Origin of the sequence: Flavobacterium sp. WV_118_3, assembly GCF_039778605.1 — a bacterium.
Lineage (GTDB): Bacteria > Bacteroidota > Bacteroidia > Flavobacteriales > Flavobacteriaceae > Flavobacterium.
Genome location: NZ_CP156060.1, coordinates 2,866,237 through 2,923,907, shown reverse-complemented (window position 1 = coordinate 2,923,907; position 57,671 = coordinate 2,866,237). Strand labels below are relative to the sequence as shown.

General features: G+C 39.0%; 58 protein-coding genes (1 of these 58 running past the window's edge). 25 read left to right on the top strand and 33 right to left on the bottom strand.

All coding sequences use genetic code 11. The features are described from left to right. Nucleotides 1-145: 145 nt before the first annotated feature. The 11 genes from ABFU83_RS13655 to ABFU83_RS13605 form a co-directional block, all read right to left on the bottom strand. On the bottom strand, nt 146-895 hold the full coding sequence (locus tag ABFU83_RS13655) for a hypothetical protein (protein WP_347066725.1): 750 nt from the start codon (nt 893-895) through the stop codon (nt 146-148). A 3-nt stretch (nt 896-898) separates the two neighbouring features. After that, nucleotides 899-1,573 carry a hypothetical protein gene (locus ABFU83_RS13650; protein WP_347066724.1) on the bottom strand — a complete coding sequence of 225 codons (675 nt, stop codon included), beginning with the start codon at nt 1,571-1,573 and terminating at the stop codon, nt 899-901. After that, nucleotides 1,570-3,231, bottom strand: coding sequence for a hypothetical protein (locus tag ABFU83_RS13645; RefSeq protein WP_347066722.1), 1,662 nt, complete (start codon nt 3,229-3,231; stop codon nt 1,570-1,572). Before ABFU83_RS13645 ends, ABFU83_RS13650 begins: the two co-directional genes overlap by 4 nt. A gap of 2 nt (nt 3,232-3,233) precedes the next feature. After that, nucleotides 3,234-3,848 (bottom strand): hypothetical protein, encoded by a 615-nt coding sequence (locus ABFU83_RS13640; RefSeq protein WP_347066720.1) that lies wholly within the window; start codon nt 3,846-3,848, stop codon nt 3,234-3,236. Further along, entirely contained in the window at nt 3,848-5,062 is a 1,215-nt protein-coding gene (locus ABFU83_RS13635; protein WP_347066718.1) for an ankyrin repeat domain-containing protein, read from the bottom strand. Before ABFU83_RS13635 ends, ABFU83_RS13640 begins: the two co-directional genes overlap by 1 nt. Nucleotides 5,063-5,442: 380 nt before the next feature. After that, entirely contained in the window at nt 5,443-6,219 is a 777-nt protein-coding gene (locus ABFU83_RS13630) for a hypothetical protein (RefSeq protein WP_347066716.1), read from the bottom strand. Nucleotides 6,220-6,276: 57 nt separating this feature from the next. Further along, complete coding sequence (locus tag ABFU83_RS13625) at nt 6,277-6,867, bottom strand: hypothetical protein (RefSeq protein ID WP_347066715.1); 591 nt, start codon at nt 6,865-6,867, stop codon at nt 6,277-6,279. 10 nt (nt 6,868-6,877) lie between these two features. Then, nucleotides 6,878-7,405, bottom strand: a complete 528-nt coding sequence (locus tag ABFU83_RS13620; protein ID WP_347066713.1) for a hypothetical protein — start codon at nt 7,403-7,405, stop codon at nt 6,878-6,880. Nucleotides 7,406-7,592: 187 nt separating this feature from the next. Further along, nucleotides 7,593-7,961 (bottom strand): hypothetical protein, encoded by a 369-nt coding sequence (locus ABFU83_RS13615; RefSeq protein ID WP_347066712.1) that lies wholly within the window; start codon nt 7,959-7,961, stop codon nt 7,593-7,595. Between the two features lie 13 nt (nt 7,962-7,974). Then, nucleotides 7,975-8,589 carry a class I SAM-dependent methyltransferase gene (locus ABFU83_RS13610; RefSeq protein ID WP_347066710.1) on the bottom strand — a complete coding sequence of 205 codons (615 nt, stop codon included), beginning with the start codon at nt 8,587-8,589 and terminating at the stop codon, nt 7,975-7,977. 11 nt (nt 8,590-8,600) lie between these two features. Next, nucleotides 8,601-9,200 (bottom strand): hypothetical protein, encoded by a 600-nt coding sequence (locus tag ABFU83_RS13605; protein WP_347066708.1) that lies wholly within the window; start codon nt 9,198-9,200, stop codon nt 8,601-8,603. Between the two features lie 426 nt (nt 9,201-9,626). Between ABFU83_RS13605 and ABFU83_RS13600 the strand changes: the two genes are divergently transcribed. The 14 genes from ABFU83_RS13600 to ABFU83_RS13535 all read left to right on the top strand — a co-directional run bounded on the left by ABFU83_RS13600 (nt 9,627) and on the right by ABFU83_RS13535 (nt 23,146). Further along, nucleotides 9,627-16,808: an RHS repeat-associated core domain-containing protein gene (locus tag ABFU83_RS13600; protein WP_347066707.1), complete on the top strand. Its 7,182-nt coding sequence runs from the start codon at nt 9,627-9,629 to the stop codon at nt 16,806-16,808. Beyond that, nucleotides 16,808-17,278: a hypothetical protein gene (locus ABFU83_RS13595; RefSeq protein WP_136403942.1), complete on the top strand. Its 471-nt coding sequence runs from the start codon at nt 16,808-16,810 to the stop codon at nt 17,276-17,278. Before ABFU83_RS13600 ends, ABFU83_RS13595 begins: the two co-directional genes overlap by 1 nt. Before the next feature lie 25 nt (nt 17,279-17,303). Further along, on the top strand, nt 17,304-17,495 hold the full coding sequence (locus ABFU83_RS13590) for a hypothetical protein (protein WP_136403943.1): 192 nt from the start codon (nt 17,304-17,306) through the stop codon (nt 17,493-17,495). A 43-nt stretch (nt 17,496-17,538) separates the two neighbouring features. Next, a complete protein-coding gene (locus ABFU83_RS13585) occupies nt 17,539-17,991 on the top strand; it encodes a hypothetical protein (protein WP_347066705.1) in 453 nt (150 codons plus the stop codon). Next, nucleotides 17,988-18,446 (top strand): hypothetical protein, encoded by a 459-nt coding sequence (locus ABFU83_RS13580; protein WP_347066703.1) that lies wholly within the window; start codon nt 17,988-17,990, stop codon nt 18,444-18,446. Before ABFU83_RS13585 ends, ABFU83_RS13580 begins: the two co-directional genes overlap by 4 nt. Before the next feature lie 90 nt (nt 18,447-18,536). Then, nucleotides 18,537-19,037, top strand: a complete 501-nt coding sequence (locus tag ABFU83_RS13575; protein WP_347066702.1) for a hypothetical protein — start codon at nt 18,537-18,539, stop codon at nt 19,035-19,037. Between the two features lie 7 nt (nt 19,038-19,044). Further along, on the top strand, nt 19,045-19,473 hold the full coding sequence (locus ABFU83_RS13570; protein WP_347066700.1) for a hypothetical protein: 429 nt from the start codon (nt 19,045-19,047) through the stop codon (nt 19,471-19,473). Nucleotides 19,474-19,715: 242 nt separating this feature from the next. Next, a complete protein-coding gene (locus ABFU83_RS13565; RefSeq protein WP_347066698.1) occupies nt 19,716-20,183 on the top strand; it encodes a hypothetical protein in 468 nt (155 codons plus the stop codon). A 1-nt stretch (nt 20,184) separates the two neighbouring features. Continuing rightward, complete coding sequence (locus tag ABFU83_RS13560; RefSeq protein WP_347066696.1) at nt 20,185-20,586, top strand: SMI1/KNR4 family protein; 402 nt, start codon at nt 20,185-20,187, stop codon at nt 20,584-20,586. A gap of 2 nt (nt 20,587-20,588) precedes the next feature. Beyond that, entirely contained in the window at nt 20,589-20,954 is a 366-nt protein-coding gene (locus tag ABFU83_RS13555) for an SMI1/KNR4 family protein (RefSeq protein WP_347066694.1), read from the top strand. Between the two features lie 92 nt (nt 20,955-21,046). Continuing rightward, entirely contained in the window at nt 21,047-21,532 is a 486-nt protein-coding gene (locus ABFU83_RS13550; protein ID WP_347066692.1) for a hypothetical protein, read from the top strand. Between the two features lie 5 nt (nt 21,533-21,537). Beyond that, entirely contained in the window at nt 21,538-22,023 is a 486-nt protein-coding gene (locus ABFU83_RS13545; protein ID WP_347066691.1) for a DUF4375 domain-containing protein, read from the top strand. 115 nt (nt 22,024-22,138) lie between these two features. Continuing rightward, nucleotides 22,139-22,609: a hypothetical protein gene (locus ABFU83_RS13540; protein ID WP_347066689.1), complete on the top strand. Its 471-nt coding sequence runs from the start codon at nt 22,139-22,141 to the stop codon at nt 22,607-22,609. Nucleotides 22,610-22,615: 6 nt separating this feature from the next. Then, complete coding sequence (locus tag ABFU83_RS13535; RefSeq protein WP_347066687.1) at nt 22,616-23,146, top strand: hypothetical protein; 531 nt, start codon at nt 22,616-22,618, stop codon at nt 23,144-23,146. A gap of 29 nt (nt 23,147-23,175) precedes the next feature. On the opposite strand, the gene ABFU83_RS13530 is transcribed toward ABFU83_RS13535, so the two are convergent. From ABFU83_RS13530 to ABFU83_RS13515, 4 genes are all read right to left on the bottom strand, one after another. After that, entirely contained in the window at nt 23,176-23,778 is a 603-nt protein-coding gene (locus tag ABFU83_RS13530; protein ID WP_347066685.1) for a tetratricopeptide repeat protein, read from the bottom strand. A gap of 266 nt (nt 23,779-24,044) precedes the next feature. Next, a complete protein-coding gene (locus ABFU83_RS13525) occupies nt 24,045-26,018 on the bottom strand; it encodes an ATP-binding protein (RefSeq protein WP_347066683.1) in 1,974 nt (657 codons plus the stop codon). Nucleotides 26,019-26,193: 175 nt separating this feature from the next. Further along, complete coding sequence (locus ABFU83_RS13520; protein ID WP_347066681.1) at nt 26,194-26,445, bottom strand: hypothetical protein; 252 nt, start codon at nt 26,443-26,445, stop codon at nt 26,194-26,196. A gap of 300 nt (nt 26,446-26,745) precedes the next feature. Next, the gene (locus ABFU83_RS13515) at nt 26,746-27,462 is read right to left on the bottom strand and encodes a LytTR family transcriptional regulator DNA-binding domain-containing protein (RefSeq protein WP_347066679.1); all 717 of its coding nucleotides are present in this window, start codon (nt 27,460-27,462) and stop codon (nt 26,746-26,748) included. Nucleotides 27,463-27,557: 95 nt separating this feature from the next. On the opposite strand from ABFU83_RS13515, the gene ABFU83_RS13510 reads away from it, so the two are divergent. Both ABFU83_RS13510 and ABFU83_RS13505 read left to right on the top strand, forming a co-directional pair. After that, nucleotides 27,558-28,232 carry a response regulator gene (locus ABFU83_RS13510; protein ID WP_347066678.1) on the top strand — a complete coding sequence of 225 codons (675 nt, stop codon included), beginning with the start codon at nt 27,558-27,560 and terminating at the stop codon, nt 28,230-28,232. Between the two features lie 74 nt (nt 28,233-28,306). Then, on the top strand, nt 28,307-29,008 hold the full coding sequence (locus ABFU83_RS13505) for a porin family protein (RefSeq protein ID WP_347066676.1): 702 nt from the start codon (nt 28,307-28,309) through the stop codon (nt 29,006-29,008). Here ABFU83_RS13505 and ABFU83_RS13500 read toward each other — a convergent pair. The 6 genes from ABFU83_RS13500 to ABFU83_RS13475 all read right to left on the bottom strand — a co-directional run bounded on the left by ABFU83_RS13500 (nt 29,003) and on the right by ABFU83_RS13475 (nt 35,081). Next, nucleotides 29,003-29,617: a hypothetical protein gene (locus ABFU83_RS13500; protein ID WP_347066674.1), complete on the bottom strand. Its 615-nt coding sequence runs from the start codon at nt 29,615-29,617 to the stop codon at nt 29,003-29,005. The genes ABFU83_RS13505 and ABFU83_RS13500 overlap by 6 nt on opposite strands. A 26-nt stretch (nt 29,618-29,643) precedes the next feature. Next, nucleotides 29,644-31,107: an RNA polymerase factor sigma-54 gene (rpoN, locus tag ABFU83_RS13495; RefSeq protein ID WP_347066672.1), complete on the bottom strand. Its 1,464-nt coding sequence runs from the start codon at nt 31,105-31,107 to the stop codon at nt 29,644-29,646. Nucleotides 31,108-31,302: 195 nt separating this feature from the next. After that, on the bottom strand, nt 31,303-32,736 hold the full coding sequence (gene asnS / locus ABFU83_RS13490) for an asparagine--tRNA ligase (protein WP_347066670.1): 1,434 nt from the start codon (nt 32,734-32,736) through the stop codon (nt 31,303-31,305). A gap of 161 nt (nt 32,737-32,897) precedes the next feature. Further along, nucleotides 32,898-33,461 (bottom strand): ribosome recycling factor, encoded by a 564-nt coding sequence (gene frr / locus ABFU83_RS13485; RefSeq protein WP_347066668.1) that lies wholly within the window; start codon nt 33,459-33,461, stop codon nt 32,898-32,900. A 24-nt stretch (nt 33,462-33,485) separates the two neighbouring features. Further along, nucleotides 33,486-34,193, bottom strand: coding sequence for a UMP kinase (pyrH, locus tag ABFU83_RS13480; RefSeq protein WP_347066667.1), 708 nt, complete (start codon nt 34,191-34,193; stop codon nt 33,486-33,488). 108 nt (nt 34,194-34,301) lie between these two features. Then, complete coding sequence (locus ABFU83_RS13475; RefSeq protein WP_347066666.1) at nt 34,302-35,081, bottom strand: patatin-like phospholipase family protein; 780 nt, start codon at nt 35,079-35,081, stop codon at nt 34,302-34,304. Nucleotides 35,082-35,192: 111 nt separating this feature from the next. Between ABFU83_RS13475 and ABFU83_RS13470 the strand changes: the two genes are divergently transcribed. Further along, the gene (locus ABFU83_RS13470; RefSeq protein ID WP_347066664.1) at nt 35,193-35,792 is read left to right on the top strand and encodes a thioredoxin family protein; all 600 of its coding nucleotides are present in this window, start codon (nt 35,193-35,195) and stop codon (nt 35,790-35,792) included. Between the two features lie 32 nt (nt 35,793-35,824). On the opposite strand, the gene truB is transcribed toward ABFU83_RS13470, so the two are convergent. The 4 genes from truB to ABFU83_RS13450 are packed head-to-tail and all read right to left on the bottom strand — an operon-like array spanning nt 35,825 to nt 38,499. Then, the gene (truB, locus tag ABFU83_RS13465) at nt 35,825-36,526 is read right to left on the bottom strand and encodes a tRNA pseudouridine(55) synthase TruB (protein ID WP_347066663.1); all 702 of its coding nucleotides are present in this window, start codon (nt 36,524-36,526) and stop codon (nt 35,825-35,827) included. After that, nucleotides 36,526-37,344: an undecaprenyl-diphosphate phosphatase gene (locus ABFU83_RS13460; protein WP_347066662.1), complete on the bottom strand. Its 819-nt coding sequence runs from the start codon at nt 37,342-37,344 to the stop codon at nt 36,526-36,528. The genes truB and ABFU83_RS13460 overlap by 1 nt, the downstream gene beginning before the upstream one ends. Next, nucleotides 37,344-37,601: a DUF3098 domain-containing protein gene (locus tag ABFU83_RS13455; RefSeq protein ID WP_347066661.1), complete on the bottom strand. Its 258-nt coding sequence runs from the start codon at nt 37,599-37,601 to the stop codon at nt 37,344-37,346. Before ABFU83_RS13455 ends, ABFU83_RS13460 begins: the two co-directional genes overlap by 1 nt. 22 nt (nt 37,602-37,623) lie before the next feature. Beyond that, entirely contained in the window at nt 37,624-38,499 is an 876-nt protein-coding gene (locus tag ABFU83_RS13450; protein WP_347066659.1) for a permease-like cell division protein FtsX, read from the bottom strand. Nucleotides 38,500-38,684: 185 nt separating this feature from the next. Between ABFU83_RS13450 and ABFU83_RS13445 the strand changes: the two genes are divergently transcribed. Both ABFU83_RS13445 and ABFU83_RS13440 read left to right on the top strand, forming a co-directional pair. Further along, a complete protein-coding gene (locus ABFU83_RS13445; RefSeq protein ID WP_347066657.1) occupies nt 38,685-41,651 on the top strand; it encodes a class I tRNA ligase family protein in 2,967 nt (988 codons plus the stop codon). A gap of 101 nt (nt 41,652-41,752) precedes the next feature. Further along, nucleotides 41,753-42,448, top strand: coding sequence for a zinc metallopeptidase (locus ABFU83_RS13440; protein WP_347066656.1), 696 nt, complete (start codon nt 41,753-41,755; stop codon nt 42,446-42,448). Between the two features lie 54 nt (nt 42,449-42,502). Here the strand turns inward: ABFU83_RS13440 and ABFU83_RS13435 are convergent, their stop codons facing one another. Together ABFU83_RS13435 and ABFU83_RS13430 are read right to left on the bottom strand one after the other, a co-directional pair. Further along, the gene (locus tag ABFU83_RS13435; RefSeq protein ID WP_136403967.1) at nt 42,503-42,973 is read right to left on the bottom strand and encodes an Lrp/AsnC family transcriptional regulator; all 471 of its coding nucleotides are present in this window, start codon (nt 42,971-42,973) and stop codon (nt 42,503-42,505) included. An 86-nt stretch (nt 42,974-43,059) separates the two neighbouring features. Then, nucleotides 43,060-44,412: a saccharopine dehydrogenase C-terminal domain-containing protein gene (locus ABFU83_RS13430; RefSeq protein ID WP_347066654.1), complete on the bottom strand. Its 1,353-nt coding sequence runs from the start codon at nt 44,410-44,412 to the stop codon at nt 43,060-43,062. Nucleotides 44,413-44,541: 129 nt separating this feature from the next. Here ABFU83_RS13430 and ABFU83_RS13425 point away from each other — a divergent pair, with 129 nt between their 5' ends. Further along, on the top strand, nt 44,542-44,928 hold the full coding sequence (locus tag ABFU83_RS13425) for a DUF423 domain-containing protein (protein ID WP_347066652.1): 387 nt from the start codon (nt 44,542-44,544) through the stop codon (nt 44,926-44,928). 80 nt (nt 44,929-45,008) lie between these two features. Continuing rightward, nucleotides 45,009-46,622, top strand: coding sequence for a phosphoenolpyruvate carboxykinase (ATP) (gene pckA / locus ABFU83_RS13420; protein WP_347066650.1), 1,614 nt, complete (start codon nt 45,009-45,011; stop codon nt 46,620-46,622). 669 nt (nt 46,623-47,291) lie between these two features. Here pckA and ABFU83_RS13415 read toward each other — a convergent pair. Further along, nucleotides 47,292-48,050, bottom strand: a complete 759-nt coding sequence (locus ABFU83_RS13415) for a uroporphyrinogen-III synthase (protein WP_347066648.1) — start codon at nt 48,048-48,050, stop codon at nt 47,292-47,294. 20 nt (nt 48,051-48,070) lie between these two features. After that, nucleotides 48,071-48,736: a DUF4271 domain-containing protein gene (locus tag ABFU83_RS13410; RefSeq protein WP_347066646.1), complete on the bottom strand. Its 666-nt coding sequence runs from the start codon at nt 48,734-48,736 to the stop codon at nt 48,071-48,073. A gap of 106 nt (nt 48,737-48,842) precedes the next feature. Between ABFU83_RS13410 and ABFU83_RS13405 the strand changes: the two genes are divergently transcribed. From ABFU83_RS13405 to ABFU83_RS13395, 3 genes are read left to right on the top strand one after another with little or no spacing between them, the layout of a single operon-like run. Then, a complete protein-coding gene (locus ABFU83_RS13405) occupies nt 48,843-49,565 on the top strand; it encodes a polyprenol monophosphomannose synthase (RefSeq protein WP_347066645.1) in 723 nt (240 codons plus the stop codon). Nucleotides 49,566-49,586: 21 nt separating this feature from the next. Continuing rightward, the gene (locus tag ABFU83_RS13400; protein ID WP_347066643.1) at nt 49,587-50,927 is read left to right on the top strand and encodes a dihydroorotase; all 1,341 of its coding nucleotides are present in this window, start codon (nt 49,587-49,589) and stop codon (nt 50,925-50,927) included. Between the two features lie 4 nt (nt 50,928-50,931). Further along, on the top strand, nt 50,932-51,309 hold the full coding sequence (locus tag ABFU83_RS13395; protein ID WP_347066641.1) for a DUF4296 domain-containing protein: 378 nt from the start codon (nt 50,932-50,934) through the stop codon (nt 51,307-51,309). On the opposite strand, the gene ABFU83_RS13390 is transcribed toward ABFU83_RS13395, so the two are convergent. Further along, on the bottom strand, nt 51,287-52,300 hold the full coding sequence (locus tag ABFU83_RS13390; protein WP_347066639.1) for an NAD-dependent epimerase/dehydratase family protein: 1,014 nt from the start codon (nt 52,298-52,300) through the stop codon (nt 51,287-51,289). The two genes, ABFU83_RS13395 and ABFU83_RS13390, sit on opposite strands and share 23 nt — an antisense overlap. Nucleotides 52,301-52,424: 124 nt before the next feature. Here ABFU83_RS13390 and tyrS point away from each other — a divergent pair, with 124 nt between their 5' ends. Next, the gene (tyrS, locus tag ABFU83_RS13385) at nt 52,425-53,717 is read left to right on the top strand and encodes a tyrosine--tRNA ligase (RefSeq protein WP_347066637.1); all 1,293 of its coding nucleotides are present in this window, start codon (nt 52,425-52,427) and stop codon (nt 53,715-53,717) included. 32 nt (nt 53,718-53,749) lie between these two features. Here tyrS and ABFU83_RS13380 read toward each other — a convergent pair whose 3' ends face one another. The 3 genes from ABFU83_RS13380 to ABFU83_RS13370 all read right to left on the bottom strand — a co-directional run. Then, nucleotides 53,750-54,730, bottom strand: coding sequence for an acyl transferase (locus ABFU83_RS13380; protein ID WP_347066636.1), 981 nt, complete (start codon nt 54,728-54,730; stop codon nt 53,750-53,752). An 83-nt stretch (nt 54,731-54,813) separates the two neighbouring features. Further along, nucleotides 54,814-55,764: a hypothetical protein gene (locus ABFU83_RS13375; protein ID WP_347066634.1), complete on the bottom strand. Its 951-nt coding sequence runs from the start codon at nt 55,762-55,764 to the stop codon at nt 54,814-54,816. Between the two features lie 36 nt (nt 55,765-55,800). Further along, nucleotides 55,801-57,671: the 3' portion of a PKD domain-containing protein gene (locus tag ABFU83_RS13370; protein WP_347066632.1), read on the bottom strand. It continues 1,465 nt past the right edge of the window; only the last 1,871 of its 3,336 coding nucleotides appear in the window; its start codon lies off the right edge, out of view; the stop codon is at nt 55,801-55,803.

Sequence of the window (57,671 nt, the reverse complement as noted above, 5' to 3'; positions counted from 1 at the left end):
TAGGATTTTATTGTTGTAGTATTTCAAAAGACAGGTTGTTACAAGTACAATTTTAAAAAAATAATTCCGTTCAACAGATTGAAGAACGGAATTAATAAGGCATCCTTTTCGGATTTCTTTAAACAACTTTTATTTTTCGGTGAAATTAGTCGCCCTTGCTAGCCGAAACGATGCTTTCGATCAATTCATCTAATGGCTCGATTTTTTCAGTTTCGCCATTTTCTTCGTATTTGGCGCGCAGCGGACGTAAAATAGTAAGGAATTTATCGAAAATATGTTCCTGGATGATCGGTGAATCGACCACTTTGTAGATACTGCGCAGCATCCAGATACGGTTGTATTCCGTGCGCGACATCACGACATAAAAACCTTGTGCCATTTCGACCGACCAATCGCGTAATTCCGTCAGAATTGCTGCCGCACCGAATTGACCGGAAGAAATAGTACCAAAAAAGGTCTCGATTTCTTCGAACAATTTGGTAGATTCTTCATCATTTTGTTGTTGGAAAAATTCTTTAAGCGATTGTGCCGCAGTTTGCGCATTGATATACACGTTTCCGGAGGCGTATAAAAAACCGGAAAGATCGATTTCGCCCTGGTAAATCCCATCGATAAATATCGCTAGTCCTCTCAAATGATGTCCGATGTCATCGTGAGACAGATAGTCGCCATAACCGGGCAACACGTCCATAAAACGTTCGAGCGTACTGTCCCAATCTTCGAATGCCGCCCAGTTTTCGATCAGGAAAACAGCACAGGTGCGTTCGATGATTTCGTGGTCCAGATCAGCACTGGTGATCGAATTATCGCGGTAGCTGTCGAGGAAAAGATCGATTCCGTTAATATAATCCTGATACGAATCGCTTTTAAGCAATTGTAGTATTTGATCTCTCATGGATTATTCTTTTGTTTTTTTGACGATTTCTTCCATTAAGGCGCGTTGTAGTTGCTCTTTCGGTAGTGCTTTCGGAATAGCAAACAATCCGTAGATAACATTACCGTACTTTTTGCTACTCGGGAAGTCTTCTTCAAGGTCGATTATGGTACGTATCGTATACGCTTCGTCGATTAGAAAGGGTAAATCGCCTTCATAGATTTTTGCAATACGAATCCCATTGCTTTTCGTGCCCATCGCATTGGCCATGTGTTCGGCGACTGCATTGCCTTCGTACAAGCTGTTCATGTTTACCAATACAAAATATTTGTCTACTGCCAAATCGAAACGCATCAGTTCGTAATTTGATTCATCCGGTTTTGGAAGTACAAGCTTGTAATCGGACGCTTTAACCAAACTGTCGTTCGTATCCCAAACCGATACCTTATAATTTCCAGCCGGAACTTGTTTGATAAGAAATTCGCCGGGTTTGATTTTGTCGTCGATGGTGTAGATTTTCTCCAGCTTTCCGTCGGCCATGATTTGTTCAAAAGTTACGGATCGCAATTCGGTTCCCGTATTCATAAACTTAACAGCCTGAGTGGGTCCGGTAGGTCCGTTTTGAATGTAATAAATAGCATAGGCGATGGCTATTAAGGCGATAAACGCTACGCAGCCGATTTTAAAGAATTTTTTCATAGTTTTATAAATAAGTCATATTCCCATTTCGCATCAATGGGTGTGTTAAAATGGTATTGTGTAATATAAGTGTTTCTGGTGTAACCTGTGACATCCGGGTCACCCGTAACGAGGTCCCATCGGTCGTAATCGGTATCCGTTGGCGTAAAACGTGCGATTATTTTTGGCTCGCCGTTGATTTGTGCTAATACGAAACAATCGTCCAGCGTCATTTCTTTCGGATTGGCGGCAGACAGGTAACACACCCAGATTTCCTCGTAATGCTGATGGTCGTATTGTACGATTTCATACAGATGACGCGGTTTTGGTTGTTCGTTTTCTGTTATCTGAGCTTTCTCCCATTCGAAATTGATTTTGCGATAATAACCCCTTGTTATATCTGTCATCGCGTGTAATTGGTCTATCGTAGCTGCATCATTCGTACGAAGTACTTCGACTTCGGTTTTGATAAAATCATCTAATAACTTCGTGATGCTATCCATTTTTACGCGCCTGTTATTTTTATGATACTCATAAAAATTCCATTGGTCGCGAAGTACTTCGTTCAACGCGTTCCAGCCCTGTCTTTGCGATAAGTCGATTGCATATTGCCATGATGCTTCCACCAGATCCAGACGGTTTGCAAGGCCCGCCCAATAGGCTGTAGACACCAAGGTATCCCAACAGGCTTCGGGATCGTTGTACTCTTCGTCGAAACGTTTTGCAGCAATCCAATGCTGATCACCGGTGTATTGTTTGCTTTCGATCAGCGTCGTAGCTTTATACAACGGATGGTTGGCTACTTCATCGGGTAAAAAACCGTCGTGGTCACGTGCCGAATTAATAGACAAACTCACACCCCACATCATGTCGTTAGAATGACCGTAGTAGTATTGGTATCTCTTAAAAGTCATTTCATCGCAATCCAACCCGTGCGGCATACAGGCATACTTCCATAAATGCCAATACCGCTTTTCCATTTGGATTTTGTTTTTAGGTTCCAGATCGTAAGCACGTTGCGCGAGTACACTACGCACATAAGCATTCCAGATCCCATAGTTTTCCTCCTGGAATTCGGGTAGGAATTTTTTGTCGTCGATTAACTGAGCAAAGAGATCGAATGCTTTTTTGTGCTCGGGTGTGTCGTAATAATGATTCCAGAAATCACAGTAAAAAGAATCATAATTTCTTTTTGCTTTTTTAAAGCGCTCCTGATTTTCTTCATTCAACAGATAGGACTTAAGAAAATCCAGATTGCCTCCGCCCAGATAATCAAAAAGCGGCTTCGACTGACTGATTGCGGCCTCCAGATCGGATTTCAAACCTTTGATTGCAGTGGCACTCTCCATTAATCTCAGGTAGGCCATCGGAATCATTGCTTTTAGGTTTGGCGCCTGAGTAATGGCGGCGGCCCCATCACTAAACCATATCCCTTTTTTAAGGTTCACTACGGGCGCCTCTTTTAAAGATGTCATTCGAGGCGAAAGCAATACGGCTAAGGTACTGTAACCTTTATGTTCGAACGCAAAAGGTGCCTGAAACCAGAATCCCTTTTCGAAGAAACGGATCTGCTCGATTACGCTTCCTTTTCTGTTGAATTCGATTTTTAAGGCTTTTTGGGTATTCTGACCTTTATAAAGTCGGTTTAGATCGGCCTGTAAGCTATTGAGAGGTTTCATTTTTAAGTCGATTGGTGAAATTGCCGTATTAAACGCGTCTTAGGGGAATAAAACAGATTGTACGAGCCATAAACTTCATCGTCATAAAGAGTAGCGATGTATTGCATCAGCTCGCCGTTTTCGTCTTTAAAGATGTCGAGCGTATAATCGGTTTTGCGCACATGGTCTTTTTCGTAGGTGGTTTGATCCCAAATGGGTTCTCCGCCTTTATAAATGCTTTCGCTTTTTACCGATTTGTCGACTTCAAAATAGGTTGGTTCGTCCTCGTATCCGTCAAAATTATCTTCCATGTCATTGGCGCACCATTTCAGAAACTTCTCGTCGAAATTTGAGATTGGCGTTTCACTATACGACACGATTTCGTATTTGTTGTCGGCAGTAAGCCTGAAATCGGCATAATCCAGAAAAACCGGTGTCACGATAAAATGAAACACAACATCGGCGAATTCCGGTTTTATAATCGATCCCGGAATGCTGTATTGCGGTAACAAAATTCGTTGCTCGAAATGTTTGGGTTCGGCAAGGACGTCAGCGGGTTTCGGAAAAGAAATGATTATTTTACTCCAATCTTCCGGTTTCGCAATCTTTCTAAGCCCAATAGGTTTTGACTTTGCCATTATTTTGCTTTTGCTTTTTTCGGTGTTAGAAGTTTTGCCATTTCGGTGTCTTTCCAATGTTCGGCCACTTCTTTTGCAGTGGTTCCGACAGGAAGTGCGCCTACTTGTTTGGTACTTCCGATTGTGGTATCGAGACCGGCTTTTACCAGGATTTTTGCCATTTCGGCAGGTCCGCCTATATCGCCCAGATAATGTCCGGCCGTCCATCCGTTTCCATCCAATTGGTTGATGTCCACATTTTCGTTAAGTTTAAGAAAAGTCTTTAAACCGTCGACACGTTTACTGCGCGCTACGTAATGTAAAGGCGCAATTCCCTGTTCGTTTTTGACGTCGAAAGACGCTCCTTTTTTGGCCAATAGCTTGATTGCTTCCGGTTCACCGGCGGAGCAAGCCATGATCATTGGAGTATTGCCATTGTTACCGCGAATGTTTACATCCACTTTTTTCTGAATCAGATGTTTGGCCAGATAGATACAGCCTACGTAATTGCGATGCTCGGTTGGTCCCCAGGAATATCCGGAGATATCGTATTGATCCATAAGCGAAAGCACACGTCCTTTTTCGTTTTCACCGCCATTGTACGGTTTTATATAGCGGAAACAGCCGTTTTCGATCAGGTATTTTACATAAACACCGGAATTAGTTCCTTCCGATTCCCAATGTTCGACTTTGGCTTGTCCCAAACGCATCAAAACATTAAGTAAAGGCGAAAATCCATATTCGTCCAGGGTGTTTACATCGGCACCAGAGTCAATAAGGCGCCATCCAAACGCATAATTACCGAGCGATGCGGCTACGTTTAACGGCGTTTTCTGTTCGTGATCTCTGGTTTCCATTAACGGTCTTTTGACTTCCGATATGTGGAGTAACTCGTAGAAGTCGTTTGCCGCCGCCACGTGCAGTATCGTCCCCTGACTTGAAGTCACCACGTCGGTTTTAGCCCCGTTTGCAATCAGATCCCGAACGATGTCTATGTGTTTGTAGGCAGTTGCCAGATGGATCGGATAAAACGATTGATTATCCGCCACATTTGGGTTGGCACCGTGTTGCAGTAAAAGTTGTACGATTTCGCGATGACCATAGGCCGCTGCGCAGTGTAAAGCGCCCGAATTGGGTCCCATGGCACTCGCATCGGCACCTTTGGCAAGCATCTGCTTTACCGTTTCGATATCGCCGGCTTCCGCGGCGATTACAAGTTCTTTGTTGATGTCCATATTTGGTTGTTTTGGTTGGTTAGGAACCTTGGTAGCATTGCCGTCCGAGGCTCAAAAAAAGTATGCTGTATTTGTAATTATTTTACTACGGTTGCTTTTGCCGCTTCGTTAATTGATTACGATCAATCGAACTCATAATCACTCGCATTTTTTCAATAAATCGAAGATTTCTTGTCCCTCTTTTTCAATTTTTTGCAGTTCTGTATTGAAATAGATCGGAAATTTCTTTCGAAAGTACAATTTAAAATCAATTAAACAAATAGTTGTATATAAAATGATTGTTAAATTTCACAAATACGTGTATTTTTTTAGTACTGTAACTGTTTTGTGAATGCCTGATTCTGAATGTAAAACGCTTAAAAAGAAATAGAACGACTTTACTACTTTTTCATTTTTTCGAAGGCAAACCCTATATCGCCAATCTGTGTTTCAAAACGGGATCCGTCAAATCCAAAAACCGGACTTTTATATAAAAAGCGAAAGCCATCTTCATCTAAATAATGGTGGTGAATGTAGCCATCCTGTATGTTGATAAAGGTTTCCCGAACAGTGAGTTCTCCTTCTTTTTTTGTGTCATAATCCATAACCTTTGCCAGACAGCTAAAGCGGAGGAAATCGTTGTTATAGCGACTCACAATAAGATGTATCGTATCGCCAAGTGGCATAAAATTGGTCATATTGTAATTAATCCGTAATTGTCCGGTTTCCTTAGTGGATAGCCATTCCCCAATAAGTTGGTCCGGATGGATATCGGATACTTTATAAAAAAAGCCTTGTTGTAAAGCCGTATATACTGCTTCGAAAAGTATTTTTAATTCATTTCCTTTTTGAGGGTCGTTAAAAATCAGGTTGTTTATTATGAACGTTTGGATTGTGGTCCCGTCATATTGGGCGAATCCTGCCAGTGCTGCTATATTTTTTGTGGTTTGATTGTTGGTTAGCTCTTTTTCAGTAAGAATCTTATGTAGAATAACAGCAAAAGCCTCTGTATTTTGATCATTCAAAAAACGGTCCAGGTCAAAGCCATCATTTTTGATGCCTCCGCCTCCGATTTTATAGGTTCCGAAAAATTCCTTTTCCAATTGCGCGCACTCTTCTTTGAATAGCCGTCTGAAATCATTTTCGGAAAGCAAATAGAGTTTCAGGAGTCTAATCAATCGGGGACTTGTGAAATATAACTGCGATTTAAAAGTAATGTATTCCAAGATTTGTGATTAAATGTTAACGTTGTCAAGTTTGTTTTTTAATGCCATCATCGTTGGGTTTGTCGGATCGAAAACGGCTACTGATTTGAAGATTTCTTTTATGATCCTTATATTTTGAATATCCTGTTTTAAAAGTATTTCAAAATGATCGTTGATAAAATTACAATTCTCAAGAACAATCCCGGAGAACTCGCGATATTGAAGTCCTCTTTCCTGTTCGATGGCAAGAATTGGGAGTAATAAATGCAATCGGTTTGGAATGGTTTGTGTTAGTGTTTCAATATCATAGAAATCATAATAAACGCCATTAGCGGTATAGCTGTAATAACCGGAAAGTATCGCTGCTGTAAAAAGTTCCAGTTGGGAAGTGGTCCAGTTTTTCAGATCCTTTTCCAGCTCCTTCCAATCATAAGCGGTAAAAAATGTTTCGAAAATACGGATGATATCTGAGGCACCATGTTCTTCGTTCCAGTAATCACTATCCTTATGCTCGCCTTCCAGTACGATGCGATAGACCGCTAATACCGCAGGATTATCACGCTGTGTGGTGCAGTTTGTCGCATATTTTTGTCTGACAAAATCAAAGTCGGGTTGTGACATCAGTTCAATTTTACTGTATTTGATCAATGAATTCGGTATCGGAAAGTTGCAAATCGGCATCCGATAAATTTAAAGAGATCAAAACGCTATCGATCGGGACTTCGCAATAGGACGCCTTTCCCCATTTTTTAAAAGCCGGCGGATCGTTCTTTACCAGTTGAAAAGCCCGTCCGAGAATACTGTTTAAAGCCGTTGCATCCGAATACGGTTCCTTAAATGCCAGTAATTGTCGCATATAGTTGAGCAGATATGCCGTACTGATATCGGCAAAATCCGTTGTATGAATGGTATCAGTACATTTAGACTGTTCCGGAAAAGAAAGTACCGAAAACAAATCGACACCCCATTCGACGTAATCATCGGGATCATTTTTGGGGATTAAAGTTTCTAATTCGGAAATGATATCGGTGATAACATCCAGGTCCAGTTCACTCAGGTGCCCGATTTCGGAATAGGATTTCGGCGTAAATCCAAAAGTAATATTCCGTTTTAAATGGGGATATTTTTTGCCGACTACAATACTTTTGATCGTATTCATTCGCTATGACTTTTTGCGATTACTAATATAGTAATATTGTATTGATATTCAGAGGTAATAAAAAAATGTAACATTAAAAAAGAGGGGCGTGAAATTATCGAATTGTCTGATTAACGTCATTAATCAAGCCAATCGTTATCAATTCTATGTCGACGGAAAACGGATCATGGTGATCAATTATCCATTTTTAAAAATAAAAGAGATATACGGGCCTGAGATTACATTTTTGCCGGATAAACAAATTATCACCTTCCTGTGGCGTATAGTCAAAATCAAAACAGTTTTCGCAATTCAGATTTAAAGCGATCCATTTGGCATCCAATCCGTTTCCGATGGAATTGCCGGGCAAAATATATTGTCCGGGCATGGCACAATTTTTATAGTCTTCAACAAAACGGAATAACTGCCAAATATAGATCAGCGGAATAGTATCGTTCTTTTTGTTGCAAACCGGAATAAGTTGATCACCAGATTTTTTATAGAATTCTTTTTCCCGGAATTTGATGGTTTCCGGTTCACAGCTACAAAATTTGATACCTTTTGTAAAGTCGCACATATAGACCTATAATTTACTTTTCGTTTTTCCGGCATTTTACCAAAAAGAACGGGAAATTTTCCGGAACCGTCGTGATATCGAATAAACCAAATGGATCAAACTCCCGGTGAACCGATTCCAGATCATAGAAAAACAGAGTCACACCGTCGATTATTTCATAACGATCCGGCCCGAGGTATTTTCCGGTACCATAGGTAGCGGCTTCTTTGGTGATCATCGTAAAAATCATATAGCCACCTTCTTCCAATTGATCGTAGCAATCACGGATTAGTTTTTTTCGTTCTTCCTCATCTAAAAGGTGAATCAGCGCATAGCAAAATATACCATCATACTTTTGATGATCAAACGGCATGTCGGTTACCGAACCATGAAAAATTTTTAGCGTATCATCATAATGTTTCCGGGCTATTTCGATAGCCGTTTTTGAAATTTCAATTCCGGTTACGGTCATTCCGTTTTCCCTGAAAAGCTGTGCATTCCGACCATAACCGATTCCCGGAACAAGAATGTTTTTTAGGGCCTGGGACACAAAGAAATCGTTTGTCATCACGGTAGACTGCGCGGGCGTAAAACCCCACATTTCTTTTTTATCAACAAAACTGGCTTCCCAGAATTCGGGTTTTTCCATAAATAATAATTTTAAGAATGGTCCTTTATAATAGACCAGATATGTCCATCTTTATTGATCCGGATCGTATTAACATAAGGTGTTTTGAAAAAAGATTCCATTATAATCTGATCTTCTTCATCTGCAAAACAGTACAAAACAGCATGAGTTAGCAGGCATTTTTTATAATCATTATAGAAATAGAGCGTATTATCGCTTGCATTGCTATCCATAACACCGTTTAAAAACTGAACGCGTTGTTGATAGGCGTAAGCATTGTTGTCCCATCGTTCGAATTTTTCGAAAAGGTCTTCGTTTAGTAAAAAATAATCCCGATCGATAAAAAAAGACTTGCTTTTTACAGCATGATCCAGTAATAGAACAATATTCCGGGAATACAGAATACTTCCTTTTTGATTCTCAAAATAGTCAATCCGAATGTCATTTTCCCTATCGGTTTCCAGTAGGAGCTGTTCGCAAATGGTAACGACTTTTTTAAAAACAGCAATTTTGTGTTCACTGATTTCAAAGTCTTCCGTAAACGAAAACCGTTGGAATATTCCGTCTTTAGCAGAAAAACCACCGGCGTAATTATTAATAAAGCCAAGAAGGTAAAAAATTTTAAGATTCATAAAGTGGGTGGATAGTCAGATTTAGTTCCCATTATTTTTTTGCATGATTTGAGCTTAATAGTGCGATTAGTCATCGCCATTAGGCTAAGAATGCAAGATACTACTTTTGTTGTTTTTCTATCCCGTTTACAGTGTTTAATGATCAAATTATTCCCATAAAAAACCAAAACAAAACGTTCATTAAGTTGGAAAGAAAGATCATTTTTTAGTCAATTCAAAAAAGAGATTCTAATTTTCTATTCCAAACGTCCTTCTAGCCGTTTTAAAAATAAAAACGGATAATAATTCTTCCTCGCATTAATAGTTTTTCAATTTTCGAAGAAATAGTCGAAACCATAAACATTGCCGTGTTTTTCAGACACATCCACGGCTCTCCTGTTATGTGAATGGTTTCAATTGATTTTTCGACTCAATACGATTTCACTTATGGGAAAAAAAATTACGTTGTTCATTATTCTATCCGCCTTATTGTCTGCTATTCCGGTCTTATCGCAAGAGCCTTTTATTGGGAGTGCCACCGAAGTAGGTTTTACCGAAGGAGCATTATCGGTTTCGCTATCCGGAGCTGCAAACTATACGATACCACTTCAGCTGCCTCCGGGAATTAATGGGGTTGTACCTAAAATCGGGATCAGTTATAATAGCCAGTCCGGTGTGGGAATGCTGGGGTACGGATGGAATCTTACCGGTTTGTCCGCGATTGCAAGGGTGCCATCAACTAAATTTCACGATGATAAAATTGAAATTATCAATTATAATCGTTTGGATAATTATGCGTTAGACGGTCAGCGGCTGCTACTGAAAAGTGGTATTCATGGTAGGGATGGAGCGGTATATGAAACGGAAAATTATTCGAATACCAAGGTCACACTTGTTGGCGGTATTGAAGGGGCGCCGGATAGAGGTCCGGATTATTTTATTGTGGAATACGCCGATGGATCCAAAGCCTATTATGGGTATATACACGGGAATACGTCCCATTCCAGATCGCAAACGGAATATTCCATTACCTATTGGGAAAACCCTCAGGGATTGCGAATCAATTATTACTATACCAATTATATTTCAAATACGACCATCCTGAATAGTATCCGGTACGGATCGGCCGGTACGGATACGCCAATAAATGAAGTTGTTTTTACGTATAAAAACAGATTGAAGCCGGAAGAATTTCATATTGCCGGACTTCAGAAAATCAATGATAAAATTATAAGTGAAATACAGGTTAAAGGAAATGGAGTAGTCCTGCGCAATTATGTTTTTGAGCATACGATAAGTGTTCTGGGACATGAAAAACTGGTCAGTATACAGGAAAAAACGGGGGATAACACAAAGAGCTATCCTAAAACGGTTTTTCAATATGTTGCTAATTTAACCACTTATTCCAAGCAAATTGAATTTGCAAAAACCATTCAAACAACTATTCCTTTCGCCAATATCAAGCGAACCATTACCGGAGATTTTGATGGTGATGGAGAAATTGAAATCCTTACAGGAAGTGCTGATTTTGAGAATCACGCTATCGGAATTTATAAATTAAATCGATCAGATGAGGCTGTTAATCTGCTTACTCAGACGACCCCGGTAACGATCAGCACCGTTTTTTCCACCGTAAATTTTCTGGATAGTAGTTTTAAAAAGAAAAACCGGCAAGGCTGGTGCACGGTTGAAGGAGGAAATAATGCGGTAGTTAAAGTGTATTCATACAATAGCAATACCGGTAGCGCCGATTTAGAATACCAGAAAAGCTTTACGTCTATTATTCCGGAGCATAACAGTAATGATATGAACTCGTATTCCGGTTGTTTTTCTTTGCCGGGCGATTTTAATGGTGATGGATTAACGGACTTGTTGTTTCTTAAAAACAATGGCGACGGAACACTGGCAACCCAGTTTGTGGATTTAGACAGAAGACTGGCATCTGATTTGACTTATAATTCCGGGACATTGAGAATTGGAAATGTGACCGGTACTTTTGCTAATGGGGTACCGATTGTAAAAGGAAGCTTCCAATTTAAAACCGGCGATTTTGATGGTGATGGTAAAACCAATCTGATTATTTTCAGAGGAGATCCGTATAACGCGATGGATATTTATTCGTTGCGAAACCATGTTTTTGTAAAAATATACAGTTGGACGACTCCTTTGCCGGCCTATCTGGGAAATCCATTTACTACGACAGGGCATTCGGTAAATGGTATTCGGATGTTCCCGATTACGATAGGTGATTATAATGGCGATGGTAAGAGTGATATATTTTTTCCGGCATTGGGGAAAGTGTTAATGGCTACAGGCGGGATGCAATTTATAGAGGAATTATTGCCCTCCTATGACGGATCGGAATCGTATAAAGAGCAATTTTTGGCACTGGATTTTAATAATGACGGGAAAGACGACATTGTAAAACTTTCCCCGATATTGGTAAAAGAACCAGGCAGCACTTCCTATACGATCTGGACGGATAACCAAGGCGCGCATCAATGTTGTCCGGTTCAGAATTATTACAAATTTCATGGACTTAAAATAGAGCATTATTTCAGAATGGGTGCTACTTCGGTTTCGTTACCGTGGGGGCATCAGTCTTTTCAGCGAATGATGTATGTCCGCGGTATTCCGTATGCCGAGATGAACCGGTTTGATAAAAAGCTGGTAGTACTTTTTACCCGAAAAAGTAAAACGGATGGTAGCAAAACCGAAATCGCACTATTGGGAGGCGATCTAAGTAACAAAATTTCGTTTTTCACCAACAAAAGCTTTTTGGATGATGAATATTTACTTCAAAATATTCATGTTAACGGTACAAACCAAACGATTACCTATGCCAATTTAAAACCGGGAAACGGGGTGTATTTTGCCGGGAATGACATTGAAATATTTCCGAATTATACGATTAATATTGCTGAAAAATTTAAAGTCGTTTCGAAAATACAGAAAAGCGGACCGGCATATTATAAAAGTCAGGATTTCCGTTATCAGGGCGCTGTAGCTCATGCGGAAGGGTTAGGATTCTTTGGATTCCAATCGACGTTGAAAACCAATTGGTATGACGATCCGTCGAAAATCATATCCCATGTAACGAAGTTCGATATGAATAAAAGAGGAGCCGTAATTCAGGATTTCTCCGTTCTTGGATTAGTTTCGCCAACATTAACCCTGGCCGCTACCGATTCCTTTATCAGTAAAAGCAATACGCTATATAATAACGAAGACCGCTATGATGAAGAACCTGTATTGCCCAATAAGGTATACAAACTGAGAAAAACACGGGTTCTAAATTGTAACGGACTAACCGGAGTAAACAGTGAAACGACGATGGTTTACAATGCCAGAGGTAATCCCACTACGATAACCACCACGGTAAAAAACGGAACGACGCTCGAACGGACTACGGAGGAAAATTATACCTACGCTCCGCTAATAACCACCCCTTATATGATAGACCGGCCAAGGAGTAAAAGTACTACGGTGACCCTTGCAGGGAATGATGTGGAGCGTAGCCAGGAGGTGTATTTGTATGAAAAGAACCTGCTAAAACAGCTAAGACTAAGACCGAGGGGGCATAATACCAGATATCTTACCGAAAATAACAAATACGATCGCTATGGCAATCTAATCCAAAAAACACTGTCGGCCACAGGAATGGCACCCAGGGTTAGCAAATGGGAATATGACACACCAACACATCGTTTTGTAAGCAAGAAGACGGATATTTTGGGAAATCAAACCACCTATACCTATGATGCCAGTAGCGGTTTAATGCTAACAGAAACAATACACAACAGTACTAACCCCATGACCACCACTTATGCCTATGACAAGTGGGGGAAAACGATCAAAAAAACCGATTATCTGGGGAATAATGAAAAATACACCTATGCGAAAACGCGTGGATACGGAGTACTTAAAACTACTATAGGTGACGATGGTAGTAGTAGTAGCACTCAGATTGACGCTTATGGAAGGGAAGTGCGGAGAGGGACAAAAAACAGCAACGGGAAATGGTCGTATGTCGATTTGAGGTACGATATTGAGGACAGGCTTATCTCCGAAACGCTCCCCTATTTTAACGATTCGAGTGCTACGGTATGGAATGAAATGCAGTATGATCTATATGGCAGACTTATCCAGGCCGTTTCATTAAAAACTACAGGTTCTCAGGGTAAAGTTATAAATTATACCTATTCCGGTTTAACGACAATTGAAGATGATGGTATCCAGTCCAAACAAAGTGTGTACAATGCACTGGATCAGATTGTTTCGTTAACGGAAACGCCGGGCGGAACCATTACCTATAGTTATTATGCAAACGGTAAGCTGAAAGAGTCGGTTTACGAAGGAGGAAAAATTAAATTGGAGTATGATGGCTGGGGTAACAAAACAAAACTGGAAGATCCTTCTGCCGGAATGTATACTTACCAATACAACGCATTTGGAGAACTTACCAAAGAGACCACACCCAAAGGAACCGTTAAAAATTTTATCGACGATTTTGGCCGGCTAACCCAAACCGAAGAGGAGTCTCAAAATGAGAAATCGTATTATACCCGCTATTTTTATAATACCGATCATATCCTTCAGGGGGCTATACGCGAAGAATACCTAACCGGAAAGGTTACCAATGAGGAATATTATGAATATGATGATTATAAAAGGCCTAAAAAAATTACACTAGCAACACCTCATGCTACTTTTATCAAAGAACTCACCTATGATACCTTCGGAAGAATTGCAAAAGAAAAACAAACCGCGACGGTAAATATCAGTGGAAAAAATAGCTCCAAAACTTTCCGTTATAGCTATCGTTTTGGCTCTCGCTATCAGATATTCGACGACAGTAACGGTCAGGTTTTATGGACCGGAAATGAAGTGAATTCAAAGGATCAGCTTACACGGGGAACCTTTGGAAATGAATTGCTTCTGGAACAATATTATGATGAATATGGGTATATCCGGCAAGCCGATATATACAATCCTAGAACACAAACACCTATTTCAAGGCCCGATTTTACACTGACGTACCAGTTTGATTCCCAAACCGGAAACCTTGACGCACGGCAAAATTATGCATTTAATCATTTTGAAACCTTTCAATACGATACACTCGACCGATTGGTACAATGGGATAACGAAACGGTTATGCTACACCACGATACTTTCGATCAGGCTATCGGGGAATTTGAACCCAAAACCTGTGCTACGCTTACAAACGAAAACGGAAGCCTGAAAGTAGCCATAACACCAAATTGCACGGGTATTAAAAAAGTGTTGCTCACCAAAGCCAAAGTCGGTGATCAACTAAAAATCCGGTTCGATTTCAATAAAGGAACTACTCACATAACCCGTATTTCTATTTGGGAATACAACCCAGATAACGGACAGTACTTTAAGTCGCCCAAAGATTATACAAGTAATGGAACCCAGTCTTTTGAACATACCGTCACGCAATATCCGGTTATCGAATTGCATTTTGACACATTGCCTTTGGCCGAAACCTATCCGATGCTATTTTTTCTGGACAATCTGCTGGTAACAATGGATCGCCCCGAAACACAACGATATGACAACCGTGGTCGTATTACCGAAAACAAACTTGGGCAATATAACTATACCGATACCGATAAAGCGTATCGAAACACTTCCATCGACCTCAACGCGGAGGATGCTTCCTACTACCAAAACCGGGAAGGGATCTTTAACGATGGGATGGAAGCGCAAAAAGGATGGTCGGATTTAGGGATCGGATGGAGTATCTTCGGTAAACCGATATACGACGATTCCAAGTCCAAAACCGGAAAATATTCCTTAAAAATTCATAATCCGACCGATAAATCACATACCCTTCATGCTGATCGTTGGATTCCAATTGACAATCCGCATGGCGCCTCTTATACTTTTTCCGGATGGGTATACAGCGACAGGCCCAGTTCGCGAATTCTTCTATTTATGAATTCCGAAACCGAAACGGGGTATTATACCATCGTGGCCGATACATATACCGAAACCACTAACCAATGGGTGTATATGGAGCGAACCGTATATGTCCCATCCCACATTAAAAAATTAAACATTAGAGTGGACAATCAAGGAGGTGGCAATGTTTGGTTTGACGATATCCGAATCCGAAAAACCAGTAACCCGAAAACTGATTTGCGCCAGTTGAATGTTACCTATGATCTGTTTAAAAAACCCATAACCATTACCGAAACCGGTGTCGAAAAAGTAGCCTTTTCGTATACCGCCGATCATTTCCGAAATACCATGTATTACGGTGGATTGGAAGACCCGGAACAACAACCTTTACGAAAAGATTATGCCGCCGATGGCTCGATGGAAATTACCACGAACCAGCAAACAGGAGTCTCTACTTTTGTGTTTTTTGTAGGTGGTGATGCCTATACCGCTCCGGTGGTTTTTAAGGACAACGGAACGACAGGCGAATACCTTTACCTCCATCGGGATTATCAGGGAACGATCGTGGCCATCTCCAACCAAAACGGGAATTTTGTCGAAAAACGGCTTTTCGATCCGTGGGGGAAACTATTAAAAGTACAGGATGGGCAAGGTCACAATCTGGTCGGTTTAACCCTATTGGATCGCGGTTATACCGGACACGAACACCTACAAAGTGTCGGGCTTATCAATATGAATGGCCGTTTATACGATCCTAAACTCCACCGGTTCCTCTCGCCCGATACTTATATTCAGGATCCGTATAATACGCAAAATTATAACCGTTACGGTTATTGTTTAAACAATCCAACCAAATACACCGATCCAACCGGGGAATTCTGGTGGCAGGCCATAGGGTATCTTTTTTCGGCCTATATACACGGCGCACAGGCAACCGGTGAGGTGAATCCGTATAAATGGGGAGATACCGGAGTCTACAATGCGATTTTAGGACCAACGTCATCGGCCGTTTCCTATACCACTACAGAATATGCGAACTCCTACATTGATAACTATAATAACCATCCGAAGATAAATTATTATGGAGCAGTTATTAACCAGAATGATCATCCGTATGTACCGGTAGCAGTCATTCAGATGCCCACACAACATCATTTTCTGGGGGTAAACATGACGGCACTTTCGGACGGTAATTTCTTCGATCGGTTTGTATATGGCACCTTTAACATCCCGGTACAATATTTGATGGGAAGAAGCGTTCAGGATGGTAGTATGCGTAACCTCAACGGTACGCCTACGGCCACGGAAGAGGGCACTTTAGCTTTTGGTTCGTTACCTTTATGGTTTATAGGAGGTAATGCTGGCGCGACGCAAGCAGAAGCAAGTACCAAATTGTTGGAGCAAACTGGGCAGGTTGCTAGGACGGGAACTAAGTTAGGAACGTATGAATTAGAAATAACTCACGGGCTTACTAAATCCAAAAATGCTTTTTCAAAACTTAAAGCTAATATAAAGCTAAATGGGATTCAGGAACCAATAAAGTTTGTAGAGCATAATGGTAAAAGATTCGTTGTTGACGGCCACCATCGCTTAAGGGCAGCAAAAGAGTTGGGAATTCAAAATGTTCCAGTACAGCAAGTAAAACTACCTTATGCTGGTTATAAATCAGTTGATGATCTAATTTATTCTCGTTACTAATGGCAATTTGGCAATATACATTTCAAGTTTTACCAAAAGAAAGTGTAAATACTTTAGCGGAAGATTTTTCCTTTAACTATACAGATGAAGGATTTGATGATGAGTTATTTTGGGAAAATTACCCCCTTAAAAAAGGCTTTTTTAATAAAATCAATTCAATCCTCGAAAAAACTAAATCTTGGAGTAACGATATTGATTTATACGGTAATCAGGAATCAAATTGCTTTGAGGTTCTTTCTGATAATGAAGGTAATGTTCTCTCTGTTTCTTTTAGATTAGATTTTACAAGTAACTATGAATCGATATTAAGGCACATTCTTGAGTTTTGTAGCCTTAACGGATTAGTCATTTTAGATGAAGGGTTAAATATTGTTCCGTTGAATCACGGACAAGTACTTAGTGTTATAAGAAATTCACAGCAAATGAAAAGGTATAAAGAATTGTCTGAAGAAGATGAAAATTATTATTAGTACTAAAAAGATAAGGAAACACAAAATGAACTTGTTTATTAAATTATTACTGTTTGTTTTTGTTGCACTCGTTACGAATGTAAAAGTAATGGGTGCAGCCATTACTTTTCCGAATATTCAGGAGAGAACAAATTCAAATTTATTTCATACACAGATAGCAAAGACAGATGGTTCCATCCTGAAAAAAGTTGATGGTCTACTAGTCGACCTGTTTTAAGATTAGTTTTCTTTAATAGGAAGTAAGCGTTCAGGATGGTAGTATGCGTAACCTTAACGGTACGCCTACGGCCACGGAAGAAGGCACTTTAGCTTTTGGTTCATTACCTTTATGGTTTATAGGAGGTAATGTTGGGGCGGCGCAAGCTGAGACGGGCGCCAAGTTGTTGGAGCAAACCGGTAAAGTTGCTAGGACGGGAAGTCTCGGAGAAAAACTTTTTTTAAGTGAAAAATTCGGAATTACATCAGAAAAGTTTGGAAGTTCTCTTGTAAAAGCTCAAGGGGCATTTAATAAACCAGGAGGTTTCTTTAAAATGGGTTGGTCAAATGTTGCTAAAAATGGTGGTGGGATGCAAATGCGAATTGGTATAGGAAGTAAAGCTGTAAATCCAAATCAAGCGTTGTTCCATATGTATGTTCCTAAAACTTTTGTTCCTAATAGTTTTGCTAATCCATCGATGCAGGTAAAACTCTCACTTTACAAACTTGGGCTATGAATATAAAATACGAAAATGAAGTTTATAGTAAAATAGAATTGATTAATTCTGTTTTAAAGGACATAGGCATTCCTTCTTTAAAAACAAATAAAGACTTTACAATAGATGAACAATTTCACCAAGAGCATTATGTGAAGTTTTCATTACAAAAAACTAATTGTATTAATTTAGAATTAATTTTTATAAATAATGCTTTGCAGATAAATATAGATAGAACGAATGAATCTTTTGAGTGGTCAAATAAACAAATCAAAGAGAATGTTGAGGAAATAAAAAGCTTTGTCAAAGTGCTTTTTACAAGTAGGATTAAAGTAAAGTATTGTGGCTCTAACTACACCAAAATCTCCTTTTTTGATGGTAATGGATGTAATGTTAAAACTTTAAAATATGTGAGCGGGCTGTATTTGAAAATAAGTTGTCAATCAAAAGAATACTCGCCAATTTATATTAAATGAAGCTACTTCTGAAAATGCCTCATCCTAAAATAGGTTGAAAGATTTTAGGGCAAGTCTCTTTTAACAGGAAGAAGCGTTCAGGATGGTAGTATGCGTAACCTTAACGGTACGCCTACGGCCACGGAAGAAGGCACTTTAGCTTTTGGTTCGTTACCTTTATGGTTTATAGGAGGTAATGCTGGCGCGACGCAAGCAGAGGCAAGTACCAAGTTGTTGGAGCAAACCGGGCAAGTTGCTAAGAGTGGAAGTGGATTAGTTAATCTTACAGAAGAAACTTTTTCACAAGCATTATTTAAAGGTGTCGAAAATGTGGGAGGATATTCCATTTATGGAACAAAAGGATTAGTAGGAAATACGCTTAATAGAAACATTTTTTTGATTGAAGCTTCAGGAGGAAAGAGTCTTTCAGGATTCAGGTCTTTTGTCGGAAGTTTAGAGCGCGAAGCTTTAGGAGCCGGTGCAAATAAAATATCTATTTACGGTTCATCGATCATCAATAAAGGCTTTCTTAATCCTAATATAGCTAGACGCTTTGGTTACTCTTTTAAGCAATCAGGCAGCGGAGTATTTTTACAAAAAACTTTAAGATAAATTTACTATGTATACTACTGATAAATCATCAATATATATATCCATTTTTAAAAGAAAAGGCGGAGAGGGGTTAAGCACTAAGATTATAATGGACATAGATAATGAGAGGTATAATAGTTTGTTCGCTCAGCTAGAAGTAAATGAAAAGCCGTTGCTTATCTACTTTCAAAGCATGTTGAATTGGTTTTTGCTTACCAATAGTAGAATTTTGATGTCTAATGAGGGACAATTTACATTTTTATATCTTGCCGACATAATTGAGGTACATCCAGCATTACAGGAAGAAATGAATGATAAAATTAACGATAAACAAAAGTTTACTAGGTTAAAAATAAAAATGAAAAATGGGAAGTATTTTGTTTGTAAATTGGAAAAAGGACAACCTTATGAAGGAATTTATCAGGTGTTGCATTATATAGCAACCAACAACTCTTAGATTATTGTGTTTTACTTGATGCAACTAGATGCTCGTATTATGGAACAAACTTTAATCAACCAATACGGTTTAAATAATTTATTGAATATAGGAGAGTAGGATTTTGTATATCCTGAATTTGAATAAAACAGAAGTCTGGTAAGTCTGAGTTTTTTACATTGTATATCTCGTCTTGAAAAAAGTTGATGAACTAATAGCCTACCTATTTTAGAACGAATTATTGAAACGTTCAGAATGGTAGCATGCGTAACCTTAACGGTACGCCTACCGCCACAGAAGAGGCCGCTTTAGCTTTTGGTTCGTTACCTTTATGGTTTATAGGAGGTAATGCTGGCGCGACGCAAGCAGAGGCAAGTACCAAGTTGTTAGGGGAAACTGGAGGAGCTGCTAAGACGAGTACTTCGTTTACAGAAGGTTCATTCTCTGTGTTTAATTGGAAAGGTTATCCAGTAGGAGGAGTAAAGCCCATGGGGCCGTTTAGACTATTGGAAGGTGCGGAATATACTTCTGCTCGAAATTTGGCTAACTCAACTAATGCAGCTATGCGTAGGGCTAACCCTGAAATGTTTAAGGGGGTACAAATACACGAAATACACCCTGTGAAATTTGGTGGCAGCCCAACAGATCTTTCAAACAAAGTTTTCTTGACACCAGAGCAACACCGCCTCTACAATACATTTTGGTTTAAACTTCAAAATTCAATTAAATAAGATGAAAAAGAATATTGAAAAAGAAATTGAACGGTTGAATAAAAATGATGCGCCTGATAATGCCATTTATTCTGCATTATTAAAAAAAATAGATTTTGAGATTGATAAAGACTTTCTTGAATTTATAAAAATGTATGATGGCGCAGAAGGTAATATTGGGAACAATAATTATATCTCATTTTGGAATACGGAACAATTAATAACTCTTAATCCATATTATGAAGACAATAAAGATTGCGAAGAATTATTCTTTTTTGGGACAGATGGTTCTAACTTAGGATATGCTTTTGAGAAAAAAAATGGAAAGATTATTAGTGTTGATTTTTTAGATATTTATCAAATTCAATCTGATGTTATCGCTGACACATTTGAACTGTTTTTAAGCGAATTGTCAAATAACTAAGAATGGCAACAATAGATAGAAATACAGCTCCAACAAAACAAGAAATAGAAACCTTTTTAAAGGAGGTAGATTTTAATTTACCTAAAGGGTTTATGGATTTCTTTAAAGAAACAAATGGTGCGGATATTTGTACAGGCAAGAAGTATGTTCTTTTATGGGCATTGACTGATATGGTTGAACTGAATAAGGAATATAATGTAGAAGAGTATGCTCCTGAATTCTTTATTTTTGGTTCTGATGGGGGCGATACTGCTTTTGTGATAGAGAAAAGCACCGGAGATATTTACGAAATGCCATTTATTGGTATGTTTAAAGAAGAGGCGGTTTTTAAAAACAAGACTTTTACAGAATTTATAGAGAGCATATAAAAGTTGTCTCGCCCTGTAAAGTTGACTAACTATTAGTTGATCTATTTTAGGACAAGTCTTCTTTACTAAAAAGAAGCGTTCAGGATGGTAGTATGCGTAACCTCAACGGTACGCCTACCGCCACGGAAGAGGGTACTTTAGCTTTTGGTTCGTTACCTTTATGGTTTATAGGAGGTAATGCTGGCGCGACGCAAGCAGAAGCAAGTACCAAATTGTTGGAGCAAACAGGAGGAGCCGCTAAGACTGGAAGTAGAGTGTTTGAAGTGGGTTCATATAAAACTCTTAGAGGTGTTGAAGTAGGGTTGGATGCCCACCACGTTGGACAAAAAGCTTTGATGAGTAAGTTTGTTCCGGGCTACAATCCAAGTACAGCTCCGTCAATTTTAGTACCCAAGTTAGGGCATACTAAAGGTGCAGGAGTTTTATTAAGAGGAACGTCAGGTTTTTCAAGCGCACGTCAAGTATTAGCACGAGATATTTTTGAATTGAGACGTGTATATCCAAATATTCCTAATAGTCCTTTGCAGCAATTAATTCAAATGAATAAAACAATGTACCCAGAAGTCTTTGTAAAATAACAATTATGAGTTATACAAAATTAATAGAAGAAAAATATGCCGAAGCAGTTAAAGGTATTAAAGAAAAAGAAGAGTGGTCTAATGAACCAAATACAAAATGGTATAAATATATAATTGGGCTTCCCGTTCAGTTACAGATTTGCTATTTAATAGTTGTGTTTCATAATCAGATTTTTAATGGAGGTTTTCATCAGTATTTTGTAAATGGATATGGACAATTTGCAAAGGAGACTATTGATGCACTTAAAACAATAGGTGCATTAAAAAAAGCTGAGTTATTAGAAGAAGCTTTGAAAATTGTAAACTCTGAGAGTTATTCAGATGAAACTTTTAGAAAGAAGTTATTGGGAAAACAAATTTCTCAACTATTTTCTAAAGATGATTTATTCGAATCTTTGGATAATTTAGATAATATTTATTATACTGACGAAAATGAGGATATAGAGCGATTATTAGGGAACTATTTGAGAGGCTACGAAGAAGGTAGATAGGTGAGGGATTAGCCTTTAAAAGAGCAATGTCTCGTCCTGAAAAAAATTGACGAACTAAAAGTCGGCCTATTTTATGGCAAGTCTTTTTTAACAGGGAGAAGCTCAGGATTGTAGTATGCGTAACCTCAACGGTACGCCTACGGTCACGGAAGAAGGCGCTTTAGCTTTTGGTTCGTTACCTTTATGGTTTATAGGAGGTAATGCTGGCGCGACGCAAGCTGAGGCAAGTGCTAGATTGTTGGAGCAAACTGGGCAGGTTACGAAGGGAAGTAGTCAGATATTGAGTTGGGGAAATAATGCAAAAGGACATTTAATAAAACATGCTGATGTACTAGGATTTGGAGGACACACTCCACAACAGCTTCAAAAAATGTTACCTCAATTAAGGGGTGCTGCAAATCAGTTGTATAACAATGTTAATCCTACATTGACTAGATTAGGTCGTTGGGGAGGACAAACTGATGATGTATTAATGTATATTACCAATAATGGGAAAATGTTGATTACAAAACAAAATGGCGAGTTTATTACTGTGATAAACAAGACATCGAATAATTGGTACCAACTTGCTAAGCCAATAAAATAATTTCATATGACAGAGTTTAAAAAATTAATTAAGAAAAAGGTATTCAGGTTATTTCTTGTTGTATGGGCTCCATGGGGAGAAGAAAAAGAATCTGATATTGATATATCTTTTGGTTTCGTTTTCAAAGATGAATCCGAAAAACTATGTGTTATCAGTGTAGATAAGAATGATTTATGGTCGCCGTATATTTCTTATGAACCGCTTCCTATAAGTAATTATACTTGGGAAGATTTTTATCCTAGAATAAAAATGTGGATGAAAGCTAAAAATGATAATTTAATTATTGATAAAGAGTATTATGAAGTAACCAAAAGTGATAGATTTAAATCAATTACTGGTGCCGAAATTGAAGGAATAGAATTCATAAGCATAGAAGGTAATACAGAACCATTTGGTGTTAAAATATTTTTTAAAGATGATTGTATTATTTCTATACCTAATTCTGACGGTAATACAGTAGAAACAAAAGCATTCAATAAGAATAATAGTATTGAAAATTTTAAACACTTGGGAAACATAATATATTCAAGAGTATAATGTCTCATCCTAAAATAGGTTGACAAATTTTAGGACGAGTCTATTTCGTCGCTTTTCCATTCGTTTCGCAAACTGTTTTCTAAAAGTTGCTGATAGATTTGATGTGCCTCCTCATGTTGACCGGTTAAGTGAAAGGAATCCGCTAAAGCAATTTTTGCTTTTTTGTTGTCTCCATCCTGTTCCAGAGCCTTTTGCGCCAGTGCGATACTTTCGTCAAAATTTAATAGTATAAAATGACACTTCGCTAAGGATGCCAATACTTCCGGATCGGTATAATCCGTTTCGTTTAAATTCGCTGCGGCAAATTGCAAGGCTTTTTCGGGATAACGGTCAATTACAAAACGTTCGATGACCTGTGCTTTTGGAATCCGGTGAAAATAAACCGAATCCAGTGCTGCAAAAATAACCCCGCGTTTATCCCATACCGATTGTATTTCCTTCCATTGATTATAGGCACCTTCAAAAGCATAGGAGGGAGGAATCACATTCCCTTTTTTATCTTTAAATTCATAGGCGACATCACCATCGGTTACGCCGATATAGCGCTTTAGCGCATCTTCAAAATCAATGGTAAAGGCTTTGTCTTCTACGAGGGGAGTGCTTTTTCCGAATAAGGTTTTAAAAAAGGACATTTATTTTGTTTATAAGTTGATCAAATAATACTGTTAATAGTAAAGATAAAAAGAACTATCAAAGACAAATATATTGAAACGACTACTGGGTTTTTCTAATGCAAATAGTTTTTAAAAAAGATAATTGATTTTGTGATATCAAACCGGATATTGTTTTAGAAATAAGAATCCAGTAGAAGAAAAAGGTTGTAAAGGGTAGTGTTGGCTTCAAGCTTTTAAAAAGGGAATAGCAGTTATAAACGCTATGGTTGTATTGTTTCAATGACCTATAGTGGGAAAACGGCTTCGATTTGTGTGCCTTTTCCAATATTGGACTTAATATTCAATTCGCCTTTTAATGCTGTGATCCGTTCGGTCATATTTTTTAAACCAATCCCTTTTTTGGCAATTTTCAGGTCAAAACCAGCGCCATCGTCACTTACGATTAATTGTACTTTGCCTGTTTCGGTAAGGGTAAGGGTCACAAAGGCATTTTTAGCATTCGCATATTTGTTAATATTCAGAATGCCTTCCTGTACGATACGATAGATATTGATTTTGGTGGTATTCGGAACCGTATCCCAATCGATATTTTCATCGATTTCATAGTGGAAATCCGTGGTATTGATATTTTCCTGATTTTTGATCAGGAAGCTTAACAACTCGGTAAAATTACGCTCTTCGAAGTACGAGTTTTTGGTCAGATCGTGCGAAATCGTACGGATCTCTTTTTCAATATTCTGAAGCTCCAGAATATATTCTTTTCGTTTTTCAGTCGCTTTTTCATCCGCTTTATTATTAAAAAAACCAAGGTTCATCCGAACACCATAGATCTTGTTCATAATATTATCGTGCAATTCCATGGCGATCCTGGTCTTTTCCTCTTCTTTAGCAGTGTTGACTTTTTCCTGTTGTTCGACCAACAGGTGATAGATTTCCTCGTTGGCTTCTTGTTGTTGCTGGATTAGCTGAAGTTCTTTGTTTTTGGCTTTTAAATGGCGGATAATCCCTAAAGCGGTCACCACAAAAATAAAAAAGGCCGCACCAAGTAATATATACAGATTTCGTTTGGTTAGCACTTCGTTTTCTTCTTCGAGTCGTTCCGTTTCATAGGCAATACGGGCATATTTGTTACGGGTTGCTCGTTCTTTTTTCTGTAAGCTGTCGCTAACAGCAATATATTCATCGGAATACTGTTGACTTCTACTGGTGTCGATTTTGGATAAGAGTTTTAAACAGCGCAACAGTTCATAATAACTTTTGGTGTCACTGGCGAGCTGATAACTTTCCTTTAGTGTTACGATCGATTGGAGGGTGTCTTTCTGGATGAGGTAAAATTCGCCCAATTGTACTTTGCTATACGCAACACCGGCCTGGTTTCCGAGGCTGTCCCGAAGGTGAATTGACTCGTAAAACATCTCTTTCAGATCCTTAAAATCGCCGGCTTTCATTTTGGAATACGCCAGATTACTCAGCGTAGCAGCATAATATTCCGGGAAAAGTTTGCGGAGATCTTTAATCGCAATAATCTTTTCGAATTGTTTGATCGCTTTTTGATGCTCTCCGATTTTGTCGTACATATAACCGATATTGTTCAGTGTTGGGATATAATACCCAAGAATAACTTTCGGATCGGTTTCTTTAAGTTTGAGTTTGTCGTATTCTTTTAACGCGAGTTCGTGGTATTTTAGCGCACCGTTAAAATCATTTAATCCCTGAAGAGAATTGGCAAGAATATTATAAGCGCTATAGGTAAGCTTATAATTTCCGGATTTATTGAGTAATTGTAGCGATTTGCTGGCTTCGATTTCACTTTCAATGTAGTTGCCCTCGCTATAGAGAATCCCTCCTTTGTATAATAGCATACGGCCAACATTTTCCGAGTCTTTTAGGCGACGGTATATTTTTTCGGCCTGAAGATAATAATAGAAAGCACTATCCTTTTTTATAGGCTCGTAGCAATCGCCAATATAATACAGCGCTTTTGCAGTAGCAACACTATCGTTGGCATCATTGGCCAGGTTAAAAGCTTCTTCACTGATGATTCTGGACGTCTGAAAATCGTTGAGGCGGTAGAATTCGTCTGCCAGCTGGAAATGAAAATTCCGGGTAATCGAGTCGTTTTTGCGCCGGGAAATTTCATGGAAAATAGAATCCAGTAATACCTTCTTCTTCGAAAGTGATTTCTGATTGTTGTTCGCGTCTTTGAACAGCGCATTTATTTTTTTATCCGAAACAGCAATGTCACTTTTTTTGTTCATCTCACAGGAGAACATCAGAAAACAGAGGATAAGACAAAATATAAATTTCGATACTGGGGCGTTCAAAATGGTTGCGAATTAGGGATTGATCAAAAATAATATAAAAAACCTAGGCAATATAAGTTAATATCGCAACTTATATTGCCCAGGTCAAAAAAAAACGTTCGTTTTTATATTATCTTTTTGGAGGGTTCAAAGTTCCACCTCCGTTATCGTCAAGATTCGGGCTGATTGGTTCCGTAGTTGTATTTGGAGTATAGCTCGGAAGCATACTTGTTGAGTCGGCAGCAGTACCACGCATCATATCGTCATTAGTATTGAATTTTCGGGCACTGGTTTCTTGCGTTACATCATACTCATCAGTTGAACATGAAAATGTTAATCCGCCAACAATGATAAGTGTCAAAATAAAAAGAGCTTTTTTCATAAAAAAAATATTTTAATGTTAAGAAATGGGGTTGCTACAACATTTTTGTGGTGTAGTGGTATTTGATTTGTTTTTTTGCTGAAAGTTGGGATTACTTACCAGTATTACTGAAGATGTCATGTGTAAAGCATGTTCCCTCATCTTAGTAATTGTTTAAAGCTTTAAATTGTTCCGTCATTATTACAGTTACAAAATTAGATAAGGAACAAGCTGTTTTGGTAATCATTAATCGTGTATTTAGTGGTTGTAAGGCGTTTGTTAGTGGATGTATCATTTGTACGTGTAAACAATAGGTTTTTGTTAAGATGAAATTCGCCTTATAATGGTATCGATGTTATCTTTATACGATTTGGAGAAAGGTATGGAAATTTCATTATTATTTAAATAACATTTCAATTTTCCCAAATGTATGCGGGAAACATAATTAATATTTACGATCGAACTGTTGTGTACCCTTAAAAAGTAAAAAGGAAGCAGACTTTCAAAATGCTTTAAGGTTTTGTAAGCGCTAACTTTCTGACCGGAGCTAAGGTAAATATCGGTGGTATTATTGTCGGCTTTTAAATGCGTAATGTCTTTTAAATGCACAAACTGATAATCGCCGTATGATTTTACACAAATAGTTTCAGGCTCTTTAACCGGATTTTTTTTCTGAAAGCGAAGCAGGCACTTTCGTAACTCGCTCTGGCTTAAAGGTTTTAACAGGTAATCAGACACCCCTTTTTTAATAGCTTCAAATGCATGACTTTCATCAGAAGTAATTACCACAAAATAGGGTAATTCTTCCAGAAATTCGTTAAGTTCGGATAAAATAGCAAATGATAAATCCGAATCCGGTTTTTTAGAAGCGATTTCAATGAACACCAGTTTGGGTTTTAACTCCAATATCCGGTTAATCGCTTCTTCTTTCGTCTTAATCACACCAAGGCACAGAAAGTCTTCAAAATCTTCAAAAACTTCCAGAATGTTCTTGGCTACCTTCTCATCGTCATCGATTAGCAAAAACGGATAATGCACAACTTTAATTTTAGTGCAAGCTATTACTTTCGTCTGAAATTGTTTTACGGATATTCCGTACTTTTTCGTTAGATTTGTAATAGAAAAAAAATCGTATGGCCAAAGAAATAAATATTCTGCTAGTAGATGATCATCCAATGACATTAGATGGTTATATCAACTTGCTTTCTGAATTTAATACCGATGAGTTGATGCTTAATTTTACAACGGCTCATAATTGTACTACAGCTTATACGACCATTATGAACTTTTCCAGGCTAAAAAAAGATATCGACTTTGCTTATCTCGATATTAGCTTGCCGCCTTATAAAGAAATGAACATCGAATCGGGAGTGGATCTGGCACTGTTGATTCGTGAAAAATTCCCAAAGTGTAAAATTGCGCTGCTAACGATGCACAATGAACCGGTGCTGATCGATAAGATCATGAATAAAGTCAATCCGGAGGCGTTTATTTCGAAATGCGATATCAATTTTGAAATGTTTCCCAACGTATTCGAGAAAATCTATGGAGGCGAAACCTTTGCCAGTCACACGATTTCCAATGCCCTGAAAGAACTGATGATGAAAAACATCAAATGGGATTCTATCGATAGTCAGATTCTGTTATTGATTTCTCAAGGTGTTAAAACGGCCGATCTTCCCAACTATATTCCGTTGTCGATGAGTGCACTGGAAAAACGAAAAGCCAATATCAAAAGCCAGTTGCTACGTTCCAAAGGTGGTGACAAAGAGTTGATCGAAGAAGCCAAAAAGATCGGACTGATTTAAACGGTCAAAAGATTCGGGACAATACATAAAAGTAAAGCTAGTTTTTACTACTTTAGTACAGAAATAAGTAAAGTATGATTAAAGTTGGCCTGCTATATCTCTTATTAATCCTTCCCGTAGGTCTTTGGGCACAAACCGAAGAAACGGTAAAAAAAGAAGAAGAAAAGAAAGTTGTCGTAGACTCGCTGTACCGGGAAGATCAGTTTTATATCAGTATTGCTTATAACTTAGTGCGAAATAGTCCGCGTGGCTTTTCGCAAAACTCCTTTTCATTGGGTCTGAGCGCTGGTATTCTCCGCGATATTCCGCTAAACGATAAACGTACTTTTGCCATAGCGCCGGGAATTGGTTATACATATAACAGTTTTCGTCAAAACATGAAAATTGAAGAGATCGATGGTATTGCGAATTACTCGATCAGTTCCGATTTCGAAAAAAATAAACTGGAAACCCACTATCTGGATATTCCGATCGAAGTGCGTTGGCGAACCTCCACACCGGAAAGCCATAAATTCTGGAGAATCTATTCCGGATTTAAGTTTAGTTACCTGCTCTATAGTAAATCGGTGTATACCGGAAGTACCGAAAAAATCAAAGTATTTAATAATTCCGACCTGAATAAATTCCAATACGGACCGTATGTCGGAATCGGTTATAATACGTTTAATGCCTACGCCTATTACGGACTAAACCCATTGTTTAAATCGGGTGAGATCGATGGTGAAAAAATCAAAATGAATGTTTTTAGCTTTCTGGTAATTTTCTACATTCTATAACCAGAAATACCATAACCCGATTTGCGGTAAAGCGCCAACCAGTATTCCGATGACAATCTCTTTCATCGAATGGGCATTCATATACAAACGGGACGAAGCCACAATTCCGATACTGCATATCGAAAAAGCAATCAGGTTTACGAACCGGATATGGTAATGCATGGAAATCCCAATGATAAAAAGGGTTATCCCAACAATTCCGACCATGTGTAAACTGGTTTTAAAGTGGAATAGGAGTAGGACTAAAGTGATAACCGAACTGATCAACGCACCCAAAAAGAAAAAATACAACTCCGGAATCGGTAGCATGGTGAGCGAATGTTCGATCAGTACCAGAAAAAACATCGCCTGAAAAGCCAGTGGTAAGCGGCGCTCTTTTTTCTCCGACAACATAATCCCCGAACGAATCAGGCCGAGTGATTTTAGTAAAAAATAAGTCGAAACCGGTAAAAATAACGTCAGAATAACCACCTGAAACAGGATCAGATAAATCTCATGCGGATAAAAATAATTCCGGGTGACGAAAAAATAAAACAATGCGGCATAAACCGAAATAAACAGCGGATGGAACAAATAAGAAAATAACGGGAAAATCTTTTTGAAATCCATTGAAGTGATTGGTTTTAAATCGGCAATTATATTTTTTTTCGCATACGTGCCACCGGAATATCCAGCTGTTCACGGTATTTGGCGATCGTTCTTCGGGCAATCGGATAGCCTTTTTCTTTTAAGATATCGGCTAGTTTGTCGTCGGGAAGCGGCTTACTTTTGTCTTCCTCTTCGATTACATTCTGTAAAATCTTTTTAATCTCGATGGTCGAAACATCTTCCCCCTGATCGTTTTTCATAGCTTCCGAAAAGAATTCCTTGATCAGTTTTGTGCCGTAGGGGGTTTCTACATATTTGCTGTTGGCTACTCGGGAAACCGTCGAAATATCCAAACCAACCATATCGGCGATGTCTTTTAAGATCATCGGTTTGAGCTTGGTTTCATCGCCATCAAGAAAATACTCCTGTTGGTAATGCATGATCGCGTTCATCGTCACAAATAAGGTTTCGTTACGCTGTTTGATCGCATCGATAAACCATTTGGCCGAATCCAGTTTTTGTTTGATAAACTGTACGGCATCTTTTTGAGAACTCGATTTTTCACGGGATTCCTTGTACGTTTGCAGCATTTCCTGATAATCTTTGGAAACGTGCAATTCCGGTGCGTTTCTTCCGTTTAATGAAAGTTCCAGTTCGCCGTCGATCAGGCGGATTGAAAAATCCGGAACCACATGCTCTACAGTACGGGAATTGGTGTCGAACGAACCACCCGGTTTTGGGTTTAGTTTTTCGATTTCGTCAATCGCCTTGCGGAGTTGCTCCTGTGAGATATCGTATTTCTGCAGTAATTTGTCGTAATGTTTTTTGGTAAACGCATCAAACTGGTTTTCGAGTATGTCGATGGCAAGTTCGATCGCTTCAGTTGGCGTTTTATGGCGAAGTTGTAACAACAAACATTCCTGCAGGTCGCGCGCGCCAACACCCGACGGTTCCAATTCGTGGATAATGTTTAGAATACGCTCCACATTTTGTTCGTCGGTATAAATGCCCTGCGTAAAAGCCATATCGTCTACGATATCCTGAATATCGCGGCGGATATAGCCCATATCGTCGATACTTCCAACTAAAAACTCGGCTATTTCGCGCTCACTGTCGGAAAGGATAAACGTATTTAATTGGTTGATCAAATCCTGGTGAAAACTCACCGGAGCGGCAAACGGAAGACTGCGGTCTTCGTCGTCATCACTATAATTATTGGCTTGTAGCTTATAATCGGGCGTTTCATCGTTGCTCAAATACTCGTCGATATTGATTTCGTCGGCATCAATGCGTTCATTGTCATAATCGTCGTATTCGTCATAATTATCGTCTTCATATTCGTCATGCTCCATAGCGTCCTCTTTTCCGGTTTCCAAAGCCGGATTTTCCACAAGTTCTTCCTTCAGACGTTGTTCAAAAGCCTGCGTAGGCAATTGAATCAACTTCATCAGTTGGATTTGCTGAGGGGATAGCTTTTGCGATAATTTGAGCTGTAAATGTTGTTTAAGCATTTTTGTATTGTGTATTCGGTTTTGGGTTAATCAGAGGCAGTAGGATACGGCCATAATAAAGTAACCTTTGCCAAATTATTATTTTCAAAAATAAAAAAAAATCGGCAAAGGTTAGTATAAGTTTAGCAGGTACTGTGATGTGAAACCGAAATTAACACATTTTCAGTGTAACCTGACAGATAAACGATTCCAGAATTAGAATTCAGCGTTTTGCGGCGTTCTTGGGAATGGAATTACGTCACGGATGTTAGACATACCGGTTACGAACAATACCAGTCTTTCGAAACCAAGTCCGAAACCACTGTGAACGGCTGTTCCGAAGCGACGGGTATCCAGATACCACCACAATTCTTTTTCATCGATTCCAAGGTCGGCGATCTTTTGTAATAATACATCCAGACGCTCTTCCCGTTGTGATCCACCTACGATTTCTCCGATTCCAGGGAATAGGATGTCCATAGCGCGAACCGTTTTTCCGTCTTCGTTCAAACGCATATAGAACGCTTTGATTTTTGCCGGGTAATCAAATAAAATTACCGGACATTTAAAGTGTTTCTCTACAAGATAGCGCTCGTGTTCGCTTTGTAAATCGGCACCCCATTCGTCAATGATATAGTTGAATTTTTTATTTTTATTTGGTTTGGAGCTTTTCAGGATATCAATTGCCTCGGTATAACTTACGCGTTTAAAGTTATTGTCCATTACAAAGCTTAATTTTTCCAATAAGGACATTTCGCTTCTTTCGGCCTGTGGTTTTGATTTTTCTTCGTCCAGTAAACGTTGTTCTAAGAATTTCAGATCATCGCCACATTTGTCCACCGTATATTTGATCACATATTTGATAAAATCTTCGGCCAGATCCATGTTGTCCGCCAGATTGTTAAAAGCTACTTCCGGTTCGATCATCCAGAACTCAGCCAAATGGCGTGAAGTATTCGAGTTTTCGGCGCGGAAAGTAGGGCCAAAGGTATAAATCTGACCTAAAGCCATCGCATAGGTTTCGCCTTCCAGCTGACCCGATACGGTTAAATTGGTTTCTTTTCCGAAGAAATCTTCTTTAAAGTTTACCTGTCCGTCTTCGGTTCTTGGCGTACCGTCGAAAGGCAATGCGGTAACGCGGAACATTTCTCCGGCACCTTCAGCATCCGATCCGGTGATGATAGGTGTATTTACATAGAAAAAGCCTTTTTCCTGGAAATATTGGTGTACGGCAAACGATAAAGTCGAACGTACGCGCATAATGGCTCCGAAAGAGTTGGTACGGATTCGTAAATGCGCATTTTCACGTAAAAACTCCAACGAGTGTTTTTTCGGTTGCATCGGGTATTTTTCCGGATCGGAATCCCCTAGAATTTCCAGTTTTGTCACCTGGATTTCCACCGTTTGTCCGGCACCCTGACTTTCTACCAATGTACCGGTAACGCTCACGGCTGCACCGGTAGTGATTCGTTTTAGGGTTTCATCCGGAGTATTTTCAAAATCAACAACACACTGAATATTATTTATCGTAGAACCGTCATTCAACGCGATAAACTGATTATTTCTAAATGTTCTAACCCAACCTTTTGCTTTTACTTCATGCAATGTCTTCGTACCGTTTAGCAGGTCCTTAACTTTAGTGTGCTTCATTGTAATGATTTTTATATTGATTTTAAGTGAAAAAAAATTTGCAATGCCCGCAAAGGTAATAAAAAGCCTGTCAAAAAGATAGCTTCTTATTTTAATTTAAAATGAAAATAGGTTTGCAAATCCGTTCTAATAAAAAATCCGCTGTGGAGCGGATCTTTTACTTATACTTTCATGATTTCGGCTTCTTTTGCAACCAAAGCCTCGTCAATCTTTTTAATGTAAATGTCCGTTAATTTCTGAACGTCTTCTTCGGCACTTTTGCAGATATCCTCGGATGTTCCGTCTTTTTCTAATTTTTTGATATCGGTATTCGCTTCTTTACGGGAATTTCGGATACTGATTTTAGCATCTTCCGCTTCCGATTTAGCCTGTTTTACCAGGTCGCGACGACGCTCTTCGGTTAATGGCGGAACACTAATGATGATATTGTCACCATTATTCATCGGATTAAAACCAAGATTGGCAATCATAATGGCCTTTTCGATAGGTTGTAACATGTTTTTCTCCCATGGCGTAACAGTAATCGTACGCGCATCCGGTGTGTTTACATTAGCAACCTGTGAAAGTGGCGTCTGAGATCCGTAATAGTCTACAAAAACACCACCCAACATCTGAGGGGTTGCTTTTCCGGCACGGATGTTTAGGAATGCTTTTTCAAGGTGCTCTAAAGAACCGTTCATCGATTCTTTGGTGCTATCTAAAATAAAATTAATTTCTTCGGTCATGATACTAATTTTTATAATTCAAAATTAAATATTTACTGTTGTTCCAACAGTCGCTCCTTCACAAACTTTTAATAAATTACCTTCTTTGTTCATGTCGAAAACGATAATTGGTAATTCGTTTTCCTGACTTAACGTGAAAGCGGTAGTGTCCATTACATTCAATCCTTTTTTCAATACCTCATCAAAAGAAATATAGTCGAATTTCACGGCATTGGCATCTTTTTCCGGATCGGCAGTATATACACCATCTACGCGGGTACCTTTCAGGATTACATCGGCATTAATTTCCACACCTCTTAAAACGGCTGCGGTATCGGTTGTGAAATACGGGTTACCGGTTCCGGCACCGAAGATTACGATTCGTCCTTTTTCAAGATGACGTACCGCTCTTCTTTTGATATACGGTTCGGCAATAGCCTCAATTTTCAAAGCAGTTTGTAAACGGGTTTGCATTCCGGCTTCTTCCAAAGCACCTTGTAACGCCATTCCGTTGATTACAGTGGCTAACATTCCCATATAATCCCCTTGAACTCTGTCCATTCCGTTACTGGCTCCGGCTACACCTCTGAAAATATTTCCACCTCCAATTACAATGGCGATTTCAACACCGTTGTCATGGATTTGTTTAATTTCAGCAGCATATTCGGCCAACCTTTTCGGATCAATACCATATTGGCGTTCTCCCATTAAAGCTTCACCACTTAGTTTCAAAAGAATTCTTTTGTATTTCATTGCAAGTTTTGTTTAGTGGTGCAAATATAGTTATTATCTGTTTTTTTAAAACGAAGTCCGTAAATATTTCTTAAACAAGCCGTGAGCATCCAAAGAAAAGGGATTGGTTTATAATTTCAATTCGAGATAGGATTTTTTTGCCGCCTCATATCCGATATTAAAAATCGCTTCCATCCGGGTTTTGTTGGTTTCGAAAGTGCTGAAAATGGATAATTCTTCCGGTTCGATCACCCAGTCGCAATTGTTGAATTTCTGCATATTCGAATTGGCCGAAAGCAGATCGAAAGCACGTGTGGTCACCGCTTTTATCGACGAGAGGTCTTTGGCTTCGATTTTCTGAATCGGACTCACATAGACACCAATCAGTGTGTCGCAGCGACCCTGTAATACATCGGTTGGGAAATGATTCAGAATGCCGCCATCACTATAAATGCTTCCTTTGATTTCGTAGGGCGACATCACACCCGGAAATGAGGAGGAGGCCAGAATGGCATCGACAATTTTGGTGTCGGGGCTAAAAATTTTCAGCTTGCCTTTTACCATGTCGGTGGCCGTAATATGGGTTTGTATTTTCAGATCGCCTAAAGTAGCGTCTTCAAAAATGGAACTGAAATACTTTTTAAACGATTCCGAATCGATTAGCCCGGCTTTTTTTAGTGTAAAGTGTTTCCAGTGGAAAAAATAAATCGACTTAAAAAATTCCAGAATCTCTTCGGGTGACTTTCCCCAGGCATATAAGGTTCCGATAATCGAACCGGCACTGGTTCCGGCAATATGGATTGGCCGTATGTTTTTTTCTTCTAAAAATTTTATCGCTCCGGCATGCGCCAATCCTTTGGTTCCACCGCCGGAAAGGATCAGTCCGATTGATTTTGTTTGTAAATCCATCTTTATTGTAAAAAGATAAAGTTACACTTTTTGTCCATTGGATTGTTACTTTTGTTACTTTTTAATGTGGACATTTGCGCTAACTTTGCACCGCATACTAAACAAAGTGAAATGGAAATGTATATTGAAGAAAGTCTGAAAAGAAGTTATTCGTATCAGGAATATAGAGGCTTGGTGACGAAATTGCTAAAAGAAGGAAAATCGACCGGGGCAGAACAATCGGATGATTTGTTGCATTACAGTGAATTAAATGAAGTCCGAATGAATCGTTTGGATAAAACGATACCGGTTCCGAATGTTATTGGTGAAGGATTAAAAAATATCGAAAAAAAATACATCTGGTTGGTACTTTCGGAAGGTTGGTGTGGCGATGCGGCTCAGATTGTGCCGGTATTGCATAAAATGGAATTGGAGGCGCCAAATATTGAGATGAAACTGGTATTCCGGGATGAAAATGAAGAGTTGATGCAAAAATTCCTGACCAACGGCGGAAAAGCGATTCCGAAATTAATCGTTCTGGATGCGGAAACAAAAGAAGTAAAAGCCGATTGGGGACCACGTCCGCAAGGTGCGAAACAGTTGATTCTGGATTATAAAGCGCAACACGGCGTGATTGACGAAACCGCCAAAACCGATTTGCAAAAATGGTATTTAAAAGACAAAGGTTTGTCGACACAAAAAGAATTACTCGACCTGATGCAAGGTTTGTAATAACAAAAAAAGTACTCTACGGAGTACCTTTTTTATTGTGGCGTTACTGACTCTTCAAAATCGGTAACGATCATAGCATTTTTAACGGAATAATCTCCTATTTTGGTGCGTCGTAATGCAGTTAAGTGCGCCCCGGATTGTAACGCAACGCCATAATCATATGCCAGTGAACGGATATAGGTTCCTTTGCTACAAACCACCCGAAAATCTACTTCAGGAAGTGCAATTCGGGTAATCTCAAACTCATGGATAACTGTTTTTCGGGCGGCAATTTCGACTTCTTCGCCTTTACGGGCGTGTTCGTACAAACGCTTTCCATCTTTTTTTATGGCTGAAAAAACCGGTGGTTTCTGGTTAATTTCACCTAAAAATTGAGCTATGGTTTTATACAGTAATTCCTCCGTGATATGATCGGTTGGGAAGGTCGCGTCGATTTCGGTTTCCAGATCATAGGATGGCGTGGTAGCGCCAATATGAAACGTTCCGGTGTATTCTTTGATCATTCCTTGTAATTCCGGAATGCGTTTGGTGAACTTACCGGTACATACAATGAGTAATCCCGTGGCTAACGGATCGAGTGTTCCGGCATGGCCAACCTTGATTTTTTTTAAACCCAGGTGTTTTTTTAGCGACCATTTAATTTTGTTTACGGCCTGAAAAGACGACCATTGTAACGGTTTGTCAATCAGAAGGACCTGACCTTCCTGATAGTGTTCTGCGGTTAAGGTTTCCATTATTTAGCGGAATAAAAATAAAGTAACAAACCAATTCCAACTACAATCCGGTACCAACCCCAAAATTTAAAACCGTATTTGGTAAGCACATTAATAAACGTTTTTACAGCAACCAAAGCGACTATAAAAGCCACAACATTTCCGATGATAAAAAAAGTAATATGATCCTGATCCTGTAAAATCATTTCATAGCCTTTCATTTCGGTGGCGGTTCCTTTTCCCCATGTTTTTACAAAAATGGAATAAACCGTCACGGCCAACATGGTTGGAACGGCCAGAAAGAACGAAAACTCAGCGGCGGCTTTTCGGCTTAAACCCTGTGCCATTCCTCCGATTATCGATGCGGCCGAACGCGAAGTTCCGGGCATCATGGCCAGGCATTGCCAAAAACCGATCGCAATACCATTTTTGATCGTAATCTCTTTTTCGTCGAGTATCGTTGGGTTTTTAAACCATTTGTCGGCAAATAATAAAACGACTCCACCGATAACCAAAACAGATGATATGGCAATCTGATTACCTAAAACGGCTTCGATTTTATCGTCGAAAAAGTAACCCAAAACCAAGGCCGGGATTACCGAAAAGGCCAGTTTAAAGTAAAAAGTAAGATTGGTGAAATCGAAAAACTTTTTCCAGTATAAGGCTACAATCGAAAGAATAGCGCCAAACTGAATGGAAACCTGGAACATTTTTAGAAACTCCGATTCTTCCATACCCATTAAAGCGGCTGTAAAGCCCATGTGTGCGGTAGAAGAAATCGGTAAATATTCGGTTAGTCCTTCGACTATGGCAATAATAAGTGCTTGTAATAAATCCATTAATTTTCTGCGCTATCCTTTTTAGGGTTTTTTAAAATAGCATAAATCGTAATTCCGAAACCGATTAGTACAACCGTTGGAGCCAGTTTGATACGTCTGAAATCAAAAATATCGGAACTAAATACATTTGGATCGTTACTACCACCGCCGGACATTAGTATAAAACCAAGGGCGATTACGGCCAGTCCGATAAAAAGGATTTTATAGTTGCTGCTTTCAAAAAGAAAGTCGTGTTTGTGCTTGTTTTCGTTTTCCATTAGAGTATTGAATTGATGATTCTTAATATAAATCGTCGGTTCTTAAATTTAAAAAGCGTTGTGTGGCAAAAAACGTACTGATCCAGGTGATGATAATTCCTACTACTAGTACGCCGGCCAAAACAATTCCGGTCGACAGGTAATCGGTAGCAATCCCCAGACTTGGGAACATTCCGTCGACATAATAAACCAGACCGATTAAAGCGGCAATGGCTAATCCGGAACCGATTAATCCCAGTTTGATACTTCTCCAGATAAACGGTTTACGGATAAACGATTTGGTCGCGCCAACCATTTGCATGGTTTTAATAATAAAACGGTTCGAGTGAATCGAAAGGCGAAGTGAGCTGTTGATCAAAAGCATAGCTACAAAAGCCAGTACGCCACTAACGATCAAAATCCAAAACGTAATTTTCTTTACGTTTTCATTTACCAGATCCACTAATTGTTTGTCGTAGATTACCTCGGTAACCATTGGGTTTTTACGGATATTGTTTTCGATTTCCTTAATACTGTCGGAAACTACATAATTCCCTTTCAGGTGAATGTCGTATGAATTTTGAAGTGGGTTAAAGCCAATAAACTCCATAAAATCCTCTCCGATAATGTCTTTGTGTTTTTTAGCTGCGTCGTCTTTAGAGACAAAAGACTGGTTTTTTACATAATTTGAGGCGGACAATTGTGTGCCGAATGCTTTCAGAATACTATCATTGGCCTGATTGTTAAAATAAACCGACATCGGGATATTTTCTTTAACATCATTGGAAATCTTTTCAGAATTGATAACAAAAAGCCCCAATGCGCCCAACAGGAACAACACTAAGAAAATACTTAAAATAACCGAAAAATAGGAAGAAATAAGTCTGCGTTTTTGATACTTTTCAAAAGATGTAGCCATAGAATCTGATTTAAGCCGTAAAAATAAGAAAGAAAATTGTTTTTAAGGTTTATAACGCTCAAAGTTTTAACTTTCTTATAATATAATGTAAATTTGCCTGCCCGAAAATGATACCCTATATTCGGGATTCAAAAAAGGAATACTAAAACAGGAAGATTATCCGGTAATTATAGCAATTCAGAGTAATGAAGTACAATCCAAATCAAATTGAAGCCAAATGGCAAAAGTACTGGTCCGAAAACCAGACCTTTAAAGCAGCGAACGATTCCGCGAAGCCAAAGTATTTTGTGTTAGATATGTTTCCGTATCCATCGGGAGCGGGACTGCATGTTGGGCATCCGCTGGGCTATATCGCGTCTGATATTTATGCGCGCTACAAACGTCACAAAGGATTCAATGTGTTACATCCGCAGGGGTATGACAGTTTCGGATTGCCGGCCGAGCAATATGCGATTCAAACCGGACAACATCCTGAAAAAACAACCAAAGAAAACATCGCCCGTTACCGCGAGCAATTGGATAAAATCGGGTTTTCATTCGACTGGAGCCGCGAAGTACGTACTTCCAATCCGGACTATTACAAATGGACACAGTGGATTTTTATCCAATTATTCAATTCCTGGTATAATAACGACAGCGACAAAGCCGAAGATATCAGTACGCTAACGGCCATTTTTGAAAAGGAAGGAAATGCAACGGTAAATGCGGTATGCGATGATGTCATCGTACCGTTTACAGCGGCACAATGGAATGCCTTTACAAAAGAAGAAAAAGAAAAAATCTTGTTGCAATACCGATTGACCTACCTGGCGGAAACCGAAGTAAACTGGTGTCCGGCCTTGGGAACGGTATTGGCAAATGATGAAATTATAAACGGTGTATCCGAACGTGGTGGTCACCCGGTGATCCGTAAAAAGATGACCCAGTGGAGTATGCGTATTTCGGCTTATGCCGAGCGTTTGCTACAAGGATTGGAAACGATCGACTGGAGCGAAAGTATTAAGGAAAGTCAGCGGAACTGGATCGGGAAATCGGTTGGAGCTGCGGTGACATTTAATTTAAAAGGACATGACGAGAAAGTAGCCGTTTTTACGACGCGTCCTGATACTATTTTTGGTGTTACTTTTATGACGTTAGCACCGGAACACGAATTGGTCGCTAAAATCACAACACCGGAACAAAAACAAGCGGTGGATGCCTATATTGAAGCTACGGCAAAACGTAGTGAAAGAGATCGTATGGCCGATGTGAAAACCATTTCGGGCGTATTTACCGGAGCTTATGCCGAGCATCCGTTTACCAAAGAACCGATTCCGGTTTGGATTGGCGATTATGTATTGGCGGGTTACGGAACCGGAGCTGTAATGGCCGTGCCATGTGGTGACGAACGGGATTACGCGTTTGCGAAACATTTCGGTATTCCGATTAAAAACATCTTCGAAGGTGTGGATATTTCGGAAGCAGCCTACTCCGACAAAGAAAATACAGTTATAGCCGATTCGGATTTTCTGAACGGTTTAAATTATAAAAAAGCAACCCAAAAAGCGATTGAAGCTTTGGAACAATTGGGACAAGGAAAAGGTAAAACCAACTATCGTTTGCGTGATGCGGTTTTCTCCAGACAACGTTATTGGGGGGAACCATTCCCGGTATATTATGTAAACGATTTGCCGCAGATGATCGACACCAAACATTTGCCAATCGTATTACCGGAAGTAGAAAAATATTTGCCAACCGAAGACGGACAACCGCCATTAGGAAATGCAACCGTTTGGGCTTGGGACAATGTAAACCATAAGGTAGTCAACAATGATTTAATTGATCATGTAACGGTATTCCCATTGGAATTAAACACCATGCCAGGTTGGGCGGGAAGCTCATGGTATTGGATGCGTTATATGGATGCGCATAACGATGCGGCATTTGCTTCGGAAGATGCCTTAAAATATTGGGAGAATGTCGACTTGTATATCGGTGGAAGCGAACACGCAACCGGTCACTTGTTGTATTCCCGTTTTTGGAATAAATTCTTAAAAGACAAAGGATTTGCACCAACGGAAGAGCCGTTTAAAAAACTGATCAACCAAGGGATGATTTTGGGAATGAGCGCGATAGTGTATCGATTTACAAATGGGGTGGAAGTAAAATTTGTGTCTAAAGATAAGATGCCGAATTCTGTGAATAAAATGCAAGCATTTGGTAGTTTATTGGAGAGAGAGGGAGTTGAAGTTTCAGATGATGCCTTTGTTGTTAGAACAATAAGTGTGTTGTCAACTAGTGATGAATCATCAGAGGCTAAACGTAAAAATTTAGAACAGGTATTGAAAATCCATGTCGATGTGAATCTGGTCAATGCATCGGATGAATTAGATATCGACGCATTTAAAAGCCATGCGTTATATCAGGAATATAAAAATGCTCAATTTATTACAAACGAAAATGGCAAATTTATCGTAGGTCGTGAAGTGGAAAAAATGTCCAAATCGAAATACAATGTGGTAAACCCGGATGATATTTGCGAACAATACGGAGCGGATACGTTGCGTTTGTACGAAATGTTTTTAGGGCCATTGGAGCAGGCAAAACCATGGAATACAGCCGGAATTACCGGAGTATCCGGATTTTTGAAAAAACTATGGCGTTTGTATTTTGACGATAACGGACTAATTGTAACCGATAATGAACCAAGCAAAGAAGCGTTAAAAACCCTACATAAAACGATCAAAAAGGTGCAGGAAGATATCGAAAACTTCTCGTTTAATACCTCTGTATCCGGATTTATGATCGCGGTAAACGAATTGTCGGCGGCGAAATGTAACGAACGTGCCATTTTGGAACCGCTAGCGATTTTGATTTCGCCCTATGCACCACATATTGCAGAAGAATTATGGGAAGCGTTAGGAAACGAAGGTTCAATTTCGCAGGTTCCGTTCCCGGTATTCGATGCCAAACATTTAGTGGAAAGCAGTAAAGAATATCCGGTGTCGTTTAATGGTAAAATGCGTTTTAAAATTGAATTACCAATGGATCTGACAGCGGCTGAAATTGAAAAAATCATTTTGGCAGACGAACGTACGATTGCACAGCTTAACGGAAACGCACCGAAAAAAGTGGTAATTGTACCGGGTAAGATTATCAATTTAGTAGGATAATTCACCTGACAAAATTGCATATTTTGTTAACGGAACGCTAATTGGCGCGCAGTTTGCTATTCTTTTTGGTATATTAGAAAACTAAATAAAAAAGAGAGAACATGCTGGGATATTATATTTTATTAGGAGCGATTGCTTTAGTAAGCTGGATTGTTAGTAATAAACTAAAAAGTAAATTCGAAGAATATTCGAGAATCCATTTGCGCAACGGAATGTCCGGAGCGGAAATAGCCGAAAAAATGCTGGCCGATAACGGAATTTACGATGTAAAAGTGATTTCGACTCCGGGACGTTTAACCGACCATTATAATCCGGTGGATAAAACGGTAAACCTGAGTGAAGCGGTATACAACCAACGTAATGCAGCGGCAGCGGCAGTAGCGGCTCACGAATGTGGACATGCGGTACAACACGCCACAGCCTATAGTATGTTGCAAATGCGTTCCCGAATGGTGCCAATTGTAAACGTAGCCTCTGGGATGTCACAATGGTTGATCATTGGTGGTTTGATTCTGGGTGCGGCGGCCAAAGTGGGATTCGGATTTTACATTGCCATTTTGGGATTGATCTTAATGGGTGTTGCAACGGCCTTTAGTTTTATCACCTTACCGGTGGAATACGACGCGAGTAACCGAGCATTGGCCTGGTTAAAAAACAAAAACATGTTAAGTCAGCAGGAATATGCCGGAGCGGAAGATGCCTTAAAATGGGCGGCCAGAACCTATGTGGTAGCGGCTATCGGTGCATTAGCATCCCTACTATATTGGGCGTTCCAGGTTTTTGGAAGAAGAGACTAAAATAAAATTGAAAACGATAAAAAAATCCGGTGTGAAAGCACCGGATTTTTTGTTTTATAACTGTATTTGTCGTTCGATTTGCTGATCCAGGGAGATAAAGGTTTCCGTTCGGGAGACGCCTTCAATAGCCTGGATTTTTTTGTTGAGCAATTGCATCAGATGTTCGTTATCGTGACAAATCAATTTGATCAAAATACTCCAGTTTCCAGTGGTGTAGTGGCATTCCAATACTTCCGGTATCTTTTTTAACTCCCGAACAGCTTCCGGATTTCGGGATGCTTTGTCCAGATAAATACCCACAAAGGCCATTGTACTGTAGCCTAATATTTTGTGACTTACGGTAAAACGGGAACCGGTTATCACACCGGCCTGTTCCAGTTTTCGCAATCGTTGGTGAATGGCCGCACCGGAAATTCCAATCTTACTGGCAATTTGTAATATCGGTTTTCGGGCATCTTCCATTAGGTAACGCAGGATCTCCTTGTCGATGCCGTCCATTTCAACTTGTAAGGAATTAAGCTTCATTTGAAATAAATTTATAGCTAAAGTTACAAAATGAAATAGAAATTGAAATAAAAAAAGCCTGATTTTCGAAAATCAGGCTTTTGCTATTATTTGTATCCTTTGTACGGAACGTCTTTTTCTTTAAAAATCACACCGTATTCTTCCAATTCTTTTAAAATCGGAAGGTAAACCTCCTTGTTTAAAGGAAGTTGTACACCCGGCGTTGTAATATTTCCGTTTAGGATTTGTAACGTAGCCATGGCTACCGGTAATCCAACGGTTTTTGCCATGGAAGTATAGGTCTGATCGTCGCCAATACATACCATTGTGGCGTCAATTTGTTTCTTTTCGCCGTTTACTTCATAGCCAAATTTGTGATACATCACGATCATATCTTTGTCGTCCGGTTCCAATGTCCAGCTATCGGTCAGGATTTTTTCAAGAATCTGAGCCGGAGTAGCATTTTTCAGTCCGATGATTTTGTTGGCATTAAACAAATCCAATTCCAGCAATTTGTCCCAAACCACATCATCCTGATCGATTTTCAGAATATGACGTAATTTGATTTCAACGGAATCCGTAGGATGATACGGTAAAAACAAATTCACAAACTCGCGGTAACTCATCGTTTCCGAATTATCGATGGCATACGAATCGTCGGTCATTCCCAACTGTACAAACATATCCCAGGCTCTGGAATATCCTACGCGTCGGATCGTTCCGCGGAAAACCGTCAAGGCATTATCCAATCCGTAAACGCTACGGTATTTTAAGGAATCTCGGTTGGCATAGCCTTCAAAGCGGCCATAACCTTCTACTTCCAGAAATTCGGTTCTTCTGAAAAGTTTGTGATACGGAATGTATTTATAGGTACCTTCCTGAATAAACTTCGCAGCGCCACCCTGTCCGGCCAAAACTACGTTACGCGGATTCCAGGTAAATTTATAATTCCATAAGTTAGTGTCCGATTCCGGAGCTACCAATCCGCCGCAAAACGATTCGAAAAGAATTACATTTCCGTTTTTTTCGCGGATTTCATCCAGTACTTTCATCGCGCTCATATGATCGATTCCCGGATCCAATCCGATTTCGTTCATAAAAACAAGGTTATTGGCAATGGCAGCCTCGTTTAGTTCCTGCATCGCATCCGAAATATAAGAGGCGGTAACCATATGTTTTTTATAGGTAATACAGTCTTTGGCTACTTCAATATGTAAAAAAGCCGGAAGCATCGAGATTACGATATCGGCTTTCTGAATTTCCGCTTTGCGTTGTGCTTCGTTATGGATGTCGAAAGCAATAGCAGTGGCTCTTGGGTGATTGTTAGTTTTCTTTTGTGCTAATTCTAAAGATAAATCGCCGATGGTAAGGTGTAGATTTTCCTGTTCCGATTTATCCAGTAAATATTTTATGAGTGACGAAGCCGAGCGACCGGCTCCGATAATTAAAATATGTCTCATGCTGGTTGTTTGTTTTAAAAAGTCTACGAAAATATGAATTTGTTATTTTCTTTAAAAATATAAAAGATGATTAATGTCATTATTTAACTTTTTAAAATAATGCTACCTTTGATAGGAAATAAATACACGATGGATAGAAAAACAATTGCAGCGGCTGCTATAATGGGAGCTGTTGCTATAATATTAGGGGCTTTTGGAGCACACGGACTGAAAAAGGTGCTGGATGAAACACAATTGGCAACTTTCGAAACGGGTGTGAAGTATCAGATGTACCATGCCTTATTCTTATTATTTGTAGGAATGACAACATTGACAACGGAAAGGGTCAAAAAGACCATTTGTTACCTTACGGTTATCGGAGTGTTGTTTTTTTCGGGATCGATTTATTTGCTGGCGACGAGTACGGCAACCGGGATCGATTTTAAATTTTTAGGACCGATAACCCCAATTGGTGGGCTTTTGATGATCCTGGCCTGGTTGCTCCTTTTTGTACAGGTAATCAGGAAAAAAGCATAATATTTATTAAAAAAAAATTATTCTAAAATTAAATTTTTACTTTTGCGTTCTTAAATAACAAAACAACACATTTTTAAGTTATGAATGTTACGAATATAATTTCATTAGAAAAATACGGGATCAAGGACACGGTTGAGATTATTTATAATCCGTCTTACGATCACCTATATAATGAAGAATTAAATACGGAGCTGGAAGGATTCGAGAAGGGGCAGTTGACAGAACTTGGTGCCGTTAACGTTATGACGGGTGTATTTACGGGAAGATCTCCTAAAGACAAATACATTGTTAAAGACGATATTACAAAAGATACCATTTGGTGGACATCAGAAAAAGCAGTTAACGATAACAAACCAATTTCTCAGGATACCTGGAATGCTTTAAAAGAGACTACAGTAAGCCAGCTTTCCGGAAAGAAATTATATGTTGTAGATGCTTTTTGTGGCGCTAACGAAAACACACGATTAAAAGTGCGTTTTATTATGGAAGTGGCATGGCAGGCACATTTTGTAAAAAATATGTTTATTCGTCCTACGGAAGCAGAGCTTGAAAACTTTGGAGAGCCGGATTTCGTAGTAATGAACGGTTCGAAAGCAACTTTCAAGGATTATGCAGCACACGGATTAAACTCAGAAGTATATGTCGCTTTTAACCTTACCGAAAAAATTCAGTTAATTGGAGGAACGTGGTATGGTGGTGAAATGAAAAAAGGGTTGTTCTCGATGATGAACTACTACCTTCCATTACAGGGAATCGCTTCGATGCACTGTTCTGCTAATAAAGGAAAAGATGGTGATGTAGCGGTATTCTTCGGATTATCCGGAACCGGAAAAACAACCTTGTCAACCGATCCAAAACGGGAATTAATCGGAGACGATGAGCACGGATGGGATAACGAAGGGGTGTTTAACTTTGAAGGTGGTTGTTATGCCAAAACAATCGATCTAAGCAAAGAAAACGAACCGGATATTTTTAATGCAATCCGTAAAGATGCATTGTTAGAAAATGTTACGGTAGATGCCGATGGTAAAATTGACTTTAAAGATGGTTCTGTAACACAAAATACACGTGTTTCATATCCGATCTATCATATTGATAATATTGTAAAACCGGTATCGAAAGCCGGACACGCTTCTAAAGTAATCTTTCTTACGGCAGATGCATTTGGGGTAATGCCACCAGTTTCTAAATTAACACCGGAGCAAACCAAATACTTCTTCTTGTCTGGATTTACGGCAAAGCTGGCTGGGACGGAGCGTGGTGTAACACAACCGGAGCCAACTTTCTCGGCTTGTTTTGGAAAAGCATTCTTGTGTTTGCATCCAACGAAATACGGAGAAGAACTGGTTAAGAAAATGGAAGAGCACAATGCGACGGCTTATATGGTAAATACAGGATGGAACGGAACCGGAAAACGTATTTCTATTAAAGATACCCGTGCGATTATCGACAGAATCCTTGACGGATCGATCGAAAAAGCGGAAACGGCTATCGTTCCGATTTTTAATCTGGAAGTGCCTACAGCATTGGCAGAGGTGAATACGGAGATTCTTGATCCTAGAAACACCTATGCAGATGCGTCGGAGTGGACAACAAAGGCAACAGATCTTGCAGGGTTGTTTATCAAAAACTTTGTACAGTACACCGATAATGAAGAAGGTCAGAATTTAGTTAAGGCTGGTCCGCAACTATAATCTTATCCTTATAAAATATAGAAAAGCTATCTCGAAAGAGGTAGCTTTTTTGTTTTAGGTATAATTGGGTCTTGACTGTACGTTTTTGCCTGTGATTTTAGACGATCAATTGGTGTTAAAATTGTTAATTTTAGGTTGTTAATGTGTTATGTTAACAATTTGTGTAATCCGTAATAAAAATGTAAAAAAACCGTAATTTTTATCTATCATTTCGCAGTATTTTTAAGTGGTTGTTTAAGTAAAAGTATTTTTAATTTTAACAGTTGCTGGAGAGTAAGCAGTGGGCGGGGCTATGTTGTTGAAATCCAGTTCTGTTGAAATTAAAAGTCGGAATTTAAAAAGTGGAATTAGTACAATTACCAAAACACGAACTGAAGAATTGTGATACTTTAGGTTGGCGTATTTAAGTAAAATGGATACGATTTTTCCTTGATTGTAGATTTAAGAATTTCGGTTTTTGTATAATATTGTTTCTTGTAGCTGATAATCAGTTTTGCTGATGTTGGTGATAAGAAAAAAATCACATCATAAGAGTTATCCATTCGCTGATTGCTTAAAATGATGGGATTGTAATAGAATAGTCGGATCTATCCTTTATATATTCGATTTTGTTTTTTTGAGAGTTTAAAAGAAAAAAGCTTCCTTTAAGGAAGCTTTTTTTATTTTGAATTATTTGTCTTTGGATTCTTTGTTGGCTTTGGAGATGTATTTTTCTAAAGCCATGGTCATCGACGGTGTTTCAGGTGTCGGAGCCATGATGTCAACGCGTAAGCCATGTTCAATAGCTTCTTTTTGTGTGGTGCTTCCGAAAACAGCAATACGGGTGTTGTTTTGTTGGAAATCCGGGAAATTTTTGAATAAAGATTTGATTCCGGTTGGACTAAAGAAAGCCAGTACATCGTAATAAACATCCTTTAAGTCGGAAAGATCACTCATAACCGTTCTGTAGAATGTTCCAGGAGTCCAGTCAACTTTTAAATTGTTTAAAGTTTGGGGTATGTCGGCGTTTAGCTGATCCGATGAAGGAAGTAGGAATTTTTCATCTTTGTATTTTTTAACCAACGGCGATAGGTCGACAAAATCTTTTTGACCCACATAGATTTTTCGTTTTCTGTAAACGACATATTTTTGTAAATAGAAAGCGATGGCTTCTGACTGGCAAAAATACTTTAAGTCTTCAGGAACTTTATAACGCATTTCCTCAGCAACTCTGAAAAAGTGATCGACGGAGTTTTTGCTGGTTAGGATGATAGCCGAATAATTGTTTAAATCAATTTTTTGCTGTCTTACCTCCTTAGCAGGAACGCCCTCTACGTGAATAAATGGTCTAAAGTCGACTTTGATTTTAAGCTTTTGTTGCAGCTCAAAATACGGTGAATTTTCTACTTTAGGTTCTGGTTGCGAAACCAAGATTGTTTTCACTTTCATATTAAAATAATTGTAATGCTCTAACTTTTCGTAAACCAATAATACATGAAATAATAGGGGGCTATTTCAAGAGTGCAAAGATATAAAATAAAATAGAACAGCTTACTTAGTATGGAATTTTGATAAATCTTTAATGTTAGTGCATAAGTTGCTATGTTTATTATTAAAATAGTAATGATAATCCCTAAAATTAGATTTTTTGATGGGAAATCGTTATAGAAAAGGACTAAATTGAGGGGTAGAACGAGTAATCCGATGTAGGTTCGGTAGTTAACTTTTTGTAAATTAAACTGCTCATTAAACTCTTCAATGTTAAATGAAGTGGCGATGATCTTTTCGATCAGGTATTTGGACAGGATAAATACCCCCAAAAGCGTGATAATCTGAATATACGAAATCCAGTTGGTTTTGGTGGTATAACCGTAATAACTCATGATGATTTGAATCAGGAATGCAAAGGAGATTAATTGTACCAGAAACATGGAAATGGTAAACCAGCTTTGCATGTTTCCGCTATCCTTGTAAATCTTAATATATTTATCGGATATTCCCAGTCGGATAAATTCGTTAAAACGGACTTCAAATATGGTTTTGTTAATAGCGAGTAAAACAAAGCACAGTACAAACAGTACGGTTGCCCAGTCTTTGTTTTCGACGACTCTTTCGGTAAATAATAGATCCATCATAATGCCTGTAAAAGTACTAATTTTTAAGTGGAATATTTTTATTATACTTTTATTATGAAACAACCATCGGAAATAGTGTATTTTTGCAGGCAAATTTAGTTAAAAAATGAGCTTGGGCATAGTTGTTATTCCTACATACAATGAGATCGAAAATATTGAGGGCATTATCAGAGCTGTTTTCGAATTGGACGTTTCATTTGATGTGCTGATTGTCGACGACAATTCGCCGGATGGAACTGCGACTAAGGTAAAAGAACTTCAGGAATTGTTCCCGAATCGCTTGTTTTTAGAAAACCGACTTAAAAAGTCAGGACTCGGAACGGCTTATGTACACGGATTTAAATGGGCATTAGCACGGAATTACGAATATATTTTCGAAATGGATGCCGATTTCTCCCATAACCCCAAAGATCTCGAACGTTTGTATAAAGCCTGCGTCGATGGTGCCGGAATGGCTATTGGCTCGCGGTATGTAACCGGTGTTAATGTGGTAAACTGGCCGTTAAACCGCGTACTGTTGTCCTATTTCGCTTCGGTATATGTCGACCTGATTACCGGTATGAAAATCCATGATGCAACGGCAGGATTTATTTGTTACAGACGAGAAGTGTTGGAAGAAATCAATCTGGATAAAATTAAATTTGTAGGATACGCTTTTCAGATCGAAATGAAATACAGAACCTTTGTCAAAAAAATGAAAATAGTAGAAGTGCCTATTATTTTTACCGATCGGACTAAAGGACAGTCAAAAATGAGTAATGCTATTATAAAAGAAGCTATTTTTGGCGTAATTACACTGCGCTTTAAAAAAATGATAAACCGATTATAGATTATAAGATAGAAAAGTACGATGAGCAAGATATTGATCAAGAATGCGAAGATTGTTAATGAAGGAGTTATCTTTGAAGGAGATGTGCTGGTGGAAGATAAATATATCAAGGAAGTTGCAGCAAGCATCAGTCCGAAATCTTCCGACTGTATCATTATTGATGCAGAAGGAAACTATCTTATACCGGGAGCAATCGATGATCAGGTGCATTTCCGCGAACCGGGATTAACCCATAAAGGAAATATTGCCTCCGAATCCAGAGCTGCGGTAGCGGGAGGAATAACCTCGTTTATTGAACAGCCCAATACGGTTCCGAATGCGGTAACTCAGGAATTATTAGAACAAAAATACCAGATTGCAGCCGAAACCTCTTATGCGAATTATTCGTTTATGATGGGCGGAACCAATGATAATCTGGAAGAGATACTGAAAACGAATCCCAAAAATGTAGCGGGAATTAAATTGTTTTTGGGATCATCGACCGGAAATATGTTGGTAGACAATGAAGAGACATTGGAGAAAATCTTTTCCAGTACGCCAATGCTGATTGCGGTTCATTGTGAAGACGAAGGAACGATTAAAGCCAATCTTGAAAAATATAAAGAAGAATACGGTGATAATATTCCGGTAAAATTCCATCACCTGATTCGTAGCGAGGAAGCGTGTTATATTTCGTCGTCAAAAGCGATTGAGCTGGCGAAAAAAACAGGTGCGCGATTGCATATCTTCCACGTATCGACAGCAAAGGAAACAGAATTGTTTACCAATAAGATTCCGTTGGAAGATAAAAAGATCACGGCAGAAGTATGTGTACACCATTTATGGTTTACGGATGCCGATTATGAGAAAAAAGGGAATCTGATCAAATGGAATCCGGCGGTAAAAACAGCAAAAGATCGCGATGAATTATGGAAAGCGTTGCTGGATGATCGTATTGATGTAATTGCAACCGACCATGCGCCACATACGCTTGAGGAAAAACAAAATCCATATACCAGTGCTCCTTCCGGAGGTCCGTTAGTACAGCATGCTGTTGTAGCGATGTTTGAGGCCTATCATCAGGGAAAAATTTCATTAGAGAAGATCGTTGAAAAAATGGCACACAATCCGGCAAAAATCTTTAAAATTGAAAAAAGAGGTTTTATCCGCGAAGGGTATTTTGCCGATTTGGTTTTGGTAAACGCCGGGCAACCGTGGACGGTTAAAAAAGAAAATATACTCTATAAATGTGGCTGGTCGCCTTTTGAAGGAGCTAATTTTAAATCGAGAATTACCCATACCCTGGTAAACGGACAGTTAGTTTATGTGAATTCAAAAGTGAAAGACATTCGTTGTGGTGAACGTTTGTTATTTGATAGATAAAATTATGAAAAAGATCCTGTTACTTATTGGTTTGCTGAGTTTTGTTGTTGCCTGTGATAAACAGGCAATGGAGAAGCCTGTTAATTTGATTCCGGAAGATAAGATGGTGGAAATATTAACGGATATAGCCATTTATCAAGCTGTAGAAGGTTATGATCCGCAGAAACTAACAACCAATAACGTGAAGTTAAACGATTTTATTTTTAATAAATATAAAGTCAATGCCAAGGTAATTGAAACGAGCAATAAATACTATGCTTCCGATGTGGAAGGATATAAAAAACTATATGCAAAAGTGATCGATAACTTAAGTGAACGACGAAAAGAAGCCGGAATTGAAATTGAAAAAACAACAGGTGTTAAGCCTGTCGATGCTCAATAATATAACGTTTTGCTAAATCAGAAAGATACGACTCCATAGGAGTAAAGGAATAGTCCAGTTGCTGGACTATTTTTTTTGGACTGAATGTTTCCTGTGAATGTGCCGATTTGGCCGTTGCTTTGGTAAAACTTCTTTTTTGGAAAAAAACAGTCGAAAACAACCAATCCAATCGCCAGGCAATTGCGGTGGCAAATGGGCCGGCATAAAAAGAAGGTCTTTTTTTAGACATACCGTCGGCAATGGTAAACAGGATTTTTTCCAGAGAAAGATTTTCGGCTACCAATGTAAAACGTTCTCTTGAAACCGAGCTGTCCATTAGTGAGATCATAATTTTTACGACATCCTCCACGGCAATAACGCCGGTTACTCCTTTGGAATAAAACGGGAATCCGGAAGCGATTTGTTTAAAAATTTGTCCGCTGCCATTGTTCCAAAAACCACTGCCAAAAATAATTCCGGGATTTACGACCACGACATCCAGTCCTTCCTGAGAGGCACGCCAAACTTCCATTTCGGCGCCAAACTTGGTAATGGCATAATCGCCATGCAGTTTTTCGGGATTCCAGTCGGTTTCTTCGGTAATAACCGATTGTCCTTCCGGAGCATCGCCCAAAGCGGCAATAGAACTCACATAACACAGTTTTTTTACGTTAAAGGCAATGGCGCAGTTAACAATATTCGCTGTTCCTTCGATATTTGTTTTTCGTAGCTTTTCTTCGTCTTTCGGATCGAACGAAATCAACGCGGCACAATGGTATACATAGTCGACATCCTTAAAGGCTTTTTCCAGTCTTGGGATATCGGTAATGTCTGCTTGAAACCATTCGATTTGATCAAAGGATTCCAGTTGTTGATGTGTCTCGAAAAGTCTTCGGGTTATGGCGATATTGACTTCGGTACGGAAAATAGCACGAACGCTTTCTCCTTTCTGAAGTAATTCCAGAAGAAGATAAGCTCCCACTAATCCGGTTCCGCCTGTAACAAGTATCATAGTTGCAAATGTACTAATTATCGCCACGGATAAAAGTAAGAAATATTTTAAAATTAAAAATTGTCAAAAAACAGGGTGTTTGAAATGCCTTAATTCGACTATCTTTGTGCAAATTGAAAAAAAAATGAAGAATTTTATTGAAGAAGTGACTTGGAGAGGAATGCTCCACGACGTTATGCCAGGCACGGAAGAACATTTGTTGGAGCAGATGCGGGTAGCGTATGTGGGAATTGACCCAACAGCGGATTCATTGCATATTGGACATTTGGTAGGCGTAATGATGCTGAGACATTTTCAGTTAAGCGGCCACAAGCCTTTGGCGTTGGTTGGTGGTGCGACTGGAATGATCGGAGATCCGTCGGGTAAATCGAACGAACGAAACCTGTTGGACGAAGCTACATTGCGACACAATCAGGATTCGATTAAGGCACAGTTGTCTCGTTTTCTGGATTTTACCTCCGATGCGCCCAATGCAGCAGAATTAGTGAATAACTATGACTGGATGAAGGAATTCTCGTTTTTGGATTTTATCCGTGATGTAGGAAAACACATTACTGTAAACTACATGATGGCTAAAGACTCCGTAAAAAAACGGCTTTCATCGGAATCGGCTGAAGGAATGTCTTTTACCGAATTTACGTATCAGTTGGTTCAGGGGTATGACTTTTTACATTTGTACAAAGCGAAAAATTGTACGCTTCAGATGGGAGGAAGTGACCAATGGGGTAATATTACCACTGGAACAGAATTGGTGCGCCGAAAAGAGAGCGGAAAAGCGTATGCGCTAACGTGTCCGTTAATTACAAAAGCCGACGGAACCAAATTTGGAAAATCCGAAGGTGGAAATATCTGGTTGGATGCCGAAAGAACATCGCCATATAAATTCTACCAATACTGGTTGAATACGTCCGATACGGATGCAGAAAAATATATCAAGATCTTTACCTTTTTATCAAAAGAGGAAATCGAAACCTTGATCGAACAGCATAGAGGTGAGCCGCATTTACGTGCTTTACAAAAGCGTTTGGCGGAAGAAATTACCATTATGGTACATTCGAAAGCCGATTTAGAAAATGCGATCAAAGCGTCGAATATTTTATTTGGAAACTCCACATCGGAAGACTTAAAAGACTTGGATGCCAAAACGTTTTTGGATGTTTTTGAAGGTGTACCGCAGGCTGAAATTACCCAATCGGAAATCGAATCCGGAGTGGGTATTATCGAAGCGTTATCGGGTAAATCCGGATTTTTGGCTTCCAATAGCGAAGCGCGTCGGGCTTTAAAAGAAAACTCGATTGCAGTGAACAAAGAAAAAGTAGCCGAAGACTACCAAATCACAAGTAAAGACCTGATCAACGGACAGTTTGTACTGTTGCAAAGAGGGAAAAAGAATTATTTTGTGATTCGTGCCGTATAAAAAGAGGGAGTTTTAAACTCCCTCTTTTTATTTTATAATACCATCAGGTTACAACCTCGTATATCGGAATTGTCAAACCGTCCGAGTACTTCAAAAGAATGGTTTGCATATTTTTTGCCTAAATCCTGTGTGGCAATAAACGAACAGGAATTGATATTGGCCAGATCAATCACATTAATACCACCGGTTTTGCCGGTTTCAATATAGGATAGCGCATCTTCCGTATCGCGAATCAGGATATCCATCCAGGGCGGGCATTCGAAAACGCCATCGCCTAACGAATACGCCTGCGAAAGTAATTCTGTCATGCCATATTCGGAGTGAATTTTAGAAACACCAAAACCCTTGCATAAAATAGCGTGCAATTCTTCGCGGATAATCTCTTTACGGCGTCCTTTCATTCCGCCGGTTTCCATGATGATTGTATTTTTTAGTTCGAACGATTGCATTTCGATCAGATCCAATAGCGCATAAGTAACGCCAATCAGGATTACGTTCTGACCTTCGTTATCGAGTTGGATTAACTTGGTTATCAGTTCGTCGTAATTGTTCAGGTAGAAGCCGCTATCCGGTTGGTTGGAGCGTTGTATCAGATCTTCGACCATATAGATAAGGGAAGAGCCTTCACGTTCCAGATAGGAGGGCAAAAGTGCCAAAACTACATAATCTTCAATATTGCCGTAGAATTGCGAAAAGCCGAGTCGGAAACTTTCTTCGTAATACTGTAAGTCGGTTACCAAATGCCGACTCGTCGTTGTTCCTGTAGTTCCGCTGCTTGTAAAGGTAGTCTGAACCGGATCGGTACTACTTACCACCTCGTGACTTTTAAAAAACTGGATGGGTAAAAACGGAATGTCTTGTATCTGTTTGACATTGGTTTTATCCTTTTTTAAAAGGGTGCAAAAATCCCGATAGACACTATTGTTGTCGAACTGATGACGGAAGACTTTGAGCGTGGTTTTTTCAAATTCCTTTTTAGAGGCAATCTGAAAGATATCGGCAGAAGTGATCAAGATTATAACTTTTTGAGCAAAAATACAAAATAAAAAAGCACCAACGCGAGTTGGTGCTTTTGAAAAAAAATATCGGAAACGGCTTACTTCTTGTCAATAAGATTTTGTACAAGTTTTTTAAGTTCGTCTATTTCCTTTGATTGTTTTTCCAGTTTCTGATTTTGAACTTCATTTATTTTGTTTTGCTGAAGAATATAGAGTGTTAACTCTTCGATTTTTTCCTGTTGGATTTTGGTCATCTCGCCTAAGGCAATTCCTTCTTCTGCAACCTGAGTAGCAGATGGAACGTTGATCAAATGACCTTTATCCAGAATGTGTTTTTCAACTTCAGCAAGTGTTGGTAATTTGTATTCCGGTTGGAAAACGTAATCGGCCCAGGCAGATTGAAGATTTACACGGACTTCTTCGGTTAAGATTCCTCCTTTAACAAACAGACTATAATTACTAATAGTAACGCCACCGGCAGTTGTTGGGAAATTACCAAAAGCGGTTCCAATGCCTACTTTTCCGTTTAGTTTTAGTAGATCTGAGGTGAAATCACCCCAAATAAGCGGACTTGTATTGAAACTGTTATTAATGATTAATTTGTTGCTAGTGTGTTCGTAATAACCTGAATAGCTGCCTATAAAGATATTGTTGGAACCCTGCGCCTCGCCACCGGCATTATGACCAATAAAAGTATTGCCACTACCGCTTTCATTTTCGCCACCAGCATAAACACCGAGATAAACGTTTTCATTTCCGCTAGAACTAGCTTTTCCACTTTCGTGTCCAAGATAGACATTTGATGCCCCTGTAGTATTGGTAATGCCGGCAGCATTTCCAATAAAAGTATTTGAATGGCCATTTGTATTTGCAATTCCGGTTTGATGCCCAAAAAAAGAATTAGAAATACCGGAAGAAGTGTTTATTTTTCCGGATTGATAACCATAGAAAGTATTTTTTTGACCGTTAGATCCTGCTTCAAGCCCGCCACTTGTTATTGATGAAGTCGCAATGCTTTGAGCGTTTATAATATTGATTGCAAATGTCAAACTGAGAGTTATAAAATATTTAGAGCACATATTATGTTATTGTTTAATTATTTTTTTCGTTACTAGTTCGCCGGTGTTTGATTTGATTGTTAGGAAGTAAATCCCGTTTTGTAAATCGGACATATCGATTTGGTATAATTGTGTACTTTCTTTTAATTTCTGGATAGAAATTGATTTTCCTTCAAAAGAACTAATAGCGATCTCTGTCATTGGTGCACCCGATGTTTCAATTGTTATACGGCTTGTAGTCGGATTTGGATAAAGTCGGATTTGGTCTATAGCTGTTTCTGGAGCCATTTTCAGATCTTCAAATACTGTTTTTTGTTCCGGACAATTTTCGATTTTAGCCAGCATAATGGCACCGCTTTTTACCACGCTATTCGGTTTAAAAATAATCGTATTTCCGGCTTTTAAATTTACATTGATACCACTGTTTATAGTGTAATTACCATTTAAAGTAATCGTATTTGAAACCTGATGCGTAGTGTTGGTCGCTTCGGTTGTATTTAAAACCAGATCGTTATCGCAGTTTGTTGTTGGGTTGCAGTTCGCTGTAATAGTCTTTGTCGCTGTACTGGTACAGCCATTAACATCGGTAACGGTAACTGAAATAGTTCCTGGAAGTGACGTCCAATTAACAAGCATGTTAGACTGGTTGTTTAATCCGTTAATAGACCCTGCTCCTGATGTTATAGACCATTGCGCTCTTTGTCCCTCTTCTAATACAACAAAATTATTGGTTGCATTACTGTTTGTAGAACAGGCAGATGTACTTCCCAGGATATTTACAGATGCCATGCCTACCGTTATGGTTTTGGTTATCGTATTTCCACCGGAAATTAAAGTTATGGTATAGGTGCCGGCACTTGAAAAAGTATGTGACGGATTAGCCAGGGTTGAGATGTTATTTGCTCCTGATGCTGAGTCTCCAAAATTCCAGCTAAAAGCTGCGGCACAAACATTTGCGTTGAATTTATAGGTTAGGCACCCGTTAGCACTATGACTTATGGTGTTGTTAAAAGCTGTTTCTATTTTCGCATCAACCATGTTCGGTAAAGCATAAGATAAAGATTGTTGTAAAATTGGCCCGTTAGGGGTAAAATTACAGGCATTAGCATTATCTGGTGTAGCTATGATATTTGGATTGTGTATTACGGCAAGTTTTGAATTTGTGAAGCTTAAATATATTTTGTTATCAGGACCTTTTTGAAATCCATTAATGGTTGCACTACCGTTAAAAATAGTCATACGACTTTCATTTGGATTTACTGCATTCGCATTTATTTGATATACTTTGCTTCCGGCGCCGTAATAGAAAAGAGCAGAGTCAGGGCTAAATGAACCTGAGTAGTAAAGTTCATTTGAGCTTGTTGATTTCATATTTGATACTGCTCCAGTAAACTTATTGAAATCAAATAAAAGCACCGTGCCTGCTCTGTTGATATAGGCTATTTTATTGCCGTTAGGTGAAAACTCTATTGTAGATAGATTTCGGGTAATATTAGTGGGCAGGGCAGTTTCATTAATAAAGCTCAATCCGGAAGAGGTTAAAGAGTAGACAACTAAAAAATAACCTGAAGATTTACGTGACGATGTAACGATCCAATAGCCATCACAATGTTGTGCAGCACTAACGCCTTCACCTCCTAATATGGAGTTGTTGTCACCGGTTAAGTAACCGTTTGGAAAGGTAATGGGTTGGCCTACGGTAGATGACATGGAAATTACGCCATTTGAGTTGTTTATAATGCTGTACCTAAAACCGTTATTTGTTAGATCTGAACCTTTTGTGAAGATGTAATACTGATTGTTGTTGGCTGGATTTTTTACAGTTATTGCGCCACTAGCAGAACTAGTGTCACCTTTTATGGAATTGGAATTGTTAATTAGTATGTGGTTTTTGTTCC

What these genes read in the sequence shown, in the direction of transcription:
- ABFU83_RS13655 (WP_347066725.1), bottom strand. Translation starts at nt 895, where the DNA reads ATGAGAGATCAAATACTACAATTGCTTAAAAGCGATTCGTATCAGGAT.
- ABFU83_RS13650 (WP_347066724.1), bottom strand. Translation starts at nt 1,573, where the DNA reads ATGAAAAAATTCTTTAAAATCGGCTGCGTAGCGTTTATCGCCTTAATA.
- ABFU83_RS13645 (WP_347066722.1), bottom strand. Translation starts at nt 3,231, where the DNA reads ATGAAACCTCTCAATAGCTTACAGGCCGATCTAAACCGACTTTATAAA.
- ABFU83_RS13640 (WP_347066720.1), bottom strand. Translation starts at nt 3,848, where the DNA reads ATGGCAAAGTCAAAACCTATTGGGCTTAGAAAGATTGCGAAACCGGAA.
- ABFU83_RS13635 (WP_347066718.1), bottom strand. Translation starts at nt 5,062, where the DNA reads ATGGACATCAACAAAGAACTTGTAATCGCCGCGGAAGCCGGCGATATC.
- ABFU83_RS13625 (WP_347066715.1), bottom strand. Translation starts at nt 6,867, where the DNA reads ATGTCACAACCCGACTTTGATTTTGTCAGACAAAAATATGCGACAAAC.
- ABFU83_RS13620 (WP_347066713.1), bottom strand. Translation starts at nt 7,405, where the DNA reads ATGAATACGATCAAAAGTATTGTAGTCGGCAAAAAATATCCCCATTTA.
- ABFU83_RS13615 (WP_347066712.1), bottom strand. Translation starts at nt 7,961, where the DNA reads ATGTGCGACTTTACAAAAGGTATCAAATTTTGTAGCTGTGAACCGGAA.
- ABFU83_RS13610 (WP_347066710.1), bottom strand. Translation starts at nt 8,589, where the DNA reads ATGGAAAAACCCGAATTCTGGGAAGCCAGTTTTGTTGATAAAAAAGAA.
- ABFU83_RS13605 (WP_347066708.1), bottom strand. Translation starts at nt 9,200, where the DNA reads ATGAATCTTAAAATTTTTTACCTTCTTGGCTTTATTAATAATTACGCC.
- ABFU83_RS13600 (WP_347066707.1), top strand. Translation starts at nt 9,627, where the DNA reads ATGGGAAAAAAAATTACGTTGTTCATTATTCTATCCGCCTTATTGTCT.
- ABFU83_RS13595 (WP_136403942.1), top strand. Translation starts at nt 16,808, where the DNA reads ATGGCAATTTGGCAATATACATTTCAAGTTTTACCAAAAGAAAGTGTA.
- ABFU83_RS13590 (WP_136403943.1), top strand. Translation starts at nt 17,304, where the DNA reads ATGAACTTGTTTATTAAATTATTACTGTTTGTTTTTGTTGCACTCGTT.
- ABFU83_RS13585 (WP_347066705.1), top strand. Translation starts at nt 17,539, where the DNA reads ATGCGTAACCTTAACGGTACGCCTACGGCCACGGAAGAAGGCACTTTA.
- ABFU83_RS13580 (WP_347066703.1), top strand. Translation starts at nt 17,988, where the DNA reads ATGAATATAAAATACGAAAATGAAGTTTATAGTAAAATAGAATTGATT.
- ABFU83_RS13575 (WP_347066702.1), top strand. Translation starts at nt 18,537, where the DNA reads ATGCGTAACCTTAACGGTACGCCTACGGCCACGGAAGAAGGCACTTTA.
- ABFU83_RS13570 (WP_347066700.1), top strand. Translation starts at nt 19,045, where the DNA reads ATGTATACTACTGATAAATCATCAATATATATATCCATTTTTAAAAGA.
- ABFU83_RS13565 (WP_347066698.1), top strand. Translation starts at nt 19,716, where the DNA reads ATGCGTAACCTTAACGGTACGCCTACCGCCACAGAAGAGGCCGCTTTA.
- ABFU83_RS13560 (WP_347066696.1), top strand. Translation starts at nt 20,185, where the DNA reads ATGAAAAAGAATATTGAAAAAGAAATTGAACGGTTGAATAAAAATGAT.
- ABFU83_RS13555 (WP_347066694.1), top strand. Translation starts at nt 20,589, where the DNA reads ATGGCAACAATAGATAGAAATACAGCTCCAACAAAACAAGAAATAGAA.
- ABFU83_RS13550 (WP_347066692.1), top strand. Translation starts at nt 21,047, where the DNA reads ATGCGTAACCTCAACGGTACGCCTACCGCCACGGAAGAGGGTACTTTA.
- ABFU83_RS13545 (WP_347066691.1), top strand. Translation starts at nt 21,538, where the DNA reads ATGAGTTATACAAAATTAATAGAAGAAAAATATGCCGAAGCAGTTAAA.
- ABFU83_RS13540 (WP_347066689.1), top strand. Translation starts at nt 22,139, where the DNA reads ATGCGTAACCTCAACGGTACGCCTACGGTCACGGAAGAAGGCGCTTTA.
- ABFU83_RS13535 (WP_347066687.1), top strand. Translation starts at nt 22,616, where the DNA reads ATGACAGAGTTTAAAAAATTAATTAAGAAAAAGGTATTCAGGTTATTT.
- ABFU83_RS13530 (WP_347066685.1), bottom strand. Translation starts at nt 23,778, where the DNA reads ATGTCCTTTTTTAAAACCTTATTCGGAAAAAGCACTCCCCTCGTAGAA.
- ABFU83_RS13525 (WP_347066683.1), bottom strand. Translation starts at nt 26,018, where the DNA reads ATGAACAAAAAAAGTGACATTGCTGTTTCGGATAAAAAAATAAATGCG.
- ABFU83_RS13520 (WP_347066681.1), bottom strand. Translation starts at nt 26,445, where the DNA reads ATGAAAAAAGCTCTTTTTATTTTGACACTTATCATTGTTGGCGGATTA.
- ABFU83_RS13510 (WP_347066678.1), top strand. Translation starts at nt 27,558, where the DNA reads ATGGCCAAAGAAATAAATATTCTGCTAGTAGATGATCATCCAATGACA.
- ABFU83_RS13505 (WP_347066676.1), top strand. Translation starts at nt 28,307, where the DNA reads ATGATTAAAGTTGGCCTGCTATATCTCTTATTAATCCTTCCCGTAGGT.
- ABFU83_RS13500 (WP_347066674.1), bottom strand. Translation starts at nt 29,617, where the DNA reads ATGGATTTCAAAAAGATTTTCCCGTTATTTTCTTATTTGTTCCATCCG.
- rpoN (WP_347066672.1), bottom strand. Translation starts at nt 31,107, where the DNA reads ATGCTTAAACAACATTTACAGCTCAAATTATCGCAAAAGCTATCCCCT.
- asnS (WP_347066670.1), bottom strand. Translation starts at nt 32,736, where the DNA reads ATGAAGCACACTAAAGTTAAGGACCTGCTAAACGGTACGAAGACATTG.
- frr (WP_347066668.1), bottom strand. Translation starts at nt 33,461, where the DNA reads ATGACCGAAGAAATTAATTTTATTTTAGATAGCACCAAAGAATCGATG.
- pyrH (WP_347066667.1), bottom strand. Translation starts at nt 34,193, where the DNA reads ATGAAATACAAAAGAATTCTTTTGAAACTAAGTGGTGAAGCTTTAATG.
- ABFU83_RS13475 (WP_347066666.1), bottom strand. Translation starts at nt 35,081, where the DNA reads ATGGATTTACAAACAAAATCAATCGGACTGATCCTTTCCGGCGGTGGA.
- ABFU83_RS13470 (WP_347066664.1), top strand. Translation starts at nt 35,193, where the DNA reads ATGGAAATGTATATTGAAGAAAGTCTGAAAAGAAGTTATTCGTATCAG.
- truB (WP_347066663.1), bottom strand. Translation starts at nt 36,526, where the DNA reads ATGGAAACCTTAACCGCAGAACACTATCAGGAAGGTCAGGTCCTTCTG.
- ABFU83_RS13460 (WP_347066662.1), bottom strand. Translation starts at nt 37,344, where the DNA reads ATGGATTTATTACAAGCACTTATTATTGCCATAGTCGAAGGACTAACC.
- ABFU83_RS13455 (WP_347066661.1), bottom strand. Translation starts at nt 37,601, where the DNA reads ATGGAAAACGAAAACAAGCACAAACACGACTTTCTTTTTGAAAGCAGC.
- ABFU83_RS13450 (WP_347066659.1), bottom strand. Translation starts at nt 38,499, where the DNA reads ATGGCTACATCTTTTGAAAAGTATCAAAAACGCAGACTTATTTCTTCC.
- ABFU83_RS13445 (WP_347066657.1), top strand. Translation starts at nt 38,685, where the DNA reads ATGAAGTACAATCCAAATCAAATTGAAGCCAAATGGCAAAAGTACTGG.
- ABFU83_RS13440 (WP_347066656.1), top strand. Translation starts at nt 41,753, where the DNA reads ATGCTGGGATATTATATTTTATTAGGAGCGATTGCTTTAGTAAGCTGG.
- ABFU83_RS13435 (WP_136403967.1), bottom strand. Translation starts at nt 42,973, where the DNA reads ATGAAGCTTAATTCCTTACAAGTTGAAATGGACGGCATCGACAAGGAG.
- ABFU83_RS13430 (WP_347066654.1), bottom strand. Translation starts at nt 44,412, where the DNA reads ATGAGACATATTTTAATTATCGGAGCCGGTCGCTCGGCTTCGTCACTC.
- ABFU83_RS13425 (WP_347066652.1), top strand. Translation starts at nt 44,542, where the DNA reads ATGGATAGAAAAACAATTGCAGCGGCTGCTATAATGGGAGCTGTTGCT.
- pckA (WP_347066650.1), top strand. Translation starts at nt 45,009, where the DNA reads ATGAATGTTACGAATATAATTTCATTAGAAAAATACGGGATCAAGGAC.
- ABFU83_RS13415 (WP_347066648.1), bottom strand. Translation starts at nt 48,050, where the DNA reads ATGAAAGTGAAAACAATCTTGGTTTCGCAACCAGAACCTAAAGTAGAA.
- ABFU83_RS13410 (WP_347066646.1), bottom strand. Translation starts at nt 48,736, where the DNA reads ATGATGGATCTATTATTTACCGAAAGAGTCGTCGAAAACAAAGACTGG.
- ABFU83_RS13405 (WP_347066645.1), top strand. Translation starts at nt 48,843, where the DNA reads ATGAGCTTGGGCATAGTTGTTATTCCTACATACAATGAGATCGAAAAT.
- ABFU83_RS13400 (WP_347066643.1), top strand. Translation starts at nt 49,587, where the DNA reads ATGAGCAAGATATTGATCAAGAATGCGAAGATTGTTAATGAAGGAGTT.
- ABFU83_RS13395 (WP_347066641.1), top strand. Translation starts at nt 50,932, where the DNA reads ATGAAAAAGATCCTGTTACTTATTGGTTTGCTGAGTTTTGTTGTTGCC.
- ABFU83_RS13390 (WP_347066639.1), bottom strand. Translation starts at nt 52,300, where the DNA reads ATGATACTTGTTACAGGCGGAACCGGATTAGTGGGAGCTTATCTTCTT.
- tyrS (WP_347066637.1), top strand. Translation starts at nt 52,425, where the DNA reads ATGAAGAATTTTATTGAAGAAGTGACTTGGAGAGGAATGCTCCACGAC.